59 protein-coding genes, 1 tRNA gene, 1 pseudogene and 1 riboswitch (2 of these 62 only partly in view) are annotated in these 57,671 nt (G+C 39.1%); of the genes and pseudogenes, 6 read left to right on the top strand and 55 right to left on the bottom strand.

Going from position 1 to position 57,671, the window contains the following annotated elements:
- From HMPREF1514_RS06320 to HMPREF1514_RS09250, 3 genes and pseudogenes are all read left to right on the top strand, one after another.
- On the top strand, positions 1-714 hold the 3' portion of the coding sequence (locus HMPREF1514_RS06320; RefSeq protein WP_037598104.1) for a replication-associated recombination protein A. Its footprint begins 558 nt before the window's first position; 714 of the gene's 1,272 nt are visible here — the last part of the coding sequence; the start codon falls outside the window, past its left edge; the stop codon is at positions 712-714.
- Between the two features lie 271 nt (positions 715-985).
- Positions 986-1,058, top strand: a tRNA-Lys gene (locus tag HMPREF1514_RS06325).
- Positions 1,059-1,280: 222 nt separating this feature from the next.
- A pseudogene (locus tag HMPREF1514_RS09250) lies at positions 1,281-1,794 on the top strand (DUF308 domain-containing protein).
- Between the two features lie 63 nt (positions 1,795-1,857).
- On the opposite strand, the gene HMPREF1514_RS06340 reads toward HMPREF1514_RS09250, so the two are convergent.
- The 18 genes from HMPREF1514_RS06340 to HMPREF1514_RS06425 all read right to left on the bottom strand — a co-directional run bounded on the left by HMPREF1514_RS06340 (position 1,858) and on the right by HMPREF1514_RS06425 (position 16,077).
- The gene (locus tag HMPREF1514_RS06340; protein ID WP_037598111.1) at positions 1,858-2,523 is read right to left on the bottom strand and encodes an HD domain-containing protein; all 666 of its coding nucleotides are present in this window, start codon (positions 2,521-2,523) and stop codon (positions 1,858-1,860) included.
- A gap of 66 nt (positions 2,524-2,589) precedes the next feature.
- Complete coding sequence (locus HMPREF1514_RS06345) at positions 2,590-3,228, bottom strand: deoxynucleoside kinase (RefSeq protein ID WP_003070721.1); 639 nt, start codon at positions 3,226-3,228, stop codon at positions 2,590-2,592.
- Between the two features lie 186 nt (positions 3,229-3,414).
- Positions 3,415-4,182 carry an epoxyqueuosine reductase QueH gene (locus tag HMPREF1514_RS06350; protein ID WP_037598116.1) on the bottom strand — a complete coding sequence of 256 codons (768 nt, stop codon included), beginning with the start codon at positions 4,180-4,182 and terminating at the stop codon, positions 3,415-3,417.
- A 383-nt stretch (positions 4,183-4,565) separates the two neighbouring features.
- Complete coding sequence (groL, locus tag HMPREF1514_RS06355; RefSeq protein ID WP_037598118.1) at positions 4,566-6,188, bottom strand: chaperonin GroEL; 1,623 nt, start codon at positions 6,186-6,188, stop codon at positions 4,566-4,568.
- A 32-nt stretch (positions 6,189-6,220) separates the two neighbouring features.
- Complete coding sequence (groES, locus tag HMPREF1514_RS06360) at positions 6,221-6,502, bottom strand: co-chaperone GroES (RefSeq protein WP_037598121.1); 282 nt, start codon at positions 6,500-6,502, stop codon at positions 6,221-6,223.
- A gap of 147 nt (positions 6,503-6,649) precedes the next feature.
- Positions 6,650-6,937 carry a hypothetical protein gene (locus HMPREF1514_RS06365; protein ID WP_003039055.1) on the bottom strand — a complete coding sequence of 96 codons (288 nt, stop codon included), beginning with the start codon at positions 6,935-6,937 and terminating at the stop codon, positions 6,650-6,652.
- A gap of 13 nt (positions 6,938-6,950) precedes the next feature.
- On the bottom strand, positions 6,951-7,781 hold the full coding sequence (locus HMPREF1514_RS06370; RefSeq protein WP_003070729.1) for a PTS system mannose/fructose/sorbose family transporter subunit IID: 831 nt from the start codon (positions 7,779-7,781) through the stop codon (positions 6,951-6,953).
- Between the two features lies 1 nt (position 7,782).
- A complete protein-coding gene (locus HMPREF1514_RS06375) occupies positions 7,783-8,631 on the bottom strand; it encodes a PTS mannose/fructose/sorbose/N-acetylgalactosamine transporter subunit IIC (protein WP_003028530.1) in 849 nt (282 codons plus the stop codon).
- Between the two features lie 32 nt (positions 8,632-8,663).
- Positions 8,664-9,158 (bottom strand): PTS system mannose/fructose/N-acetylgalactosamine-transporter subunit IIB, encoded by a 495-nt coding sequence (locus HMPREF1514_RS06380; RefSeq protein ID WP_003028529.1) that lies wholly within the window; start codon positions 9,156-9,158, stop codon positions 8,664-8,666.
- Positions 9,159-9,181: 23 nt separating this feature from the next.
- A complete protein-coding gene (locus HMPREF1514_RS06385) occupies positions 9,182-9,616 on the bottom strand; it encodes a PTS sugar transporter subunit IIA (protein WP_003070731.1) in 435 nt (144 codons plus the stop codon).
- Positions 9,617-9,801: 185 nt separating this feature from the next.
- Positions 9,802-11,088: an ABC transporter substrate-binding protein gene (locus tag HMPREF1514_RS06390; RefSeq protein WP_037598124.1), complete on the bottom strand. Its 1,287-nt coding sequence runs from the start codon at positions 11,086-11,088 to the stop codon at positions 9,802-9,804.
- Positions 11,085-11,768 (bottom strand): response regulator transcription factor, encoded by a 684-nt coding sequence (locus tag HMPREF1514_RS06395; protein ID WP_037598125.1) that lies wholly within the window; start codon positions 11,766-11,768, stop codon positions 11,085-11,087. The genes HMPREF1514_RS06390 and HMPREF1514_RS06395 overlap by 4 nt, the downstream gene beginning before the upstream one ends.
- Entirely contained in the window at positions 11,761-13,074 is a 1,314-nt protein-coding gene (locus HMPREF1514_RS06400; RefSeq protein WP_037598128.1) for a sensor histidine kinase, read from the bottom strand. Before HMPREF1514_RS06400 ends, HMPREF1514_RS06395 begins: the two co-directional genes overlap by 8 nt.
- Positions 13,074-14,060: a sugar ABC transporter substrate-binding protein gene (locus HMPREF1514_RS06405; RefSeq protein ID WP_037598130.1), complete on the bottom strand. Its 987-nt coding sequence runs from the start codon at positions 14,058-14,060 to the stop codon at positions 13,074-13,076. Before HMPREF1514_RS06405 ends, HMPREF1514_RS06400 begins: the two co-directional genes overlap by 1 nt.
- Before the next feature lie 300 nt (positions 14,061-14,360).
- Entirely contained in the window at positions 14,361-14,756 is a 396-nt protein-coding gene (locus HMPREF1514_RS06410) for a single-stranded DNA-binding protein (protein ID WP_003070740.1), read from the bottom strand.
- A gap of 71 nt (positions 14,757-14,827) precedes the next feature.
- Positions 14,828-15,454, bottom strand: a complete 627-nt coding sequence (gene ytpR, locus HMPREF1514_RS06415) for a YtpR family tRNA-binding protein (RefSeq protein ID WP_037598131.1) — start codon at positions 15,452-15,454, stop codon at positions 14,828-14,830.
- A 21-nt stretch (positions 15,455-15,475) separates the two neighbouring features.
- On the bottom strand, positions 15,476-15,793 hold the full coding sequence (locus HMPREF1514_RS06420) for a thioredoxin family protein (protein WP_003070744.1): 318 nt from the start codon (positions 15,791-15,793) through the stop codon (positions 15,476-15,478).
- Positions 15,790-16,077: a DUF4651 domain-containing protein gene (locus tag HMPREF1514_RS06425; protein WP_037598135.1), complete on the bottom strand. Its 288-nt coding sequence runs from the start codon at positions 16,075-16,077 to the stop codon at positions 15,790-15,792. The genes HMPREF1514_RS06420 and HMPREF1514_RS06425 overlap by 4 nt, the downstream gene beginning before the upstream one ends.
- 119 nt (positions 16,078-16,196) lie before the next feature.
- Between HMPREF1514_RS06425 and pepA the strand changes: the two genes are divergently transcribed.
- Positions 16,197-17,261, top strand: coding sequence for a glutamyl aminopeptidase (pepA, locus tag HMPREF1514_RS06430; protein WP_037598138.1), 1,065 nt, complete (start codon positions 16,197-16,199; stop codon positions 17,259-17,261).
- A gap of 424 nt (positions 17,262-17,685) precedes the next feature.
- Positions 17,686-18,018 (top strand): HIRAN domain-containing protein, encoded by a 333-nt coding sequence (locus HMPREF1514_RS06435; protein WP_037598140.1) that lies wholly within the window; start codon positions 17,686-17,688, stop codon positions 18,016-18,018.
- 374 nt (positions 18,019-18,392) lie between these two features.
- Here HMPREF1514_RS06435 and HMPREF1514_RS06440 read toward each other — a convergent pair whose 3' ends face one another.
- The 36 genes from HMPREF1514_RS06440 to HMPREF1514_RS06615 all read right to left on the bottom strand — a co-directional run bounded on the left by HMPREF1514_RS06440 (position 18,393) and on the right by HMPREF1514_RS06615 (position 53,294).
- Entirely contained in the window at positions 18,393-18,953 is a 561-nt protein-coding gene (locus HMPREF1514_RS06440) for a folate family ECF transporter S component (protein ID WP_006268441.1), read from the bottom strand.
- A 35-nt stretch (positions 18,954-18,988) separates the two neighbouring features.
- Positions 18,989-19,078: riboswitch (THF riboswitch) on the bottom strand.
- A gap of 54 nt (positions 19,079-19,132) precedes the next feature.
- Positions 19,133-20,440 (bottom strand): bifunctional folylpolyglutamate synthase/dihydrofolate synthase, encoded by a 1,308-nt coding sequence (locus HMPREF1514_RS06445; RefSeq protein WP_198014308.1) that lies wholly within the window; start codon positions 20,438-20,440, stop codon positions 19,133-19,135.
- Between the two features lie 65 nt (positions 20,441-20,505).
- Positions 20,506-21,144 (bottom strand): CPBP family intramembrane glutamic endopeptidase, encoded by a 639-nt coding sequence (locus HMPREF1514_RS06450; RefSeq protein WP_037598145.1) that lies wholly within the window; start codon positions 21,142-21,144, stop codon positions 20,506-20,508.
- Between the two features lie 282 nt (positions 21,145-21,426).
- Positions 21,427-23,286, bottom strand: coding sequence for a proline--tRNA ligase (locus tag HMPREF1514_RS06455; RefSeq protein WP_037598148.1), 1,860 nt, complete (start codon positions 23,284-23,286; stop codon positions 21,427-21,429).
- Positions 23,287-23,323: 37 nt separating this feature from the next.
- Complete coding sequence (locus HMPREF1514_RS06460; RefSeq protein ID WP_037598150.1) at positions 23,324-24,595, bottom strand: M50 family metallopeptidase; 1,272 nt, start codon at positions 24,593-24,595, stop codon at positions 23,324-23,326.
- Positions 24,596-24,747: 152 nt separating this feature from the next.
- The gene (locus HMPREF1514_RS06465) at positions 24,748-25,551 is read right to left on the bottom strand and encodes a phosphatidate cytidylyltransferase (RefSeq protein ID WP_037598151.1); all 804 of its coding nucleotides are present in this window, start codon (positions 25,549-25,551) and stop codon (positions 24,748-24,750) included.
- 8 nt (positions 25,552-25,559) lie between these two features.
- Positions 25,560-26,309, bottom strand: a complete 750-nt coding sequence (locus HMPREF1514_RS06470) for an isoprenyl transferase (protein ID WP_037598153.1) — start codon at positions 26,307-26,309, stop codon at positions 25,560-25,562.
- A gap of 134 nt (positions 26,310-26,443) precedes the next feature.
- Complete coding sequence (yajC, locus tag HMPREF1514_RS06475) at positions 26,444-26,779, bottom strand: preprotein translocase subunit YajC (protein WP_003070761.1); 336 nt, start codon at positions 26,777-26,779, stop codon at positions 26,444-26,446.
- Positions 26,780-26,882: 103 nt separating this feature from the next.
- Positions 26,883-27,371, bottom strand: coding sequence for a prolyl-tRNA synthetase associated domain-containing protein (locus tag HMPREF1514_RS06480; protein WP_003070763.1), 489 nt, complete (start codon positions 27,369-27,371; stop codon positions 26,883-26,885).
- 92 nt (positions 27,372-27,463) lie between these two features.
- Positions 27,464-29,440: a transketolase gene (gene tkt / locus HMPREF1514_RS06485; protein WP_037598155.1), complete on the bottom strand. Its 1,977-nt coding sequence runs from the start codon at positions 29,438-29,440 to the stop codon at positions 27,464-27,466.
- Between the two features lie 141 nt (positions 29,441-29,581).
- Entirely contained in the window at positions 29,582-30,673 is a 1,092-nt protein-coding gene (gene ulaG, locus HMPREF1514_RS06490; protein ID WP_037598157.1) for an L-ascorbate 6-phosphate lactonase, read from the bottom strand.
- A 161-nt stretch (positions 30,674-30,834) separates the two neighbouring features.
- Positions 30,835-32,505, bottom strand: coding sequence for a BglG family transcription antiterminator (locus HMPREF1514_RS06495; RefSeq protein ID WP_037598159.1), 1,671 nt, complete (start codon positions 32,503-32,505; stop codon positions 30,835-30,837).
- 207 nt (positions 32,506-32,712) lie between these two features.
- The gene (locus HMPREF1514_RS06500) at positions 32,713-33,414 is read right to left on the bottom strand and encodes an L-ribulose-5-phosphate 4-epimerase (protein ID WP_037598160.1); all 702 of its coding nucleotides are present in this window, start codon (positions 33,412-33,414) and stop codon (positions 32,713-32,715) included.
- A 2-nt stretch (positions 33,415-33,416) separates the two neighbouring features.
- Positions 33,417-34,277, bottom strand: coding sequence for an L-ribulose-5-phosphate 3-epimerase (locus tag HMPREF1514_RS06505; RefSeq protein WP_037598161.1), 861 nt, complete (start codon positions 34,275-34,277; stop codon positions 33,417-33,419).
- A 3-nt stretch (positions 34,278-34,280) separates the two neighbouring features.
- Positions 34,281-34,946: a 3-keto-L-gulonate-6-phosphate decarboxylase UlaD gene (locus HMPREF1514_RS06510; protein WP_003032302.1), complete on the bottom strand. Its 666-nt coding sequence runs from the start codon at positions 34,944-34,946 to the stop codon at positions 34,281-34,283.
- 47 nt (positions 34,947-34,993) lie between these two features.
- Entirely contained in the window at positions 34,994-35,479 is a 486-nt protein-coding gene (locus tag HMPREF1514_RS06515; protein ID WP_003032306.1) for a PTS sugar transporter subunit IIA, read from the bottom strand.
- Positions 35,480-35,665: 186 nt separating this feature from the next.
- The gene (locus HMPREF1514_RS06520) at positions 35,666-35,947 is read right to left on the bottom strand and encodes a PTS sugar transporter subunit IIB (RefSeq protein WP_037598162.1); all 282 of its coding nucleotides are present in this window, start codon (positions 35,945-35,947) and stop codon (positions 35,666-35,668) included.
- Positions 35,948-35,977: 30 nt separating this feature from the next.
- The gene (locus HMPREF1514_RS06525; protein WP_037598163.1) at positions 35,978-37,435 is read right to left on the bottom strand and encodes a PTS ascorbate transporter subunit IIC; all 1,458 of its coding nucleotides are present in this window, start codon (positions 37,433-37,435) and stop codon (positions 35,978-35,980) included.
- A 167-nt stretch (positions 37,436-37,602) separates the two neighbouring features.
- A complete protein-coding gene (locus HMPREF1514_RS06530; protein WP_037598214.1) occupies positions 37,603-39,732 on the bottom strand; it encodes an ATP-dependent Clp protease ATP-binding subunit in 2,130 nt (709 codons plus the stop codon).
- A 418-nt stretch (positions 39,733-40,150) separates the two neighbouring features.
- Entirely contained in the window at positions 40,151-41,965 is a 1,815-nt protein-coding gene (gene glmS, locus HMPREF1514_RS06535; RefSeq protein ID WP_006269970.1) for a glutamine--fructose-6-phosphate transaminase (isomerizing), read from the bottom strand.
- A 388-nt stretch (positions 41,966-42,353) separates the two neighbouring features.
- Positions 42,354-43,553, bottom strand: a complete 1,200-nt coding sequence (locus HMPREF1514_RS06540; RefSeq protein WP_003070781.1) for an acetate kinase — start codon at positions 43,551-43,553, stop codon at positions 42,354-42,356.
- A 46-nt stretch (positions 43,554-43,599) separates the two neighbouring features.
- Complete coding sequence (locus HMPREF1514_RS06545) at positions 43,600-44,553, bottom strand: class I SAM-dependent methyltransferase (RefSeq protein ID WP_003070782.1); 954 nt, start codon at positions 44,551-44,553, stop codon at positions 43,600-43,602.
- Positions 44,554-44,637: 84 nt separating this feature from the next.
- The gene (gene comGG / locus HMPREF1514_RS06550; protein ID WP_003070783.1) at positions 44,638-44,964 is read right to left on the bottom strand and encodes a competence type IV pilus minor pilin ComGG; all 327 of its coding nucleotides are present in this window, start codon (positions 44,962-44,964) and stop codon (positions 44,638-44,640) included.
- Entirely contained in the window at positions 44,945-45,382 is a 438-nt protein-coding gene (gene comGF, locus HMPREF1514_RS06555) for a competence type IV pilus minor pilin ComGF (RefSeq protein WP_003070784.1), read from the bottom strand. Before comGF ends, comGG begins: the two co-directional genes overlap by 20 nt.
- Positions 45,366-45,659 (bottom strand): competence type IV pilus minor pilin ComGE, encoded by a 294-nt coding sequence (gene comGE, locus HMPREF1514_RS06560; protein WP_037598164.1) that lies wholly within the window; start codon positions 45,657-45,659, stop codon positions 45,366-45,368. Before comGE ends, comGF begins: the two co-directional genes overlap by 17 nt.
- Positions 45,631-46,059 (bottom strand): competence type IV pilus minor pilin ComGD, encoded by a 429-nt coding sequence (gene comGD / locus HMPREF1514_RS06565; RefSeq protein ID WP_003070786.1) that lies wholly within the window; start codon positions 46,057-46,059, stop codon positions 45,631-45,633. The genes comGE and comGD overlap by 29 nt, the downstream gene beginning before the upstream one ends.
- Positions 46,019-46,336 carry a competence type IV pilus major pilin ComGC gene (gene comGC / locus HMPREF1514_RS06570; RefSeq protein WP_006269985.1) on the bottom strand — a complete coding sequence of 106 codons (318 nt, stop codon included), beginning with the start codon at positions 46,334-46,336 and terminating at the stop codon, positions 46,019-46,021. The genes comGD and comGC overlap by 41 nt, the downstream gene beginning before the upstream one ends.
- Positions 46,333-47,355, bottom strand: a complete 1,023-nt coding sequence (comGB, locus tag HMPREF1514_RS06575) for a competence type IV pilus assembly protein ComGB (RefSeq protein WP_037598166.1) — start codon at positions 47,353-47,355, stop codon at positions 46,333-46,335. Before comGB ends, comGC begins: the two co-directional genes overlap by 4 nt.
- On the bottom strand, positions 47,297-48,238 hold the full coding sequence (gene comGA, locus HMPREF1514_RS06580; RefSeq protein WP_037598168.1) for a competence type IV pilus ATPase ComGA: 942 nt from the start codon (positions 48,236-48,238) through the stop codon (positions 47,297-47,299). The genes comGB and comGA overlap by 59 nt, the downstream gene beginning before the upstream one ends.
- A 69-nt stretch (positions 48,239-48,307) precedes the next feature.
- Complete coding sequence (locus HMPREF1514_RS06585) at positions 48,308-48,673, bottom strand: DUF1033 family protein (RefSeq protein WP_037598169.1); 366 nt, start codon at positions 48,671-48,673, stop codon at positions 48,308-48,310.
- Positions 48,674-48,860: 187 nt separating this feature from the next.
- A complete protein-coding gene (gene glnA / locus HMPREF1514_RS06590) occupies positions 48,861-50,207 on the bottom strand; it encodes a type I glutamate--ammonia ligase (protein WP_003070792.1) in 1,347 nt (448 codons plus the stop codon).
- Between the two features lie 37 nt (positions 50,208-50,244).
- The gene (locus HMPREF1514_RS06595; RefSeq protein ID WP_003070793.1) at positions 50,245-50,604 is read right to left on the bottom strand and encodes a MerR family transcriptional regulator; all 360 of its coding nucleotides are present in this window, start codon (positions 50,602-50,604) and stop codon (positions 50,245-50,247) included.
- A gap of 76 nt (positions 50,605-50,680) precedes the next feature.
- A complete protein-coding gene (locus HMPREF1514_RS06600) occupies positions 50,681-51,211 on the bottom strand; it encodes an FUSC family protein (protein WP_037598171.1) in 531 nt (176 codons plus the stop codon).
- Between the two features lie 138 nt (positions 51,212-51,349).
- Positions 51,350-51,634 (bottom strand): 2'-5' RNA ligase family protein, encoded by a 285-nt coding sequence (locus HMPREF1514_RS09260; protein ID WP_006269982.1) that lies wholly within the window; start codon positions 51,632-51,634, stop codon positions 51,350-51,352.
- A gap of 2 nt (positions 51,635-51,636) precedes the next feature.
- Positions 51,637-51,843 (bottom strand): hypothetical protein, encoded by a 207-nt coding sequence (locus tag HMPREF1514_RS06610; RefSeq protein WP_037598175.1) that lies wholly within the window; start codon positions 51,841-51,843, stop codon positions 51,637-51,639.
- Between the two features lie 254 nt (positions 51,844-52,097).
- Complete coding sequence (locus HMPREF1514_RS06615) at positions 52,098-53,294, bottom strand: phosphoglycerate kinase (RefSeq protein ID WP_037598177.1); 1,197 nt, start codon at positions 53,292-53,294, stop codon at positions 52,098-52,100.
- A gap of 142 nt (positions 53,295-53,436) precedes the next feature.
- On the opposite strand from HMPREF1514_RS06615, the gene HMPREF1514_RS06620 reads away from it, so the two are divergent.
- Complete coding sequence (locus HMPREF1514_RS06620) at positions 53,437-54,141, top strand: hypothetical protein (RefSeq protein WP_003070797.1); 705 nt, start codon at positions 53,437-53,439, stop codon at positions 54,139-54,141.
- A 164-nt stretch (positions 54,142-54,305) separates the two neighbouring features.
- Here HMPREF1514_RS06620 and rpoC read toward each other — a convergent pair whose 3' ends face one another.
- Positions 54,306-57,671, bottom strand: partial view of a DNA-directed RNA polymerase subunit beta' gene (gene rpoC, locus HMPREF1514_RS06625; protein ID WP_037598179.1) — the 3' portion only. 273 nt of this gene lie beyond the right edge of the window; only the last 3,366 of its 3,639 coding nucleotides appear in the window; the start codon falls outside the window, past its right edge; its stop codon occupies positions 54,306-54,308.

The following is a 57,671-nucleotide window of genomic DNA, read 5'->3' on the forward strand; positions in this document are numbered from 1 at the left end:
TCCACGAATGGAGATCTGCGCTCAGCCTTTAATTCTCTAGATTTAGCAGTCCTCTCTACCTCAGCGGATAATTCAGGCGTTCGCCATATCACTCTAGATATTATGGAAAACAGCCTACAAAAGAGCTACATCACTATGGACAAGGACGGGGATGGTCACTATGACGTCCTGTCCGCCTTACAGAAGTCTATTCGGGGGTCTGATGTCAATGCCAGTCTCCATTATGCAGCTCGCTTGATTGAAGCTGGAGACCTCCCCAGCCTCGCACGACGCCTGACGGTCATTGCTTATGAAGACATTGGTTTGGCAAATCCCGATGCTCAGATTCATACAGTGACCGCACTTGAAGCCGCTCAAAAAATTGGGTTCCCAGAAGCTCGCATCCTCATTGCCAACATTGTCATTGACCTAGCACTTTCTCCTAAGTCCAACTCGGCCTACGTAGCCATAGACAAAGCACTCTCTGACTTGCGCCAGAACGGAAATCTCGCTATCCCTCGCCATCTACGAGACGGTCACTATGCTGGCAGTAAGGAGCTGGGAAATGCCCAAGATTACAAATATCCACATAACTATCCTGGTAATTGGGTACAGCAAAACTATCTTCCTGAAAAAATAAAAAATGCCGATTATTTCACTCCGAACGAAAATGGAAAGTACGAACGAGCCCTTGGAATGACTAAAAATAAGATTGATCAACTCAAAAACCACTAAAAAATTGTGGTATCGTTTGCAAAAAATCAATTTTTTCTCTTGAATTTTTCAAAAATTGTGGTATCATAATTATAGAAACGCTGTGGTGTACGACTTCACACTTAAGTGTTGACCGACTATTTTTTGTATTATTAGGGAAACAAAAGACTTCTAACAGCTTGCAGGCCGTTTCACGCGGAAGCAGCTTCAGTTAGAGCGAGTTGCCCACCTGCTTAATTGCGCGGGTTCAATACAAATCGTGAAAGTTCGGCACCAATACAGCTTTTTTATTGCCTCCTTAGCTCAGTTGGTAGAGCAGTGGACTCTTAATCCATGGGTCACAGGTTCGAGCCCTGTAGGGGGCATAATAAAATTTAAGTAGAAAGCCTATATGATAGGCTTTTTTGTTGTTCTCACTTATAATCTTCTAACCTTGTTATAGTTACAAAAGATAATAAAACAGCCTTTTTTGTTCCACAAAAAGCCATACTAAAATTCTCAAACTATCTATTTCCTTTCTTGACATCTCCCATCAAAAGAGTTAAAATGCTTTCATTCTCAAACTATACTATATAGGGGATGTAGATATGAAATTTTCTAATCGTTTATTGCTATTTCTTGCAGGAACTGTTCTTGCTTTATTAACACTTTTTCTATTTACAGATCCAGCAGCTAATCTTGTTGCTTACAGCTGGTGGATTGCATTTGGTTTATTGGTTGCTTCTATAGCGGCTATTTTAAGCTATTTCTCTGTGCCAAAAGAGCTTCGCTCACCTATTTATCTTTTCCAAAGATTATCAACCTGCTCTTAGCTCTTTACCTCGTTGCCTATGGATTGTGACCTTACCTGTCATCATTCCAACCATTTTAGGAATTTGGTTAATTGTAGAAGCCATTATTGCTTTCTTTAAAGGTAATTGTCTAAGACTGATTTTCTCTGCTATTGGCAATCACATCATGTGGGTGGCGCTACTTGTATTTCTGCTTAGATTAGTCATTTTGTTCAATCCAATAGCTACAAGCGTCTTTGTCATTTATGCCGTTGCTTTTGCATTTTTAATTGCTGGTTTTAGCTATATCGTTGATGCCTTTCGTAAATAATCTAGCTGCCATTTTGGGCATATTAAAATAGCTGGGAAGTTACATTCTCAGCTTTTTCATATCTTATTTGTCGCTTTTCGCATTCCATTCAGCATAGAATTGATCTAAGTATTCTTCCAAAAAGCGATGTCTACTTTCTGCCATTTTTTGAGCAGCAGCGGTATTCATCATGTCTTTTAATTTGAGTAATTTCTCATAGAAATGCATGATAGCTGAACTCTTCCCAGTACGATATTCTTCCAATGTCATGTTTTCTCTCGGCTGCAAATCTGGATCGTGAATCGGTCTCCCTATATGACCTGAATAAGCCATAGCTCGCGCTATTCCAATCGCTCCAATCGCATCCAATCGGTCGGCATCTTGAACAATTTTGCCCTCCAAAGTGCTGATATTCTTCTGTTGATGATCACCTTTAAATGACATTGTTGAAACAATCTCTAACACATGAGCTATTTCCGCCTCTGAAGCCTGATGATTCTGTAGCCATTGCTCAACCTTTTGCAAGCCCACTTCTTCACTCTCATTTAACTTCCCGTCAGCTATATCATGTAGCAAGGCAGCTAGCTCACAAATAAAAACATCTGCTCGTTCTTGTTTGGCAATTTCTACAGCAATATTTGTGACACGTACAATATGCCACCAATCATGTCCGCTTGTTTCGTCTTTCAGTTCAGCATAAGCAAAATCTCTAGCTTCTTGAAGAATTTTCGTTTGTCGATCAGCTATCATCTGTCTCTCTTTTTTATTGATGTATACAAAAATCTCGAAGCTATTTCGAAACTTTCTTGATTAGCCTCATTTTTCAAGCCCAATTGTTTTCATTTTTTGTTGAATTTGTTGGTAGACGTGATTCCAGTCATTTGGATTTGCAATATCTAAATCATCCGTTGCAATTCTCATTTTAGGACTGTAGTTGTAATCCTCATACCAATTTTGATAATGCTTATAAAGCAGTTGATAGTAGTCAGCTAGTCCATTTTCTTCATTTGGTTGCTCATAATTGCGACCGCGTTTTTTGATATTGTTCATAATATGGTCGAAACTACCATCTAAATAAATCAACAAATCTGGCGCTTTCTTAGGCAGACCTTGGATTTCTTCCATCATATTGTCCAAAAGTTCCAAGTAGATATCATACTCTTGCTCACTGATACTTCCCTTGAGTGTATTGATATAAGTAAACAAAGCGTCTTCATAAATAGAACGATCTAGAATATTATTGTCGTCATGATAAGCCGCTTTGATCATTTTAAAGCGTTTATTTAGAAAATAAATCTGCAAAGCAAAGCCATATTTATCTGGGTCTTCATAATACTTATCCAAAATAGGATTTTCTTCTACCGGTTCAAAAAATGGCTGCGTTCCTAATTCCTCGGCTAATCGATAAGTGTAGGTCGTCTTACCTACCCCAATCATGCCCGCTAAAATAATCACTATCTTCCTGCACCTCCAAAATCTATCTAATATCAGGTCATCAGCTTCAATAAAAACACCATATATTGTGCTAAAAAAAATAATAACACAATATATTGATGACGTCAAGATATAAAACTTCTAAATGTACAAACAAAAACAACCTTGTAAGAAGAAACACGATCAACTCTAGTACAAGTGTTATTTTTAGTATTCTCCATTTGTGACAGTAAATTTAATATGCGAATAATCTTTTTCTAAATCTTTCCCCTTCAAAAAAGCTACTGCATCTTTTTTTATCTGAATGAGGTCAATTCCTTGTGCCTGTGCTGCAAAAACACAACCACAATAGCATTGTCGATAAATGTCGTACTCTTCACACATTTCAACCGAGCGTTTATAACCCTGATTTTTCTTGAAATCACTAGGAAGATACTGCGTTGCATAAACTTTCTGTACTTCTATTCCAACACTATTGATCGTCTGCGAATTTTTATGAGGACTGATGGTCAGGGCGCTTCCAAAATAGTCAAATCCCAAATCAACAGCCACTTGTGCTGTCTTATCTAAGCGATAATCATAGCAAACTTTACAACGATCGCCACCTTCCGGCTCTTCTTCCAAGCCATGTACTGTCCGGAAAAATTCCTGTGGCTCATAGGGAGCTTCTAAGTATCGAACATGATTACCAGTATTTTCATTGAAATCATGAACAAATTTTTGTGCAACATAGGCACGGCGCTGATATTCTGCCTTAGGGTGAATATTTGAATTAGCAAAATAAACCGTCACATCCGCATACTGGGTCAAATACTCCAGAGTATAGGTCGAACAGGGTGCACAACAGGTATGCATCAAAATCGTAGGACGCTTCTGATCTGATTCCCAAACTTTGACCATTCGCTGCATGACACGATCATAGTTTATTTTTTGGTTGGGATTCATTTTACTCAGAATTTCTTCAACATCAATCATTGTTTTCTCCTTAGAAATGTATCACTATTTTACCACAGAAAAGGAGCGGAGACAAATAGACAAAAGAGAATAACTTTTTCAAACAGCACTAATTTATCAAGCAAGAAAAATAAAGTTCTGGTTCTTTTGGCTCTCTTTGTATTGATCGTACATATACCCCAGCTAAAAACTTTTAAAAAAAAGTGAGTTTGGATTTATCAAATCCAAACTCACTTCGCTTTTTATATCCTTCAAAAGCACGTTTGCGCTTCAACATAAAAGCAATCTCGTGCAACATTAAACATCGTTAAGAGCTGTATGAGAAAAACAAATCTTCTCTTATTCATCAAATAATTCGTTGATTTTCTAGCTTGTTTTACTCTTTAAACTCTCTATATCTTAAATTACATCATGCCACCCATCATGCTTGGATCCATTGCTGGAGCTGGGCTAGCTGGTTCTGGTTGGCTAGCAACAACTGCTTCTGTTGTTAAAATAAGGCTAGCTACTGACGCAGCATTTTGAAGGGCAGAACGAGTAACCTTGACTGGGTCAATGATCCCTGCTTCAATCATGTTGACCCATTCACCAGTTGCAGCATTAAAGCCTGTACCAACTTCAGAGTTTTTCAAACGGTCAATGACGATCGAGCCTTCAAATCCTGCATTGATAGCGATTTGTCGAATAGGTTCTTCCAAAGCACGAAGAACGATATTACGACCTGTTGCTTCATCACCTGATAAGTCTAAGGCTTCAACAGCATTTAAAACATTCACAAAAGCTGTTCCACCACCTGAGACAATTCCTTCTTCAACAGCGGCGCGAGTTGCATTGAGGGCATCTTCAATGCGGAGTTTCATTTCTTTGAGTTCTGTTTCTGTTGCAGCACCCACTTTGATGACTGCCACACCACCTGACAATTTTGCTAAACGTTCTTGTAGTTTTTCTTTGTCAAATTCAGATGTAGCACTTTCAATTTGCGATTTAATGACAGCCACGCGGTTAGCAATCGCTTCAGCAGCTCCTGAACCTTCCACAATCACTGTGCTATCTTTGTCGACAGTCACTTTTGAGGCTTGTCCAAGTGCTTCAATGGTTGCATCTTTCAATTCTAGACCAAGATCTTCTGTAATCACTATACCGCCAGTCAAAATCGCAATATCTTCTAACATAGCCTTACGACGGTCTCCGAATCCTGGCGCTTTCACAGCGACTACATTGAAAGTACCACGGATTTTGTTCAACACAAGAGTTGGAAGAGCTTCACCGTCTACATCATCTGCGATAATCAATAATGGACGACTAGTCTTCAAGATATTTTCCAACAAAGGAAGAATTTCTTGGATATTAGAAATCTTCTTATCTGTAATCAAGATATATGGATTATCTAAATCAGCAACCATTTTTTCATTATCTGTTACCATGTATTGAGAAAGATAGCCACGGTCAAACTGCATACCTTCCACAACATCAAGCTCTGTTTCCATTCCTTTAGACTCTTCAATGGTGATGACACCGTCGTTGCCAACTTTTTCCATAGCTTCAGAAATGTATTCTCCGACTTTTTCAGAACGTGATGAGACAGCTGCAACTTGCGCAATCGCTTCTTTATTAGAAACTGGAACAGAATTTGCTTTTAAAGCTTCAACAGCTGTTGCAACAGCTGTTTCAATACCACGACGAATGCCAATTGGGTTTGCACCAGCCGTTACATTTTTGATTCCTTCGCGGACAATGGCTTGGGTCAAGACAGTCGCAGTAGTTGTTCCGTCACCAGCGATATCATTAGTTTTTGAAGCAACTTCTGACACCAACTTAGCGCCCATATTTTCAAAATGATCTTCGAGTTCAATTTCTTTTGCAATAGTCACACCGTCATTTGTGATGAGTGGTGAGCCAAATGATTTTTCAAGAACAACATTGCGTCCTTTAGGTCCTAAGGTTACTTTAACGGTATCTGCCAAAATATCAACACCACGTACCATAGCACTTCTTGCATCTGCTGAAAATTTAATATCTTTTGCCATTTTTACAATTCCTCTTTCTATAAATGTTTAATTTATTCAACAATCGCTAGAATATTTGTCTCATTGACAACGAGATACTTTTCTTCGCCGTCTTTGACTTCAATTCCTGCATGGCTTTCAACGAGAACAGTATCATCGGCCTTCACGTTTGGAGCAACGAGTTCACCGTTGAGCGTACGAATTCCTTCCCCGACAGCTATAACTTTTGCCGTCTTCGTTGCATCTTGTCCTGCTCCTGCAATGACAAAGCCACCAACTTTTTGTTCTCTTTCTTCTACTTTTAGGACCACACGGTCGCCTAATGGTTTAAGCATTTGTTTACCTCCAATATCTTGTTTTAGCACTCTATATACACGAGTGCTAATATTTACATTTTCTATTGTATCACTTGGTCAGAAATAGTCAAGAAAAAAACTCTGTCAAATGACAAAGTTTTTAAGGGGAAAGCAAATAAGTTTTTATTAGACCAATCTTAATTTTTCTTCAAAATCGTCAATAACTTTTTTAAGATTCAAGCGTCCTTTATAAATACCATAACCAAAGACAAGCATTGCTAGAATCCCTAGTACCGCTAGGATCGTTCCAGCAATAAAGGCAATAAAATTGGTCTGACGGAAGAAATAAACCAGAACAAGACCGATACTAGCAATAGTAAAGAAGAGACTAAACCAACGCCCTAGATTTTCAATCATGTGTTTTTGGTATTGAATTTCCGTTTCATATCCTTGAATCAATTCTTGTTCTGTCATATTTTTCTCCTATTTAGTATTTCAATCCTGGGTTGAAGAAGCCAACCAATACACCAAGGAAAGCAATTACTACAAGAAGCAACATTACTTTGATAGGTGAGAGATTTTTCTTAGCCATTAACCACCAGCAAAAGACGATAAACAAAGCTGTCAATAAACCTGGATAAACACCGTCTAATTGGCTTTGTAAAACCAAGAAGGCTTTCCCTGAAGAATCTTTCAATTTGAAAGCTGTCTTAACAGGTACCCATGTCGCTGCAACCGCACCGATGACCATACCACCAATGATAGACACCGACTTACGGATAGCTTGTCCTTGAGGGCCTACAAGAAATTCAACTGCTTTATCTCCTAGTTCGTACCCTTTAAAGTAGGCGAATTTCATACCAAAGTAGGCGAGCAAGTTCCAAACCACGATATAGAAAATCGCACCAAGTGGTGAACCACCATTTGACAAACCGAGAGCAATACCTAGTATAATCGGAATCAAGGTACCAACAATCAGTGAATCACCAATTCCTGCAACAGGTCCCATGAGACCAGCACGAAGACCGTTGATTGTTTCATCATCTACTCCATCAGCCCCATTCGCACGCGCTTCTTCTAAACCTGCTGTAATCCCTACAATCAATGCACCTAATTGCGGCTCCGTGTTAAAGAATGCGGTGTAGGTGTGCATTGCTTTTGCTTGATCTTCTTTTTTAGAATATAATTCTTCCACAATTGGTAGCATTGAAGCCAGATATCCAAAGGTTTGCATGTGTTCTTGTGAGAAGCAAGTTAAGTTCCCATAATACCAATGATGAAAAGATTTTCCTAATGTTTTTTTCGTTAATTTAACCATTTTAAATATCCTCCTCATCGTCATCATCAAAACTTGCACTGGCAGCCGCTTGTGCTCTTACATTTTTTGCCATTTGAATTTCATAGAATAATACTGCAAAGATTAATGAAATGACTGCACAAGATACAAGGTTAAGTCCTAATGAAGCTGCTAAAGTAAATCCAACAAAGAATGGAATGAAATCAACAGCTTTTTCAACGATTTGTTTCAAGAGGATAGCAATTCCGACACATGGAAGGAGAGAGCCGACCGTAAAGAGAGTTTTCATTGGAATACCATCCAATGGAAGAGCTGTTTTTAAAGCAGTAACAGCATCAGCACCTAATTTACACATAATAAGCGTTGGCAAGAATGAGAATACTAAATGGGAAATCCATGGGAAGCCCCAGTCTACCACATATAAGCGTTTAAATTCACCTTTTTCAACAGCTTTCCAGCCAATATGTTGCCAAAGTAGATTCATAGTAGCTGTACCATAGAAAAGAACTGTACCGACTGTACCAACGAGTGTTCCCATTGATTTAGCCAAGTTAGCAGCATCTGCAGAGTCAAGTGATAGTCCTTGTGATTGAATAGCAACCATTGCCAGAGGAATCCCAATATAAGAAACCGCACGAACGTCAGCTGAAACAGTACCGCCAGGTGTTACCAAAGCGATGTAAACAAGTTGCATCGCAACCCCACAGATGATACCTAATTTCACATCTCCTAGGATCAGTCCTGAAACGAGACCACCTACAAGTGGGCGTCCAAGAGTATAGTTACCAATGGATGTACCACCTAGTCCAGGCATGGATGATAGACAGGCAAATAACCCTAATAAAGCGGCTTGAAACCACGAAATTGTCATAATAAAGCCTCCTTAATGCTTATTATATTTTATTAAAAACCGAATTTAGACTTGAAATCGTCCCAATAACCAATAGACACGTCTGGTAAGAGTTGGAATTTTACTTTATAACCAGCTTTTTGAATTGCTTCAAGTGCTTCTGCTTCTTCCTGTGTAATGGATTGATTGTTTCCCAATTTAGTAGCACCCGGACGATCATTAGCTGGACCAACGATGATTTCTTTGATATCACCAGGCACAAAACCTTGATCAACTAGTATTTCTTTCATATCAATTGGATTTTTAGTAATCAAGAAATAGCGACTATCGGAATCCAATACCTTTTGTGATTTTTCTTTCCATGCTTCTTTTGTCCAAACAAATGTTTTTTTATCAGAAGCTGCTTTATAGGCTTGCTTTAAAACTGCATTTCCTGCTGCAGCATTATTGACAGCAACTAAACCGTCACAAGGATATTCCTTTGCCCAACGGGTTACCGTTTGACCGTGAATCATACGGTCATCAATACGCACAAATGAAATTGTCATGATACATCTCCTTTTTATACTCTTTAAATATCGTCTTCATCCTCTTCGTCACTAGAAGTCACATCAAATTCTTGCAATGCTGCGGAAGCTTCTGAGAGAATGGCTTGTGTCAATTCTTTTCCTTCTAGCATATCTTTCATCACTAAACCTGTGAGTCCCATTGTCAAATTAAGACCACCAAGTACGACTGCAGTATTTAACTTGTCAAGTTCCGCTAAAACGTTGCAAGCTGTTGTCAAAGGGCTTCCTCCGACAATGTCTGCCAACACTAAAACTGTATCTTCTACACTAAGACCGGATAATGCTTGACGAAAATCAAGAGCAAAATCATCAACAGACTTGCCTTCTTTTAATCCTACTGCAATGACTTGATCTGTCTTATCACCAGCAAACATCTTCAAAGAGCTTTGTACACCTTCTGCTAGCCCACCATGACTGACTAGTACCAGATATTTCATGTTCTTTCCTCCTTCATTTCCTGTCTTTATTTTACTAAAACTGGAATCGGTTTCATATTGTCAAATGTCACTTTGTAAAGATGACAATTGTTAATTAAAATGTGACATTTGTCATCTAGATTTTCAAAAATAAAAAAATAGCCAACTTTGAGCTGAGCTATTTTCTTTTTAATATTGTTAAACTTCTATTTGCCTGTTTCTTCCATTTCTCTTTGAATACTTGGCAAGCGACTGTCGATTTCATTGTTCTTGAGAGCATTTTCGAGTAAGTGATCAATGCGTTCCAGAGAGTGATAATCCACATCTCGACTAATATCTAAGACAGAATGTTTCATCATATGATCCAATCTTTGAGAAGTCAATGAATTCAGACCAAAATCATCTGCTTGTAAAATCTTTTTCGTCTGACTGCTTTTAACAACTGATAGCAAGACAGATGTTCCTTGCGACTTTTCAAATAAATTCTGTTGAGTTTTTTGATTTTGACACAATAATTTCATAAATTCCCAAGCTAATTTATCTTGTTTTGTCTTTGAAGACATGGCAAAAAGGGACGTTTTCACTTGTGTTGCAGGAATGCCTGCTTTAGCAGCTGGCATGGGAATACAAGTCCAAGAAAATCTAGAATACTTTGCTACATGATAAGGATAAGGTTTATAAGTCCGATATTGCGCCAAACTCATAGGATAAAAAGCAACCTTGCCTTCATCAAAATCATTTGATGTTACCTTGTACCGTTGATTCAATGAAGTTAATTTGCTGATAAAGGACAACGCTTGATGCATTTCTGCGCTATCAACATTGACACCACTTTGATTTCTCAGATGACCATTATAAGCTACTAAGGCCTGCTTCCAGGTATAATCCGTAATACCATACTGGTCAATCAGACCGTCCCCGTTTGTGTCCTTTGTGACTTTTTGACAAATCGCATACAAGTCTTCTAAAGTCCAATTAGAATCGGGAATCGAAACTCCTTCCTTTTCCAGCAAATCCTTATTGACACACATCATGACAGGATTGCTTTCAATCGGCAAAGCATAGCTGTGCCCCTGATATTGTCCGGCTTGATAAGCAACTGGATAGTAAGCGGCAACTTCATTTTTGCTAAGTAAAGAGTCTAAGGATTTGAAAGCCCCGGAAGCCGCTAACATAGAAAAATCATTTTCAGGCACCATAAACACATCTGGCTGTTCCCCTTTTAAAATTTTTTCAGCTAGCCAGCCGTCGTAATCTTTCTTAGGAATACCACTCTCATAGACCACCCTAACTTGTGGATGTGACTTTTCAAATTGTCTAATAATATTGTCTAATATTCTATTTTCACGGCTATTTGGGACATCCCAGCTACTACCAGCATAAACTCCGATTCGCAAAATTTTCTTCTGAGTAGATGTCCATAAAACAAAGCCCAGAGCCACTAGAAGAAGGCTTGAAATTAAAATTACCATATATCGAAATTGCCACTTCATTTGTCATTGTCCTTATTAAAATCACGCTGGGTAACACCTGTCTGTACAGCCCATATAGCTAATTGCGTGCGGTCACGTAAGTTTAGCTTTGATAAGATGCCAGATAAATAATTCCGTATAGTCCCTTCAGACAAGAACAACTTCGCTGCAATTTCCTTGTTTGAAACTCCAAAACCAATTTGTTGGATAATCTTCCACTCAGTCTGACTCATATCTTCTACATTTTCTTCCGCAACAGAAATGGCAAAATTCGACTGCGCCATTTGTGAAAAGATTTTAAACACTTTGCTAGCAATGTTCGGATTAATCATAGCTCCGCCTTTGTGAACCGTTTGAATAGCTTGATACAATTCTTCAGTAGAGACTCCTTTTAAGATATAACCAGAAGCACCATATTTTAAAGCAGAAAAAATGAAATCATCGTCATCAAAAGTTGTTAGAATAATAATTTTGATATCTGGATAGTGTTCTTTGACTGCCTTTGTACAGAGAACACCGTCCATAACAGGCATTCGAATGTCCATTAAAATCACATCAGGGTGTACATGATGCAGTTTGTCAAGCACTTCTTTGCCATCTCCGACTATTCCCACTACTTCAATATCTGGATGTGCCGATAAAACAATCTGTAAAGACTCACGAATCAAGGCCTGATCATCTGCAATTAAAACTTTAATCATTCTTTCCTCCTATTTTCGGAATTTTAATATAGGTATAAAAGCCATTACGATTTTCAAAATGGACACTACCACCAATAATCGCTAGGCGTTCCTGCATTTGCTTTAGACCATAACCATAGTGAAGCTCGTCAAAACCAACTCCATCATCTTGTATAGTCATGATATAATTCTCTTCTTCTAATAACTCAATCCAAACCGTTTTGGCATGCCCATGCCGTACCGAATTGGTAATGGACTCTTGAATCACCCGAAAGACAATATCTTCTTTTGCAACATCCAAATCAATTGTGGCCCATTCATAGCGAAAATGAATTTCCAAATTAGAAATGGCTTCATATTCTCGAATAATTTTGAACAACGCTTCCTTTAAGCTATTATTTTCTAAAGCACCAGGTCGCATTTTATTGAGTGAACCTCGTACATCACGGATACCATCTCGTACAACCACAGAAACATTTTCTAACTGTTCCTTAGCACGATTTTTGTCAATATCCACCAATACTTTAACTGCATCAATCCCCGCAGAAATCCCTGTCAAAGCATGCCCTAGCGTATCATGAATTTCTCTAGCGATTCGCTTTCTTTCACGGTCTTCTGCGATTTTTTCAGATAAGGCTAAATAACTATTCAACTCGCGATTGGCTTGTGCGGCCATGCGTAGCTCTTCTTCAATATGGTGTTTTTCGGTCATCGCAGATAAAATATAGAATAGTAGAGAAATCATAAAGACAACTAGATTCAGTGAAAAGAGAAAATTCTTTCCAAAAAGGAGAGCCATGCGAATCGATTCTGGACAAAAGCGAATATAAGTATCTAACGAAGGCAATTTAACAAAAAGCGACATTAAATCATAGTTGGATAAGAGCAACATGGTAAAACTCAAAATGATAAAGGAAAACCAGTATTTCCGATCTTTTGAGGTGTTAAATTCTTTGGAACCATAAAAAATATCTGCAAAAACTAAGAGAATCAGACCATTATAAGAAGAATGCAAGACAGAAAAGATAACTAACATCAGCAAAATCTCAATAATAGTTACTTTATCATAAACGGATAGCTGATTTGGATGCTTCTCACGGTAATAAAAAACCAACAATAAGCAAGCATAAAAAGCAATAGACATCCAAAAGCTAAAACTCGGCGATCCTGGTATAGCATCTAAACGTCCTAACAGTGAATGAGCATATCCTTTTGCCACTACATAATTCGTTGCAAAAAGATAAATAGAGGCATTGTAAACAATAGCAATAAAATTGATGACCATCAAAGCAATTTTGCTATAAAAGATACTTCTATTTTGTCTCATTATTGCCACCCTGTAATTGTATATTGAGCGATATTCTCTTTATTTACTAAATGAACAGGAATGAGATATTCCTCTTTGTAAGCTTGATGTTTCATCATGCGCTCAATCACTTCTGTCACCTTTCTGCCCATTTGAATCGGAGACTGAGCAACCGTCCCTTGAATATCATTGGTATTTGCCAAGAAATTTTTAATATCAGGTGAGCCATCTACGCCATAGATTGCAATCTTGTCTGTCACACCTTGATCTTTTATAGCCGCAAGAGCTCCGATAGCTGCACGATCATTTAAAGACATGACCACATTAAATTGCATCCCTTCATTCAGGGCTTTTTTTACTTGAGGCATACTTTCTTCTGTTTGCCCCAATGTCTCTCGCTCAGAGACCACCTGATAAGCAGGATGTCCTTTAATCGTGTCTAAAAATCCTTGAATTCGGTCCATCGCAGACACTGCATTACGATGTTCCAACAGTAAAATCTTCGCACTTGATAATCGTTTCATCATATCATTTGCGATTAACACGCCTGCTTGATAATTATCAGATACAATAGTTGTATCAACCTTGGCTTCCTTACTAATCGGTGCATCTACAACAATAATTTTAATACCTGCCTTTTTAGCTTTCCTCAAAGATGCAATAATTTTTGAACTATCGCTTTTAACGGGGTTAATGACAATGACATTCACTTTTTCTTGAACAAAATAATCAATCTGCTGGCTTTGCTTGTCTTCGTCTAGTTCTGGATCTCGCACATAAAGCCGATTGCCCTGTTGATTCGTTTTTTTCTCAATCTCCGCATTTAAAGTTTTATAAAAATCATTATTCATCGTCATATAGGTTGCTCCTATCTTGACCTGTTTACTATCTGATGACATTCCCTTTACATAGAGAAAAACTAAGCCCGTCAAAACAAAAACTAATAGAGAAAATAATAGATATTTACGACAATTGCGATATTGCTTTTTTCCTTTACCTGCTCTCATTTTTTCTCCTTATCAACAGCAATCTTAAACAGAAAACTCTGTTTTAGCTAAGTTTATTATATTATATTTATACAAAAAAACAAAACTTCGACAAGAAAAAGAAATGTGAAAAACTTGAAAAATCCCTCTCACTTTCTTGTTTTTAGACTCAAGTTGAAACTAAATGCAACATCTTTTCAGATTGTTGGTTTCTATATTGTGCATATTTTTCGTACGTTGTTGAAAGCACAAAATGTTAACAGTTTTTACTCTAACTAGAAATAAGTAGACTGGATGTTGTCCAGCCTACCTTATTTTTATTTAAAACGGCAATTCCTCTTCTTCTAGAACCAAATCTGCCAAGTCTGCACCTGTATTATTCTCACGAAGAGCTCGTTGGGCACGACTTTCTAATAACTGGAAGCCGTTGCAAAGTACTTCTGTTACATAATGTGTCACACCGTCTTTCTCATAACGGCGAGTACGAAGTTCTCCATCAAGAGAAATTAAGCTTCCTTTTGTTGCATAACTTGCTAATGTTTCGGCTAATTTGCCCCAAACAATGACGTTTACAAAATCCGCTTCTCGCTCGCCATTTTGTCCTTTATATCGGCGATTAACAGCAAGCGTTGCACGCGCCACAGATTTATCATTAGCTGTTTTATTTAACTCTGGTGTATTAACCAAGCGACCAATTAAAATTACTTTATTATACATTTTCTTTTCCTCCTAACTATTTATTCGTAAGAAAAAAGAAAAAATCGTGAAAATTCACGATTAATTTGTACTTATTCTTGCCAATGTTTGATTGGATCAAAAGCTGTTCCTACTACTTCTGAGCTTGCTAATTCAATAATTCCGCGCTTTTGTGGGGCATTTGGTAGTTGCAACTCACGAGGACTGCACATCATACCAAAACTCGCTACTCCACGCAGTTCACCAGGAAAAATCAAGTTTCCTTTTGGCATCATAGCACCAGGTAATGCCACAATCGTCTTGAGACCCACTTTAGCATTAGGCGCTCCTGCTACGATTTGAATTACTTTTTCTGCTGCGACTCTTACTTGACAAATATTGAGATGGTCACTATCCGGATGTGCTTCCATTTCAACAATTTCACCTACTACAAATTTTGGAGTAAGATCATTGACTAATTCTAGCTCAAAACCTGCTTGACTTAATTCTTGGTTAAGAATTGAAATTTCTTCATCAGTCAGGAAAACTTGTCCGCGATCAGTGATATTAAAAAGATTGGAAACCCAAAAAATATTCCAAGCAACCGTTTCTCCAGTATCTTGGTGATAGACACGCACCACATCACCTTTGCGTTCAGCAGATAACTTAGCATCTTGACTGTCTGCAACAATCACCATCAACACATCGCCAACATGCTCTTTATTATATGTAAAAATCATTGTTCCTCCACTATATACAATTCATACTAACTGTGCTAAAAATTCATTGATTTGCATCTTCGTTTTTCGCTCTCGATTAACAAAACGACCAATTTCTTGCCCATTTTCTAAGACTACCAGGCTAGGAATGCCATAGATATTCCATTTTTTGGCAACTTCCATATAGTCATCACGATTAACCTCAACAAAGGTAAAATCGGGATTTTCTGCTTCGATTTCAGGCAGCAATGGTTTTAGAAAACGACAATCTCCGCACCAGTCAGCTGTGAAAAGGAAAACAGTTTTTCCTTCACGATTTACTAATGTTGCTAATTCTTCGATAGTTGCTGGAATCATCATTGCTCTTCCTCATAGCTCAATTCGCCATTTTCATACACAAATGTAAAGTGCCGATCATCTTCGTACACCACACCACCAACCAATTGGTGTTCATCTGACTTATATAATTGCACATACAGTGTAGCAATTGGACCTAATTCAGATAACCTTTTCCGAATGTCAGCAACTAATTGCTCACGCTGCTCAGCTTCTTTTCGTTCATCCAACGTTTTTTTAGTAGCATAAGCTGCAATCCCTACTCCCGCAAGTGCAGCCGTTGTTAATAGAATCTTTTTAGCTTTCATGACAATATTTTAACACAAAAGATAAATTGGGACAAATCGAAACACTATTGTTTTTTATCTTTGAACGCTACCCAACTATGATAGAAAATGATAAAATAAGAGCAGAAAGAAGGTTAATGATGTCAGAATTATTTTCAAAAATTAAAGAAGTGACAGAAATCTCTGCTATTTCAGGGCACGAAGCGCCTGTTCGTGATTATTTGCGTGAAAAAATCACCCCTCATGTGGACGAAGTCGTAACAGACGGCCTAGGAGGCATTTTCGGAGTGAAACATTCAGAAGCTATTGATGCGCCACGTATACTCGTTGCTGCACACATGGACGAAGTTGGCTTCATGGTGAGTGAAATCAGAGCAGACGGAACTTTCCGAGTCGTTCAAATCGGAGGTTGGAATCCACTGGTTGTCAGCAGCCAACGCTTTAAATTATTTACTCATACAGGAGACGAAATTCCTGTTATTTCAGGCTCCATTCCACCGCATTTGACACGTGGAACAGGTGGACCAAGTCTACCAAGGATTGAAGACATCGTTTTTGACGGTGGGTTTGCTGACAAAGCGGAAGCTGAAAGCTACGGGATTCGTCCCGGTGACACGATTGTGCCAGACAGTTCCGCTATCCTCACAGTCAACGGCAAAAATATCATTTCTAAAGCTTGGGATAATCGTTACGGTGTTCTCATGGTGAGTGAACTAGTTCAAGCTCTGGCTGGAGAAAAACTTGACAACGAACTTTATGTTGGGGCAAACGTCCAAGAAGAAGTTGGCTTACGTGGTGCTCATGTTTCAACGACTAAATTTGACCCAGAAGTTTTCCTTGCGGTGGACTGTTCTCCAGCTGGTGACATTTATGGCGATCAAGGTGCCATCGGAGAAGGAACCTTAATTCGTTTCTTCGATCCAGGACATCTCATGCTACCAAATATGAAAGACTTCCTTTTGACAACCGCAGAAGAGGCAGGTATCAAATATCAATACTACTGTGGCAAAGGCGGTACTGATGCAGGTGCAGCACATCTGAAAAATGGCGGCGTACCTTCAACTACTATCGGTGTCTGTGCACGCTATATTCATTCTCATCAAACGCTCTATGCAATGGACGACTTCCTCCAAGCTCAAGCTTTCTTACAAGCTCTGGTTAAGAAGTTGGATCGCTCAACTGTTGATTTGATCCAAGGTTATTAATACTTTGTGAAAACCGCTTCACACTTTATTTGTTTTTTAACTTTTATTAGCGATAAGCTAGATAAAGTTGCAGACAGGCTAGATGAGATTATAAAATTTCTTGAAAAATAAAAGGAAAAGGATATTGTGAAAAAAGGTTTTAGAACACCTAATCTAAGTAAACGTGTAAGCAGTCACACAACAGGAAAACTCACACGTTCTACGAGAAGTCTCACCAATCCGTTGTATGGAAAAAAAGCACAGGATTCGCAAACGACCCAGAGCGAGCATTGTACAATAAAATCTATAATAAAACTACTTTCGGGACAGACGAAGATGGTTGTGTGTTTGGTTGTGGGTGTTTAGCAGTTGTTTTTACAATATTTATATTGTGGATTCTGGTGAATTCGTTTTTTTCAATAAAATAAAAATACGGGGAGAGAGTATGAAAGAAATTTATAGAACATTTACAGCTGTAGCTGGTACGGAATATAGAAAAGAAGATGCTAGAAAAGCCTATAACTTCATTTGTGACTCTAAAAATGAAAAGACAAATGAAGTCCGTTTTGAACCAGAACCAACTAATCCTTACGACCATTATGCTATTAAAATTTATATTTTTGATATTTTCGTTGGATATGTACCAAGAAAACAATTAAGAAAATTAAGAAAAATGCTCCACGAACCTGATAAATACAAATGCATAGCAACTGCTGAGCCCAATTGGTGGGACGAAAAAGATTATAACTTTATAATCTTTTATAAGTTTTACGAGTAAAAAATCCCCACGCTCAACTTTGGCCGCTGCGAGCGTAGAGCGTACCTATGGAAGTCCTTGACCAATCTTTAGGGCACACAAAGATATATATAACATAAGCATTCAAATTCATAACGATCTTCCCCCCCCCAGTTTCGGACGCTTTTATTGCGCATATAGCCCCGAATTTCCCTCTACCAAACTTCATATTCTGTAATTGTTTGCCGATTTTAAGATATAAAAAAGAATGCCTCTAAACCTGATATATTTAGATTTCTAACAATACAATCATATCATATTATATTTTATTGAATATAAAATAAGCTAGGTTATAAATTTACATTTGAAAAGGCTGCGGACAGTGATGTCCCAGCCTTTTTCTGCTTTCATCATTTTTACTTATTGCTTAAGCCCATCAACTTACGAAACTCAGGAATCCGTTGCAGCTGCGGAACAATGAGCATCGTCACAAATACTCGTAAAGGAATTTCAAAAACTGACCAAGCCCGAGCTGCATATAGAGCAAAAAATGGTACCTTATATTGCAAATGTAGAACTAGTGGTATCAATGTAAATGTTCCCACTCCCATAATAGCTAATGTGGCTAATGTAACCCACAACCAGTCTTTCTTGCGCTCTACTTTCAATTCTTTTCCATAAAAGAAATAACCATAGAGCATACCTTGCAGCGCTTCAATCAATGTAAACCAGATAATAAATGGATGTCCTTGATTTACAAAAAAGAAAGAGGCTACATCGTAAACAGCAGAAACCAGACCAGACAATAATGGACCAGCAATCGTGCCCATAAGGGTATAGCTAATAAAGGCAGGGCTTAGCTTCCATAAATTAGGAATAACAAAGACTGAGAACTTCTCCAACACAAAGCAGAGAGCCACAATCATAGCAAGGGCAACTAAAAGTTGCACCGACAACTTAGGCGAATTCTTTTTCATAGTTCGCTCCTTTTCTATTCGGGAGCCGTCTGATCGACAGCGGATGCAATGGCCTACCGCACAAAAGTTTCGTTGTATGGAAACATCCCATCCATACACACTTAACGCAGACCACTTACTCTGTGCAAATGAATTGCTCTTTTATTCTATCATATTTTAATTAGTTAGAAAATTATTTTTTATCTATCATTCAGTAGATATTTTCTGACTTCTGCAAGGAAGTAAAGAGAGCCTGTGATAAGCAACAGCTCTTTCTCTTCGTGTTCATCTCTTTGATACTGTGTTAAATAATGCTCCCAATTAACAAAGGCAAGCTTTTCATTCTTTGCCAAACCTTGCATCTCTTCTTTTGAAAAACTTCGTACATCAGCAAATGAAGTTAGTAATAATTGTACTTGTGGAACCTCTTTTAACAAAGCAATCATTTCTTGTACATCTTTTGTCTGAATACAAGAAAATAAAACCTTTTTTTGATAATCTGGAAAATGGCTTTCTATAGAAGCAATCAGTGCTTTCATTGCATGAGGATTGTGTGCACCATCTAGAAAAATCAAAGGTGCAGTTGAAATTTTTTCCAAACGAGCAGGCCAATACGTTTGTTTCAATGCCCGTCTTATCTCATCTTGCCTTAACAACGGCAAACCTTTCAAGTAGCAATAGTGATCGCACAATTCAAGTGCCAATCCCGCATTCTCAACTTGATGAACACCAAAAAGAGCACTTTGATAGCCTTCTTTCAGCCTACATGCGTTTGAAAACAAGAATTCTTCTCCCTCTGCCAAACTTTGCACAGGCTCCACCTGATAGCCTTGCCCATAACAAACATGAGGAGACTGAAGTTGTTGAGCCTTATTGTGAATAACTGCCAGTGGTTCGGAAGCAATCTTTCCTGTCACCAACGGCACACCCTCTTTGATAATACCGGCTTTCTGCTCTGCAATGTCTGCTAAGCTTGTTCCTAAAATTGCCGTGTGATCAAGTCCAATTGTCGTAATAGCTGTTAAATCCGGTTGACATACATTGGTGCTGTCCAATAAACCACCTAGCCCTACTTCCATGATAACCACATCTACCTGTTGCTGAAGGAAATACTCATAAGCCAAAACTGTGATAATTTCAAACTCTGTTATTTCCTGTAAAATCGTATCATCTGCCTGTTTTTTTAATAAGCCTTGATAGGTTTGCAATAAAGAATGAAAATCTTGGTCAGAAATAGACACTCCATTGATGGCAATTTGTTCATTATAAGACATCAGATAAGGTGATGTAAACGTTCCAACACGTAGCTTCTTTGCTTGCAAAAGCTGACGTAAATGCGCAATTGTTGATCCTTTTCCATTGGTACCGGCAACATGAATGACCGATACTTGCAAATGCGGATTCCCCCGCAATGCTAAAAGCCGCCTCACTCTTTCTAAGCCCAAATGTGGTTCTGTTGTTTGATGCTGCTGCAACCATTCTAAGTGTTGTTCTTCTTTTTCTTTCATCATCTTTCTTATCCAATCTATAATGCTCTCATTTTATCATAGAAGTGAGATTTCTACAAAAAGATTTACCAAAAAATGAGCAAGAAAAGAAGAGAAACACTATTACGCACTAAATGACTAAAAATAGAGAATTCTAAACGAAGACTTGACTTTGGAATAACAAAAGAAAGTAATAATCCCAAACCTGTATAAATGATAAAGCATACCAAATCAGCTGGATTTCGTAAAACGATAAATATCAAACTTCCTATAATAAAACTCGCTCGTGCTTGACCTTTTAAAAATAGAAAGCGAACAACATAGGATCGCACTTCAGGAACGAGCGCAACTACATCAACACCTAGTAAAAAAAGAGAGGAGTGAATGAAAAGACTCATAAACAATTTCTGACTTTCTGAGACTTCTGCCAAACCTTCTACAATCATCAGATAAGCTCCTATTGCATTGATAAGTACCATCATAAGATAGGAAAAATGTAGTAAGGGCCAGTAACGAGCAACCAATATCTCTGATTTAAAATCGGTTAATTCTCTGGAAAAATAACGAAAATAAAGTAGTCCACAAAAAAACAAAATGAACAAAAATACAAAACTGGACTGCTGAAAGGTTAACGATTTGGATAAAGGTGTCGTCAACAATACCAAGGTAATCTGTGTTAGAACGATCAGCAAGCTCATTTGAAGAATATTTTTTATGTTTTTCATTTTAACTCCTTTTTCTACCTTTTTAGTATAAAAAATTTCAACGATTTTACCAGGAAATGCCCTAAAAGGTTATCTTTTATACCTAAAATAGGAGAAAATGAAATAAAGTAAAATAAGAATTTTCTTAACAGTCCATCTTTATCCCACAACAGTTTTTTTAATAAATTGAAACAAAGTGTTCATTCAAAAAATAAAAATAGAAACAATCTCTTTAGGACTATAAGTCAAATTAAGATTGTGCCTATTTTTTGAATTATAATTTAGTTCTTGTTTCAGACCTATTTAATCATTTTTCTTCACTAAAATTTCAAGAGTTTCAAGAAGATTTTCTCCATTGACTTCAATCGTATCACCAGTTGCTTTGATTTTAACTTCAACGATTCCATCTGCAGCTTTTTTCCCGATCGTCACACGGATTGGTAGGCCAATCAAGTCACTATCGCTGAATTTCACACCAGCGCGTTCATTACGATCATCTGTCAAGACCTCGTAGCCAGCTTTGAGCAGCTCCGCTTCTAGTTGTTCTGTCAAAGCAAGAGCTTCTTCATCTTTGACATTTACAGGGATTAGATGCACATCAAATGGTGCTAATTCTTTCGGGAAATTGATTCCCCAAGCATAGCGATAGTCTCCTTTTGGTGTTTTATTGACGAAGAGACGTGCGTGTTGCTCCATAACAGCTGATAAGAGGCGGCTGACACCAATACCATAGCAGCCCATTACAACAGGAACTGCACGACCATTTTCATCTAAAACAGCCGCATTCATACTTTCTGAATAACGAGTTCCTAATTTAAAAATATGTCCAATTTCAATGCCACGTGCAAATTTCAAGATACCCTGTCCATCTGGTGAAATTTCTCCTTCACGCACCTCGCGAATATCCACATATTCTGCTGTGAAATCGCGGCCCGGATTGACACCGGTCAAATGATAACCATCTTCATTGGCACCAATTACTGCATTGCGCATATCTTGAACTTTGCGATCAGCGATAATTTGAACATATTCTGGAAGATGAACAGGTCCAAGAGAACCAAAGTTGGCTCCAAATAATTCACGAACTTCTTCTTCACTTGCTGGTTCAAAAAAATCAGCACCTAGATAATTTTTCAGCTTGACTTCATTCAGTTGATCATTCCCAACAAGAAGCGCTACAATCGGTTTTTCATCAGCAATATAAACCAACGTTTTAATTGTTTGGCTTTCATCAACATGAAGAAAAGCAGCGACTTCATCAATTGACTTGCAATCTGGAGTCTCTATACGAGTCAATTCCTCTTCTGCCACGACACGATTGCTTGGTTTGTATTCATTTGTTGCCATTTCCAAATTTGCAGCATAGCTTGACTCGCTTGAATACACAACAGTATCTTCACCAGACACCAACCAACTTGTCAATTCAGCTTTAATGGCTTCTTGCACATCAGCTGGAATTTCATCAAAGCTAGCGACTGACTTGTCCAAGACAACCCAACGGTTGAGGTCTGTCCGTTCAGGTGTAATGGCCATAAATTCTTGACTATCCTTTCCACCCATGGCACCACCGTCACCGATAATACCTTTAAATTCAATCTCACTACGAGTAAAAATATTTTCATAAGCCGTCTTGTATTCATCATAAGTCACGTCTAGGCTATCGTAATTGGCATGGAAGCTATAACCATCTTTCATGATAAATTCACGTGTCCGCAAAAGACCATTCCTAGGACGTTTTTCATCACGATATTTGGCTTGGATTTGATATAGATTGAGCGGGAGCTGTTTATAAGACTTGACAGAATCCCGTACAATTGCGGTGAATGTTTCTTCGTGAGTTGGCCCCAAGATAAAATCTGAACCTTCACGATTTTTTAATTTATAGAGATCTTCACCGTAAGTTTCATAACGACCAGATTCACGCCAAAGATCGGCACTAAGAAGTGCTGGAGCCAGCATTTCGACTGCACCAATTTTCTCAAATTCTTCCCGCATGATTTTTTTTGCTTTTTCAATCACACGATTTGCTAAGGGCAAATAAGAATAAACACCTGCTGATATTTGACGGACATAACCAGCCCGCAACATCAAGGCATGACTAATGACTTGCGCATCACTAGGCATTTCCCGCAGTGTTGGGATTAACATTTTACTTTGTTTCATAAATTCTTCCTTTTATTTATTATTTAGAATTCACCTTTTAAAAGAAGGTTCTCATAATATCATTCCAGGTCACCGCAATCATTAGGAGTACCATAACAGCGACACCTGCCAACGTGACATAGGTTTCTGTTTCCTGCTTTAATGGTTTACGACGAATGGCTTCAAGCAGATTGAGCACAATTTTTCCACCGTCAAGCGCCGGGATAGGAATGAGATTAAAAATGCCGATATTCAGAGAGAGCATAGCTAATAAAGCGATAACACTTTCAATTCCACCTTTAGCTGCTTCACTGCTGGCTTTGTAAATCGCCACAGGACCGCCCAGTTTATTGATGTCTGGATGGAAAATTAAATTTTTTAAAGCATCAAAGATGCGGAAGCTAGCGTTCCAAGCCATGCTAAATCCGCCCGCAATCATAGACGGAAAATCCGATTTCAAGCCCGGTATCACTCCTAATAAATATCTACCTTGCTCTTTTTTAGGCTTAACTGTCAGCTCTTGAACTTTATTTCCGCTTTTAACAGTCACATTTAGTTCTGACTGCCCTTTACTGTTTTTCGTCTCAGACTGAACAGCTTGGGTCAAATCTGACCAATTCTTAATTTCTGTTTGACCAACTTTTAAAATTTGGTCGTTGTTTTTTACACCAGCCTGAGCTAAGGCGCCCCCCTGTAAGACACGAACATGATTTGTATGCTGGTCTGCAACACCTCCCTGCATGAAAATCAACAGCAGAAAAGCTACAATTCCCAAAATGAAGTTGTTCATCGGACCAGCAAAGTTGGTAATGAGGCGACCGCCAAGGCTGGCATTTTGATATTGGACATCAAGTGGTGCAATCCTCACTTCTATACCGTCTTCTTCTACGATTGTTGCGTCATGGTCAACCGCATACGTTTTTTGCTCATCTAGTACCAAACCAGTGATTTCAAGCTTATCTTCCAAATCAAAGCCTGTCACATTCATGGGCAAAGCCGTCTGGTCGATTTTCTTGCCCGAAAGATTGATTCGGATAACCTTGCCTGCTTCATTTAAAGTCAAACTAGCAGGTGTTCCCGTCTTAATCTCTGTTGCGTCATCACCCCAGCCTGCCATACGAACATAGCCACCTAGCGGTAACATCCTAATAGTATATGCTGTTCCATCCTTGCCAATATGAGCAAAAATTTTTGGACCCATTCCAATAGAAAACTCGCGTACCAAAATGCCTGATTTTTTCGCAAAATAGAAATGTCCAAATTCATGAACGACAACAATAATTCCAAAAATAATGATAAAGGTGATAATTCCTATAATACCTGACTGCATTACACCAACCTTTCTACGTTCTCATAGTAATGATTTTCCTTCATTTTATTTTATAGCAAAACAAGGATACTCCATTTTGCTTAAGTTTTGCTTACATTATACATCTCGCAAAAGAAAATTTCCATTTCTGGAAATTCTTTTCGGCTTTCTCATTAGAATAATCCAAAGAAATGCATCAAGGGAAAGACGAACAACATGCTGTCAAAACGATCCAAAACACCACCATGACCTGGGATAAATTTACCTGAATCTTTGACTCCAAAATGGCGTTTAATCGCACTTTCTACCAAATCTCCAAATTGACCAGCAATACTAAAGAATACAGCAAAAAGAAGCATGATGGGGAGGTGATGAGGTGCAGCAACATTTTTATCAAACAACATAAAAATGAATGTCACTAGGACTGCTGAAACAATCCCACCCAGACTACCTTCTACGGTTTTATTTGGAGAAACATGAGGAGCTAAACGACGCACACCATATCTTCGCCCGACCAAATAAGCTCCGCTATCAGTTGCCCAGACAATAAACAGAGCCAGTAGTACTTTGTCAAAACCAGCTACACGTGCATCTAGCAAGGCGTTGAAACCAATCCCTACATAAAAACTAGCAGCAATCGGATAAGCGGCATCTTCAAAACTGTAATGTTTCCCTAAAACAGTTGAGCCCAACAATATAAAAACAACTAAACTATAAGCCACCACGTTTCCATCTACCGGCAAAAATTTCAAATAATTTTCGAGTGGAATAGTCAGCACAAAAGCAGCCAACATGGCTAAAATACCCTCTAAAGTGGTTGTCCTAAGTCCTTTCATTTGTAGCAATTCATGAACACCTAGCATAGCTAAAAGTCCCATACCAATTTGCAGAAGAGGCCCTCCCATCATCAAAATCGGAATGAAGATAGCAAGTGCTATGCCTCCAAAAATCACACGTCTTTGTAAATCTTTATCCATAAATTCTCCTACACACCGCCAAATCGACGATTTCGTTTACTATATTCCTCAATAGCTGCTTTCAATGCTTTTCCATCAAAATCTGGCCATAAAATATCTGTAAAATACAGCTCGCTATATGCACTTTGCCAAGGCAAAAAATTACTTAAACGCACTTCACCACTTGTCCGAATAATCAAATCCGGATCACGCAACAAGCGAGGTAGATTGCTGGTTTGTAAGTAGTTGGCAATCATTTCTTCATTAATCTCTCCCGGACTGAATTTGGCATCTAACACATCTTGAGCAATCATTTTAACAGCCTGAACAATTTCAGCACGACCGCCATAATTCAAAGCAAAATTAAGGATTAAACCTGTATTGAGCCGCGTCAATTCTTCCGCCTTGCAAAGTGCCTCATAAGTTGCCTTAGGCAAACGTTCTGTATCTCCAATCATTTGAATTTTGACATTATTTCGATGCAACTCAGGCACATAACGATCATAAAATTCAACAGGCAAATTCATGATAAAACTGACTTCTTTTTGAGGACGAGACCAATTTTCTGTAGAAAACGCATAAACTGTTAACACCTGAACACCCAATTCCTTGGCTGCAATCGTAACATTTTGCAATGTTTCCATACCGGACTTATGTCCAAAAACACGCGGCTGCATGCGCTTTTTAGCCCAACGACCATTCCCGTCCATAATGATACCGATATGTTTTGGTATCTGTAATGGAACTTCAATTTTTTCTTTTTTCTTAAAACTAAACATCTGCTTGTTTTCCTAATAAAGTTTTACATTTCATTATATCATAAATCCTATGGATATGCGCAATTGACCCCTATTTTTGTCCCTAAACGAACAAAACAGCCGAAAGGCTGTTCTGCATTATTGTAATTGCTATTTTATTCTTCAATAGCTGAATCTTCTGACATTTCAACGCTTCCATCAGCTCCTGCAACTGCTGTGATTCCCTCTGTCAGCGGCAATACAGTTTTGATAGCAGTTAATTCAAACGTCAAGTAAACACCATCTACATCAAGGACAACTGTTTTCTTTTCAGTATCGACTTCATCAACCGTACCATACAAACCACCAATTGTAATAACTTCATATCCTTTTTGTAATTTATTCAAGCTTTCCATCCGTTTATCTGCTTGTTTCTTTTGAGAACGTTGCATGAAGAACATCAAGCCCATCATCACAACCAACATAATTAAAATTGAAAAACCGTTACCCATTTTAGTCTCCTTTAGATTTCATATATTATCTACTATAGCAGATTTTAAAGAGATTTACAAGACAGTTCCATTGATTGTACAAAACTCTATCTCAAGGCTGAGATTAGCAATTCACTCTCTTTACTTCATGACCTGTTTTTTCCAACAAACGAAGAAAATCGCTATAAGCAATGTTGAGCGTGGTACTATTTACAAATGGATGAAAACCAACGGTTAAACTAGGATCGACTTCCTCGTCCACAATAAGCTGAACTTTCTTTTCCTTATCAAAAAGCAGCCCAAAAGGTGTGACTGCACCTGGCTCTACCTGCAAAAGCTCCTCTAGTTCCTTGTCATTAGCAAAAGATAACCGTTTTTCATCTAAGACTTCTGCCAAATGTTTAATGTTTGCTCTTTTCTCGTCGCGCAAAATGACTAAATAAAATTGTCGTCCTTTTTTACTTTTCAACACGAGATTTTTCACCTGCTGTCCTGGTAAAACAATTCCTTTTTCAGCCGCTTCAATCACTGAAGAAATTGGTTCATGATCTAGACGCTCATAAGCAATATGCAAATCATCCAATACTTGATAAATCTTTTCTTCGTTTGTCATTTATCCACTCCTTATGTAAGAGGTTTCCTGCTTTTATTATACCACTTTCACAAACAAAAAATCGAGGCAATCTCACCTCGATTTTCGAGATTTTATTTCAAGTTTTTCACAACCTCAACGATATGTTCAACTGTGAAACCGTACTCTTTCATTACTTTAGCTGCTGGAGCAGAAGCACCGAATTTATCAATACCGATAACAGAACCGTCAAGTCCAACATATTTGTACCAAGATTGGGTTGCAGCCATTTCAATGGCAACACGGCGGCGGACTGCATTTGGTAGAATTTCTTCTTTGTAAGCAACGTCTTGTGCATCAAAGATGTCTGTTGATGGTACACTGACAACGCGAACTTTTTCCCCTTGTGCTTCCAACTCTTTTGCAGCTGCAACAGCTAAGTTGACTTCAGAACCAGATGCAAGAAGAATTGTATCAAAACCACCTACTGTTTCATACACCACATAAGCGCCTTTTGCTACCTTGTTAAAGTCAGTTTCAGCTTCAACAGTCAAGTTTTGACGAGTAAGAACCAACGCTGTTGGAGTTGTTTGACTCTTCAGCGCCAAGTACCAAGCCGCCTGTGTTTCACGCGCATCCGCTGGACGGAAAACAGTGAGATTCGGAATTGCACGAAGACCTGCTAAGTGCTCAATTGGTTCATGAGTTGGACCATCCTCACCAACTGCAATCGAATCATGGGTAAAGACATAGGTCACCGGTAAACCTTGAAGAGCTGACAAACGAACGGCTGCTTTAACATAATCTGAGAAAACAAAGAATGTACCACCGTAAACACGAAGCCCTCCGTGAAGTGCCATACCATTTAAAATAGTTCCCATAGCAAATTCACGGACGCCGAATTGAATGTTGCGGTTAAGGCGGTGGGCATCATCTTGCAAGCCATCTTCTTTGATATAAGTCATATTAGAATGAGCTAGGTCAGCAGATCCGCCAAGGAAAGTTGGAAGAACTTTAGCTGCTGCATTTAAAGCATCTTGGCTAGAATTACGAGTAGCTTGTGAGAAACCTGTTTCTACTACTGGGAAATCTGATTCCTTGATTTCAACTGGGTCATGACCTTCAATAATTGCTGTGACTTCTGATGCCAGTTCTGGATAAGCGGTCTTATAGGCTTCGACTAGGCTAGTCCATTCAGCATAAGCTTGGGCTCCGCGCTCTGCAACATTGACCCGATAATCTTCGTATACTTCTTCTGGAATTTCAAACGGTTCGTAATCCCAAGTAAGAGCTGTACGAGTAGCGGCTACTTCTTCTGCACCAAGAGGAGCTCCATGAACGGCATTAGTTCCCTGTTTATTTGGCGAACCATAACCAATCACTGTTTTCACTTCAATTAAGGAAGGTTTGCCAGAAACTTTTGCAGCTTCAATCGCTGCATTGATCGCTTCTAAGTCTGTCCCATCTTTGACCAAATCTGTATGCCAACCGTAAGCATCATAACGAGCCCGAACACTTTCTGTAAAGGAATCCTTGGTTTCTCCATCCAAATTAATATCGTTGGAGTCATAGAGAACGATGAGTTTATCTAATTTTTGCAAACCAGCGTAAGAAGCCGCTTCGCTAGATACACCTTCCATCAAATCCCCATCACCACAGATAACATACGTATAGTGGTCAAAGATATTATAGCCTTCACGATTGTATTTTGCTGCTAAAAAACGCTCAGCCTGTGCAAAACCAGTTGCCATAGAAATTCCTTGACCAAGTGGACCAGTTGTCGCATCTACACCAGCAGTATGTCCAAATTCGGGATGCCCAGGCGTTTTAGAACCCCATTGACGGAAGTTCTTGATTTCTTCCATTGTGACATCTTTAAAACCTGATAAATGAAGCAAAGCATAGAGCAACATAGACCCATGCCCTGCTGACAAAACAAAACGATCGCGATTGATCCAATTTGGCACTTCTGGATTGATGCGCATTTGCTTGGTAAACAAGTCATAAGCCATCGGAGCTGCGCCCATGACAACACCTGGGTGACCAGATTTTGATTTTTCAATGGCATCAATTCCTAAAAAACGAATGGCATTGACAGATAAATTTGACATTGAACTCTCCTTTTTATATAAGCACTTATCTTTAACAAAGATACGCTATTAATCATTTGGAAAACGATAACATTCCATCCTCTATTATATGAAAATTATCCGCATATCGCAATGTATACGGATAATTCCCACTTAATTTTTTTATAGTAAAGCTTTAAATTGAATGTTTGAATCATGCTCAAAGCAATCATCAAAGCCACGTGGGTGATGATATTCAATCCTGTCTTTGTCTTGCGGATAGGTATATTTACCACCGACTTCCCAGATGAATGGATGGAATTGATATTGGAGGCGCTCTTTACGCATCTTCCACAAGGCTAAAATCTCGTCCGTTGAAGCCATGAAGTTAGACCAAATATCATAATGAACTGGAATAATAACTTTGGCACGAAGGTTTTCAGCCATACGAAGCAAATCAATCGAAGTCATCTTATCTTGAATACCGATTGGGTTATCACCATAGTTATTAATAGCCACATCAATCTTGAAATCTTTTCCGTGTTTGGCAAAATAATTTGAGAAGTGCGAATCTGCACCATGATAAATTGTACCACCTGGCGTTTCAAAAATATAATTGACTGCTTTACGCGCCATTTCTTCATCTGTTACAGGCAGACCTTTCAGTTCACCATCTTGGGCATCAGCACCATCAACTGGAAGTGTTACCAAGCAAGTTCGGTCGAAAGATTCCACAGCTGATACTTTAATATCTTTAAACTCAAAACTTTCGCCGGGTTTAATCACGATGATACGTTCTTCTGGGACACCCCATTTTTTCCAGATTTCGCCACATTCATAAGGTCCGACAAATTTAACATGATTCAATTTCGGATTGTTGACAATCGCTGCTGCAGTATTGATATCAATATGGTCACTGTGAAAATGCGATACCAGATAATAGTCCAACTCATTAATCATAAATGGGTCAATCACCATTGGCTGCACGCGTAAGTTTGGTTGCAATTTACGTACGCCTGCCATATTTGCCATTTGATGTCCCCGCACCATATCTTTGACCTTTTTAGTTGATTTTCCGCGGTTAGACCAAAGATCCATGACCACATTAGCTCCGCCTGGCGTCTTAATCCAAACACCACAATTCCCTAACCACCACATAGCAAAGTTACCTTCAGGCACTACTTCTGCTTCAATTTCTTCGTTAAGCCAAGTACCCCATTCTGGGAAAGTACTTAAAATCCAAGATTCCCGAGTAATTTCGTTTACGTTTGGCATGATCATTCCTCCTCAAGATAATATTATATTTCTATCTTTAGTATAAGCTGCTCTAAGAGAGAAAAAAAGACCAAATAAAACACAAGGCTGTGTTCAAGATTGGACTATTTTTAGTACTTAAAAAAGCCGGGAATTCTATCCCTAGCTAGTCATCCATTCTTTCATTCTTCCGTTGAAGTTGATAATAATTCTTCGTTTACAAGTTTTTGAATTTTATTTTTCAGCTCTTGTGTCCGAGCTGAATCTTTGATGTAAGACGCTAAAAGGTGCTCTAACTCTTGACTAAATCGCACTCCTTTAGTAGAAAGGGTTTGATCTTTCACAAAAGAAGTAATATTCAATACGTCCTCGTAGTCCAAAATGGGCTGAACCTGGATCGTTGGCAGAGTGGTTTCCAATCCGTCATTTGTCGTAATTAATAAATCCACATCTAAAATGTCTTCAACGCTTTTGAATTGTTCTGTCGTAAAAACAGCACTTAAATTTTCATTTGGTAAATGATACAAGCACTGTTTGAGTAGCAATTTCTGCACAGCTACTCCTTCATCACAGACTAAATAAATCCGTTTGGCATCTTGTTTTTCAGCACGATTATGTTTTAAGAATCCACCCATGTGCAAGGCAAGGTAAGCAACTTCATCATCGGTTAATGAAATAAGCCAAGCTTCCTCTAAAATCACAGAACAAGACTTAGTGACTGCAAACAAATCTGCATATTTTTCCTTGATCTGTCGTGTCAATGGATTTTTAGATAGAATGCCGTAGGTTTTACGAAATAGTAGAGCTTTGCAATGCGTCAATAAATTTCGCAACAAATCTTCTTTATTTTCAATTTCAAAGTGTGAACTAACTTCAAAACGCCAGATAAACTCATCAATCGCCTCTTTTAATTGGACAAAATCTTGACTGGTTGCATGAATATCCCGATCTTTCCGGTAAGAAAGCAAAAGAACAGTTAAGAGTGAAATCTCAATATCATTTAATTTCAAGCCGAATGTCGCCCCTAAATTGTTATTCAAATGTTTAGCTGCTTGATATTCAATCCGCTTGCGAATCAAGGTAAACTCACGCTTCAAATCTTCCTGTTCTTCCTCACTTAAAGCCATATTTCGACAGCTCAACAGAAGATATGGCAAGACTTGCAACATAAATTTGATTTCATGGCGATTGATTTTCTTACCTAAGTCTTGCTCTACATCTTGTACCCTTTGGTTAAGAAAGTCTTGTAAATCATCCGACAGAAGAATCTCATCACCAACAAAATTCCTTATCTTCTTTGTTAAAATCGTAACAAAACTATGATTTCCCTCTGCAAAAATGTGATACAAGAGAGAATGTACATATTGGATTTTATTGAGTGGATGACATTTCAAAAGATATCCTTGCGCTTTTGTGGATGTAAGGTTGACTTGATACTGCTCTGAAGCTAACTGATTGCGGATTTCGTTCAAATCATTAAGAACGGTATTCCGAGACACCTCGGTCAATTCCATCAGTTTTTCAATGGTGACACGCTTGTTTGCAACACAAATATACAGAACAGTCAACTGCATGCGCTCGGTCATGCTCATGACATAACTATAAGAATCGACTCCTTCCAGCAAGGATTGGCATAATTCTTTTTGCTGTGCAGTTAAGACAATCCCTACCCTTGGACGACTGCTAATCATTTCACCAACCTCTGCCAAAGCGTCATTGATTTTTTCCAAATGATAATAAATCTTCCTCCGCGATTGATTGGTTGCCCGTGAAATCGTCATAATCGTTTCTGGCTCTTTCAGCTGAATGAGGTATCTTAGTAAGTCACAGCTTGTCTGGTCCAATAGTATCATCATTTACTCCTTGAAAGGGACTGTAAATTATTATAACATCTTTTCACACATCTTCCTACGAGATTGAAACGAGTCCATCTGTTATTTTGGTTATCTTTGAGTTTGTTGCGGAAGCAGAATGAGAAAAGCAGGGTGTGGAACTGCCAACCATGACACTCTGAATCATAGTAATCGTTCCACCCCTTGATAGGTTTCTTATCGTCGTTCTTACTTTTTCTGTCCGTAGTAAGCATTCTTGCCATGTTTCCGCAGGTAATGCTTATCTTTGAGCTCTTGCGGTACTTCTGCAACAGTTGGATTGATAGCTTCCGTATAGCGTGCCATGCGAGCAGCTTCTTCAAGTACGACTGCATTATAAACAGCAGACTTTTCATCCTTCCCCCAAGCAAATGGTCCGTGGTTGCGGACGGTTACACCTGCTACTGCGAGTGGATCTAAGCTACGCTTGGCAAATTCTTCAACAATGACTTTACCAGTTTCTTTTTCATACTCGCCATTGATTTCTTCAGTTGTCAAAGCACGAGCGCAAGGAATAGCACCGTAGAAAGTGTCAGCATGCGTCGTGCCATAACAAGGAATATCACGTCCTGCTTGAGCCCAAGCCACACCTTCTGTCGAGTGCGTATGGACAATGCCGCCAACCTCTAGGAATGCTTTATACAACTCAACATGCGTCGGCAAATCTGATGACGGATTGAGATCACCTTCGACAATATTGCCATCCAAATCTGTCACAACCATATTTTCTGGAGATAGATTTTCATACGCCACACCAGAAGGTTTGATGGCAATCAAACCTTTCTCGCGGTCAATCGCCGAAACATTTCCCCAAGTAAACTTCACTAATCCGTGCTCTGGAAGCTCCATATTGGCTTTATAGACACGTTCTCGTAATTCTGGTACTAACATTCTCATAACCCTGCTTTCTCAATGAGTGGATAAAGGAAATCCTGCGCTTCTTTGATAGCTGCTTTGGTTTCTTCCACCGTTTCACAATTTTCAGACCACATTTCAATCAAAAACGGTCCTTGGTAGTTGGTTTTTTTCAAAACGGCAAACATTTCTTCCCAGTTGACACAACCTTTGCCAAAAGGTACATCTCGAAATTGCCCTTTAGAATGCTCCGTCACGGCATAGGTATCTTTTAAGTGCAGCGCAGCAATTGCCTGATGACCAAGGTAAAATTCACTCCAAAGGTCATTATGCCAAGCAGAAACATTACCTGTATCTGGATAGACAAAGAGATAAGGCGAATTGATTTCTTTCGCCACAGCCAGATATTTTTCAATGCTGTTGATAAATGGGTCATCCATAATTTCAATCGCCAGCATGACCTGTGCCTGCTCAGCCCAATCACATGCTCGTCGCAGATTTTTTAAGAAACGAACGCGTGTTTCAGGTGATTTTTCTTCATAATAAACATCATAGCCGGCTAATTGAATGACCCGCACGCCTAAATCCTGTGCTAATTCGATACATTGTTTTATCGTTTCAAGCGATTTGGCTTCTAGTTCAGGATTGTTTGAGCCTAATGGATAACGCCGATGACCGCTAAAGCATATGCTGGGAATCCGCACACCGGTATCATAGATGGCTTTGACAAGCTCTAGACGTTCTTTTTTGGACCAAGTGAGACGTGCCAGCCGAGCATCTGACTCATCAACCGACATTTCCACAAAGTCAAATCCCATTTCTTTGGCAAATTCTAACCGTTCTTGCCAAGAAAAATGCTTCGGTGTCGCCTTTTCATAAATTCCAATTGGACGTGCCATAGTTTACCCCCAGATTCGCTTGATTTCGTCTTTGAAAGCACGCGCTGCTGCTGCTGGATTTTCAGCTTCTGTTATTCCGCGTCCAGCAATAAAGGTAAAGACATCCACTCCTTCAAAGAGTTTGAGTGTATCCACATTCAAACCACCTGTCACAGACACACGGAAACCCATTTCAATCAATTTCTTAACTTTATTGAGATCTTTTTCACCCCAAGTTTCGCCGGCAAGAAGGGCATCGCGTGATTGGTGATAAATGGCTTGCGAGATACCAGCATCCAACCAAGTCTGAGCTTGCTCATAAGTCCAATCACCGTAGAGCTCAATCTGAATTTCACCGCGTTCACCGCGTTCTTCTTGTATAGCTTTCAGGGCTGCTTTCATGGTTGGAATCGTCGCACAACAAATGCAAGTCATCCAATCCGCACCGCGTACGGCATTATTTTTAGCAACTGTCCCACCAGCGTCAGCACATTTAGTATCAGCTACGATGATTTTATCAGGAAATAAACTACGCAGCACTTCTACCAACTCACTGCCGACTTGCAAGAGGCAAACCGTTCCTGCTTCAATAACATCTACTTCATGACCCACCGAGACAGCTGCTTTAATAGCTCCTTGCAAATCGGAATGATCCAGTGCAACTTGTAAATTTGGAATATGTTTTGACATCATTTTCTCACTTTCTATTTTCTAATATATTGAAACACAACCATTTACTAACTATCTAAATCCAATCCTTCTAAATAAGGACTATTTTTTGACTCATCAATCAAAGCTAGAACTTCTGCTTCTGTTTGACAAGCTAACAAACGATCAATAGAATTTTCCAATTCAAAAAGAGCAATGATTTGTGGAATTGCAACACTCGTATGAATTTTTGAACTCGTTGCTGCAAGAGCTAACAAAACACTCACGCCTTTTCCGTCCGAGAAAGTTACAGGCTCCTTCAACGTCACCAAAGAGAAAGCATCTCTTTGAACACCAGCTTCTGGTCGTGCATGCGGCATAGCCATACCGGGCATCAAAATATAGTAAGGACCATATCCTTCTGTGGATTCGATGATAGCATCATAATATTCAGGCTTAACAGCTCCACTTTCAATCAAAGGGTCAACAGCAAGTTTGACCGCTTCTTGCCAAGTTGAAGCAGAAAGACCTAAACGAATGGAGTTGTTTTCAATCAATGCTTGCTTTAGGTTCATCATGTTTCCTTTCATCAGTTATAAGAATAAGAAAAAGTCCTTTTCTAAAGAAACTACCGCTTCCTATCCGTTCTAACATTTTCGTCCAAGTTCTATTCTTGTTAAGTGAATGAGGCTAGAGCGTTTGCTCTAAGCCCCTCATCCTTTCCTATTGTATCAATCTTATGACAAGGTCAGTCGTCCTCATCACTCTAGTACCTGAGACAATTTTTCAGTAATTTCTTTGTCATCCATCAGATTATCCAGACCAATCAATTTACCATTTGTCCGTCCATCCAATTCATGAATCAAATGAAGAGAAGCAATGACAATATCATAACCAGAAGCAAGGCTTTTTGCTTCTCCAACACTGCAAGAATTGACGGTAAAATCTGTTTGTCCTAATTTTTGCAGAGCATTTTCTACTTTCATCTTAATCACCATAGATGAGCCCATGCCATTTCCGCACGCTGTTAATACCTTAACCATATTATTTTCCTCCAATATTTAAATCTATTTTTATTCTTCTGCTTGAACATCACCACGATAGTAGGCTTCCTTGTCTTTTGCTTTGGCAAATTGTAGTTGCGGAATAATCAGCAAGAATACACAAACAAGAATGTAACCTACAATGCCAAGATATTTGAAAAGATAACCAAAACCAAGCCAAGGGAATTCAAAGTCAATATTTCCATGGTAACCACCGTAAGAAGCCAGACCGAGAAGTGCCACACAGAGAGCACCAAGCGCTACTTGCAATACACCTGAAATAAAGGACAGGATAACCGCCGCTTTCCAGCCACCACGCTTATCCGCATAAACTGCAATCGCTGCATTATCAAAGAATACTGGAACGAAACCAGTGATAATGAGAATTGGATTCTTAAAGATAATTAAGAGCATAATGGTAATCAATTGACCAATTAAGCCAAAAGCAAATCCTGAAAGCACCGCATTTGGTGAACCAAAACCATAAGAAGCTGCAACGTCCACAGCTGGGAATGAACCAGGAAGCAATTTGTTAGAGATACCTTGGAAGGCATTCGTCAATTCTGCTACAAACATCCGCACCCCTTGCATCAAGACAAAGAGATAAACTGAGAAAGTAAAGGCTGTTTGAATGATATACATGTAAAAATCTTGCTTAGCAGGGTTGTAAACTGTACCTGATGTAATGACTTTTGCATTGGACATGATATCCGGACCCAAAATTAAGAGAATAGCTCCAAAGAAAACCAACATCAACGTCGCCGAAGCAACCACTGTATCATGGAAAATAGACAAGAATTTTGGCAACTTCAAATTGTCAAGATTTTCTTCTTTCTTGCCAAATTTGCCTGCAACTTTATCCACAAACCAAATCGCAAATTGTTGTTGGTGACCAATCGCAAAACCACCGCCACCAGTTAAACGTTGTGTTGCTTCTACTGTCATATTAGAGCTGACTGCCCAGTAAAGTCCACAGATGACACCGATTGCCAGCACGCCCCAGCTATTACGCAATTGAGGAACAAGGAGAAGAACCATCAATGAAACGGTCGCTGCTTGTTGAACCATGATATGACCTGTAATGAACAGCGTCCGTACTTTCGTAATTTTCCGAAGAGCAACGAGCAGGATGTTGACACCAAAACCAATCAAGAGTGCTGTTGTTGCTGCTCCGACAAAGTTTGGAAATTCTTCTGCAATCTTTGTATTTGCCGCTGTCAATCCAAAGTAAGGGTCAATTACCGCTGCACCAATCTTAAACTTAAAGTTCAGAGCCGCTAAAATCGGACGGAAAGTTGTTACCAAACCTCCAGCCCCAACGTTCAACAGCATATAACCAACTGTCGCTTTGATGAAACCAGCATAGACATCATGCGCTGGTTTTTTCAATAACGCATAGCCAATGAGAACCAAAAGACCTACAAAGAAGGCTGGATTCTGCAAAATATTTTGCGAGAACCAGTTCAGAATGTTTAAAATGATGTTCATTTTAACTCTCCTTTTTTCTATTTTATTTGTTCTTTCTAAGTCTATTATAAAAGATGTAAGCGGTAACAAAAAGACCAAGAATTACACAAGCAACTGTTCACTCTTGGACCTGAAAATTAAGCACACTTAAAAAACGCCGGAAATCCGCTCCGGCGTTACTCTTCTGTTTATTTTTTAGTTTGATGCTCTTTCGCTTCTTCGATAACTAATTCATCATCTTTCAAATCTGCAAGAAGATGTTTCGCATCTAAATGATCAAGATGATAGTCTGTTACCTTATCACGGATTTGTTGCTCAATCACACGACGAAGCGGACGAACACCCATAACTTCATCATATCCCTCTTCTGCTAGATAATGTTTGGCTGCATCTGTTACTGTTAACGTGATGTCTTTCTTGGCAAGTGTTTGGTTGACTTCATCCAACATCAAGTCGACGATTTCAGCTAAATCCTCTTTACCAAGATGAGAGAATTCAATGACTGCATTGAAGCGATTCAAGAATTCTGGGCGGAAGTATGGTTTTAAGCGATCCATAATCTTCCTATCCTTTTCCTCATCACCAGTAAAGCTTTCATACCCAAATCCAGCATTTGATGTAGCAATAATAACTGTATTCTTAAAGTTGACAGTATTTCCTTGTCCATCTGTCAGACGTCCATCATCTAAAACTTGCAGTAACAGTGTGATGACTTGCGGATCGGCTTTTTCAATTTCGTCCAGCAAGATGATAGAGTAAGGATTCCGACGAACACGTTCTGTCAAGGTATTGCTATTGTCATCATAGCCGACATAACCAGCTGTTGTACCAATCAACTTCGACACAGCCGTGCGGTCAGAGTATTCAGACATGTCCAAACGGATAATGGCTTCTTTAGTACCAAACATATCAAGCGCTAATTGCTTCGCTAGCTCTGTTTTTCCAACACCAGTTGGGCCGACAAAGAGGAAGCTACCAATCGGACGATTTCCTTCATCAAAACCTGCACGATTCCGACGAATAGCGCGCGCCACTGCTTCAACTGCTTCGTTTTGTCCAATGACTTTTGTCTTCAATCGCGCATTCATCTCTTTCAACCGTTCAATATCACTAGTCCCCATTTGGGAAACAGGAATGCCCGTCATACGTTCTACAGATTCTGCTACATCATTGACAGTTGCAGTCACCTTCATGTCTTCCGTATGATTTTCAATCTTTTTTTCTAGCTCTTCAATACGCATCTTGGCATTCAAAGCAGTTTCAAAGTCTTCTTTTTCAACCGCAGCTTCTTGCTTTTTCTTTTGCTCTGCAATTTCACGTTCCACTGTATGCACATCTGTAACAGGATGTTGAGCTGCTAAATGAGCCGCTGTCACATCCACTAGGTCAATCGCTTTATCTGGCAAGCTGCGTTGTGGAATATATTGAATAGAGAAGTCCACGGCAGCTTTTAACACTTCATCTGGCAAGATGACATTGTGGTGTTTTTCGTATAAATCACGAATTCCTTGCAAAATCTTGTAAGTATCTTCTGCAGATGGAGCATTGACTTTTACTTCATTGAAACGACGAGCTAAAGCTGCATTCTTCAAAATGGTATTTCGGTATTCATCCTGAGTCGTCGCACCGATAACTGTCAGTTCACCACGAGATAAAGCTGGTTTCAAAATATCTGCTAGACCTTTTGATCCACTATCACCGCCTGTGCTTCCAGCGCCGAGAATTTGATGAATTTCATCAAAGAAGAGAATGATATTGCCGGCCTCTTTCACTTCAGATACTAAATTTTGAATATTTTCTTCAAAACTACCACGATACTGTGTACCTGCTTCTAAACCAGAAATATCAATAGAAACAATCTCTTTATTCTTAATGGCTGCAGGAACATCCCCATTAACGATCGCTTGTGCTAAACCTTCGACAACTGCGGTCTTACCAACCCCAGCATCTCCAACTAGTACTGGATTATTTTTCGTCCGCCGAGAAAGGATTTCAGCCGTTTCTTGAATTTCCTTATTGCGTCCAATAACAGGATCTAACATATCTTGACGCGCTTCTTCTGTCAAATTACGCCCTAACTTCGCTAAAATACCATCGTGTTTGAGTCCACCTGCTTGCCCCTGCATTTGTGATGTCTGACCTTCCGCTACTTGCTTCGGTAATTTACCTGTTGCACGATATTGTGCAAATTCTTCCGGTGTCACTTCACGTCCATTGATAAGATAACGCCGATTTTCACTGTTAAAACCGCCCATTCTTCCCATCAATTGATTGAAAAGATCATCCATATTATCAAAGTTGTTATAGTTATTGTTCATATCTGCACCTCGCTTATGTTTTACATAATTTTTGAAACTGCTTAAAATATAAGACAAAGTGAGCAACTCTATCTTTTGGATTTATATTTATAAAAGGCAGTTTAATAGTTTACATAATTTTTATTCTCTCCCAAAATAGAGATGAAATTCTTTTAGCAAAATACCTCTAGAAATTCATCTTGTTTTGGCGAGTGTAACGGACTTCGTCTCTTTCCGTTTACAATTGTAATTATATCTTGTTACACACAAAAAGTCAATAGATTTTTGTGAAAAATTACATAATTTTTGATATTTTGAACTATAATCTTAACAATAGTTTTTCTAATTTCATTTTCCACAATTTCACCAAAATTAACTTTTTTACTTTATGTCAATGCTACAAAAAATCACCAAGTACTTTACTCGATGATTCTTCTTTTTATTCTACTGTAACAGATTTAGCAAGGTTTCGTGGTTTATCTACATCTAAACCGCGATGCAAAGTTGCAAAATAAGCAATCAACTGTGTCGGCACGACCATAGAAATTGGTGACAGATATGGATGAACAGACATTAAAACAATATCGTCCCCTTCTTTTGCTACATTTTCTTCTACAACGGTCAAAACATTTGCACCACGCGCCACAACTTCTGATACATTGCCGCGAGTATGACTGGCCAATTGCTCATCGGAAGAAATCAAGGTTATTACTGGCGTACCGTCTTCAATCAAAGAAATCGTTCCATGTTTTAACTCTCCAGCAGCAAATCCTTCACACTGGATATAGGAAATTTCTTTTAATTTTAGGCTGGCTTCCATAGCAACATAATAGTCTTGTCCTCGACCGATATAGAAAGCATTGCGTGTTGTTGCGAGTAACTCATGTACTTTTTCGTCAATACTGTCTTTTTCAGATAGCGTAGCCTCAATGGCTTGCGCCACAATGGATAATTCATGCACTAAATCAAACTGTTTTGCTTTTTCATTGGCATTGGCATCTCCAACTGCTTTTGCTAGAAAAGCCAAAGTCGCAATCTGTGCTGTATAAGCCTTGGTAGAAGCTACGGCAATCTCTGGTCCTGCATGAAGTAACATCGTGTGAGTCGCTTCACGAGACAAAGTGGAACCTGGAACATTGGTTACAGTCAAGCTCGGAATCCCCATTGCATTGGCTTTAACCAAAACCTGACGGCTATCGGCCGTCTCACCAGATTGGCTAATCAGGATAAACATTGGTTTCTTGCTCAGTAATGGCCATCTGTAGCCCCATTCTGAAGAAATCCCTAATTCCACAGGTGTATCTGTCAATTCTTCCAGCATCCGCTTGGTTGCAAATCCAGCATGATAAGAAGTTCCAGCCGCTAAAATATACAACCGATCAGCCTCTTGAACAGCGTTTATAATAGCTGGATCGACAACTACTTGATCATTATCGTCTGTATATGCTTGAATCAACTTACGCATCACTGTTGGCTGCTCATCAATTTCTTTGAGCATATAGTAAGGATAAGTGCCTTTGCCAATATCTGATAAATCAAGTTCCGCAGTATAACTATCGCGCTCAATTGGATTCCCGTCATAGTCCTGCACTTCTACGCTGTCAGCGGTCACAATTACCAGTTCTTTATCATGAATTTCCATGTATTCGCTGGTTTCACGAATCATCGCCATAGCATCCGAACAGACCATATTGTAGCCTTCTCCCAGACCAATTAAGAGCGGTGATTTATTTTTCGCCACATAGATCACGTCTGCATCCTCTGCATCCATTAAAGCAAAAGCATAGGAACCTTCAATGATGTGGAGCGCTTTTTTAAAAGCATCTAGTACTGAGAGTCCGTCCTCTTCAACAAATTTTCCAATCAAGTGAACCGCAATTTCTGTATCTGTCTGACCCTTCAAATCATGTTCAGCAAGATATGTATTCTTAATATCTAGGTAATTTTCGATAACACCATTATGCACTAAAACAAAGCGTCCAGTTTGAGACGTATGCGGATGCGCATTGCTTTCACTTGGTTTTCCGTGTGTTGCCCAACGTGTATGCCCAATACCAGCCGTTCCAGCTACATCAATCCCGATTTTTGAACGAAGGTCGGCAATACGACCAACCGATTTGACTAAGCTAGATGTTTTCCCATTTGTCACAAAAATTCCCGCTGAATCATATCCCCGGTATTCTAATTTTTCTAGACCCTGCATTAAAATATCTGTTGCATTCCGATTTCCAACAACTCCGACAATTCCACACATACTATTCTTTCTAGCAAACGACTTTCAGAAGTCTGCCATCTCCTTCTTTGATTTTTTAAATTGGTATAGTCTAATAATAGCTATACAAAACAAGCTAAGTCAGTATATAATTTTATTGTGAATTTGTCAACAATAAAATTGGTATAGTTCAAAAAAGAAGGGCGGTGCAACCAAGAGACTTCAAGCAAATTTAGTTGTCTTTTATAAACAAAAAAGTAATCTGCTCTAAACGTTTTCTTTACAACATCAAAGTATACTTTGGGCATAGTCTATTGAACATTCAATCTATGATCTAAATAATCCGCTACTTCATAACTAGAAACAAAAAGACTGGATAAAACCAGCCTTTTCTTCCATATGATTGCTCTAGGTTCAATCTTTTAACATTTCATTTTTGATTTTTAAATCGTTCAACATCACGAGCAATAACCAACTCTTCATCCGTTGGAATAACCAGCACTCGAACCTTGGAATCTGGCATTGAAATATCTCCATAATTACCAAAAACATTCTTTTCTGGGTCAAGTTCACAACCAAACCAAGAAATTCCCTCAATAACTAATCGACGAATCGTCACAGAATTCTCACCAATTCCAGCGGTAAAGATAATGGCGTCTGCTCCGTTTAAAACAGCCAGATACTGACCAATATATTTTTGAATACGATCAACAAAGATGTCATTCGCCAACTGTGCTTTGGCATCACCAGCGCGCATAGCGGCATGAATATCACGCATGTCGCTGGATTTCTCAGATACCCCTAAGAGACCTGACTCACGATTTAAAATACGATTAATATCTTCCGGCGTATTCAAATCTTCTGTATGCTCCATCAGATAAGGAATAATCGCTGGATCAATATCCCCTGTGCGAGTTCCCATCATCACGCCACCTAGTGGAGTAAAGCCCATTGAAGTGTCAACAGATTGACCACCTTTGACTGCTGTAATAGAAGCACCATTCCCAATATGGCAAGTAATTAGTTTCAGATCTTCAAGCGGCTTGCCAAGCACTTTAGCGGCTTCCTTGGCAACATACTGATGACTTGTTCCATGCGCACCATATTTACGCACTTTGTTTTCAGTATAATATTTAGTTGGCAATGGATAACGGTAAGCTTTTTCAGGCATTGTTGTATGAAATGACGTATCAAACACAACGACACTTGTAATATCTGGCAACAATTCTTTAAATGCACGAATTCCTGCTGCATTTGCTTTGTTATGAAGTGGTGCAAGAAGCGCTAATTCTTCTACTTTTTGAATCACTTCTTCGCTATCCACAAGTGCAGATTCTTTAAAATATTCACCACCTGCAACGACACGATGACCGACACCTGTGATTTCATCATAGGCTTTAATAATATCAAAGCGCATTAGATCATCTAACAAAATTTTAACAGCTTGTGTGTGGTCATCAATATCTAAAATTTGTTTCTCCGCACGACCATCAAATTTGACCGTTGAAATGGAATCTTTGAGACCAATTCGCTCAATTAACCCCTTAGCGATGACCTTTTCAGCTGGCATTTCGTATAATTGCCATTTTAGACTAGAACTTCCGGCATTGATTGAAATTGTTTTTGACATAAATTACCTCTTTTAAGCGTTTTCATTTATTATATCAAAAACTTGTTTAAATTTCACTTTCTTGGCTCCAATTTTGAAACTTTTCGCTAAATGTCAATAAATCCGCTTGATTCTGCAAATCAGATAAAGCATAAACAAATGGTTGGACAGCTTGTTCATCTTGCTTTTTCAGTACAAAAATTGTTTTAGCGTATGCTGCATTTCCAAAAAGAGACTCTGGTAACGCAATCATTGCAACTATTTGTGCATGCTTCTGCAACCAATTTTTTAATAAATCACTTTGTGTGCTAGTCAGTAAATCATTTGGTGCAAGGAAAATAGCATAACCATCCGATTTGAGATACTTGAGCGATTGTTCCATTAACAAATGATGAGCATAAGTATGCTCCTGTCTACTAGCCACTTCATAGCGCGTCGCAATGTTATCATCAGGATAAAAGCCAACTGGTAAATCACTGATAATCACATCGCTTTCTTTCAATACTTGCGGGCGCACCGCATCACCTTGCACAAAACTAACTTTTGCATCCATCACATCTGCGATACTGGCTGATATATCAATTAGCAGATCGTCCAATTCCAGCCCTAGATAATCCACGTTTTTATTTGTATTATTAAGAATGGTTTCTGCCAAATTTCCCATTCCACTACCAATTTCCAACACATCAATATGTTCTTTATTACTCAATTGGTCAATGAGAAATGTTACGATAAAACCAATAGAATCCGGAGTAAATTGATGATTAGCTTGCAAAGGCTCTGTTTGAGCCGCTTTCATCAACAAAAATTGGTATGCTCGTCGCCATTCTTCTTTATCTAATTTCAAAGATTTAAGTGTTTCATTATTTTTTTTGACAATAGCTAGCTCTGTATTTCCATCCAGATAAACCCCATTTTGCTCGACCAAAGCATCATAAAAATTCGTCAAAAGAGTATTTTGGAGCTCCTGAACATTCTCTAACAAAAGCGAATAAGCCTGTTCTATTTTTTCAAAATTCATAGTATCCTCCGCTCCCTATCATACCAAAATTTATCTCTTTTTGCGAGCGAGTCCTCAGTTGCTCACATCTAGTTCTATTCTCACTTATTCGTCTAAATTGTCATTGGTTTGATTGGAATGCATAAGTGGGAAGCGAAATTGATAACGGCGACCAGTGTTCATTGTTACTGTCAGGATGAACTCTTTCTCATCTTTCTGATCTTGCACATACCCCTGTTCAAAATTCCTTTGTTTAGGATTTTCATTTGCTACAGCTGCCATTGCATAAGCCTGTATTCGCTCTCGGTTTAGGGTGAAATTCCTGTGATTTGCAGTTTGCCGATGAAGGTAAAATTGCAAAAGTAAGCTAAAGACAGCTGTTATAAAAAGGGCATAGAGCATAATACCTGCTTTAACTCTTTGTTTCCACACGATAGACGAACTCCCTTTCCAATCCTCGCTTAAATGTCATTCTGATATGAATCAGCTCATTTTTCTGTGAGATTTCTGCTTTTTTCACATTATAAATCATAGGCTGATAGCCTTTCCCATTTGCATTGGTTTTTCTGAAATCTTGTCCACTTGACTTTCCAAATGCAATCGTCTTACCGTCCTGCTTCATGTATAAACGATTGTTCTCCACTTTTTCAAATGAAGAATGAATCAATTCCGCTTCTAATTGATGGGCAAACAAAAGCCATTCTCGTTGTTCACTGTGTTGTCGAGCTCGGACCTCCGAAGCCAGAAGACGCGTCATCGATTGAAATAATAGCACACTCCCGCTGATTACAAAGAGGGCAACCAGAGCCTCTAAAAGTGTAAAAGCTTTCACTTTATTTGCCTTGAACACCGACAATCAGCTCCTTCCCATGATAAATCTGGATGCCTTGTTGACTTTTTTTAACACGAACTTCAATACCGTTTATTGTTAAATGGCTTTGCTTTGTTTGTAATGCCATATTAGCCACTCTTAGAACTTCTTCTTTTTTCAGTAAATCATTTTCTGTCTGTCGAGACTGATGGATCTGCCCCAATAACAAGGTCACAATAAACGCAAAAACAGCCGATGCCAATAAAGCTTCTAATAAAATCGTTCCTCTAACGCATTGTTTTCTTAAATTTTCCATTTCCTAGATATAATTGATACGTAATTGTTTGCTTTTTTGTCTGAAAGATAACCTTTCCGAGCGATGAATTGCCGCCTGCCTTGTCAAAATGAAGTGTCAGGTCTTCCGGAGCCTGAATCGAGCGAGGAACTGCCAAATGGCTGTAACCATTGGAAATTCTCTCGCGAGAAAAATTCATGTCCAACTGACTTTGAGCTGCACTACTCAACTTCTGACTTTCCCGATAAAAATGCTCAAACTCTAGAAAGAAAATTTGCTGTTCTACTTGCTCAAACGATGAACGTACTGAACCTGATACAGCAAGCAATAAGAGACTCGTCATAAATAAGGTCAGCAAACTTTCCAAAAGCGTAAAACCTTTAATCTGCAACTGTGCGAGCTTCTTTTGTATGTTTTGCATAATAAGCCTTGTATGATGCTGCTTGCTTGTCTGTAATAGTTCCTTCACTGACTAATTTTGAAAGCGTCGCTTTTTCATTAGTGTGATTCACTTCAAAAAGCTCTGCCTGACTTTCGACAACCTTCACAACAGCTGCATTTCCTTTTTCCGTTACAGCTTCTTTTTGTTTGGTCAAATTCGGAACAAACAAAAGCATCAAAACACTGATGATTAGAAGCACCACTAACATTTCTACCAAAGTGAAAGCTTTTACCTTTATATTTTTAATTTTTTTCATAATTGAACCTCCATATTTTGATAAATTGGCAGCAACATGGCTGCATACAATAAAACAATAACCAGTGCCACAAAAACAAAGACAAGCGGCTGCACTAAGTTCATAGCTTGATTGATCCGACTAAAAAACTTCTCCCACGTTTTTTGAGCATAAACTTCTAATTCACACCCCAATTTGGATTTCACTTCACCGTATTCAATTATCAAACCCAATTCCTTTTTAAAAAACGGGTAGTGTTTAACCACTTGGGAAAATTCCTGACCATTTTGCAGTGCAACTTCTAAGTCTTTTCCAATTTCTTGAAACATAGCAGAGCGTTGCCCTTGCATCATATGAAAAATCTGACTGAGTTCTAAACCTTGACCAATCATATTTCCCCATTCGCGCGCATAATAAGCTGTCAAATACGCTTGAATAAAAGTTCCACAAAAAGGAAGTCGAGCCAAGAAGCTAAACACTACTATTTTTGAGCTTTTTCTAAACCAATAAAAACCTATCGCTAACAAAACAAGCACTACTCCTAATGAACCCAGAAAAATTTGCGGCAACTGACTAATCAGCTGCGTTGCACTATTTTGGCGTTCTAACTGCGGAAGTAAATAATTGCGCAGCCCTAACATAATGAATACTAAAAAAATAAGTAAAATGAATGGATAAGTAGCTACTTCAATTAACTTTTTCTTGACTTTTGAGACATTTTCCAAGTATTCCTCAATCTTATTCAGGCTGAGTGAGAGATTCCCATGTAGCTCTGCCAGTGAAAGCTGGGTGACAACACTATCTGAAAATCCTAAACTAGCCATAATTTCTGAAAAAGGTTTTCCTGTTGCTAAACCCTCTTTCATCTTTTCTACATAGGTTTTTTCTAGCAGGGCACTCCGCTTCAAAAAATCAATCATTTCTGCTAAATGAAAGCCACTAGAAAAAAGATTATTCAGCAACTCTACGACTTTTTTCTGCCTACCTATGGATAATTTTTTCCGTTTCTGCCTGCTCAAAAGTGATATGTCCTGCTGCATAAAGCTGATCAATCTGCTTATTCCAGTCACTTGGCTCATGCTCTTGATACCTTTCACTGACAAAATCCACTATTCCTCCTTTCGCAATTAACCGTTGGTAGCAAATTCCTTGCAAAACAATTTTCAGCTCTGCTTCTGTCACTCCCAACTCCAGCAACCGTTCATAGACACCTCGTACGCTTTTAGCATGAATAGTTGAAAAAACAGTCACTCCCGTTAAGCTAGCTCGAACAACTGCCCGTGCTGTCTCCGCATCACGAATCTCTCCGATAATCAATAAATCCGGTCGATGCCGAAGAGAAAGTTTTATCAAACTTTCATAAGTTAAACCAATCGCTTCGTTCAGCTGCAGCTGTAACATCCCTGCTTGTTTGATTTCAACCGGATCTTCAATTGACATGATTTGCTGATCGGCAAAACGCTCTTGAGCCAACTGGTGCATGAGAGTAGTTTTACCACTTCCTACCGGTCCTGAAAAAAGGTAAAGCCCTCGCTGTTTGAAACGTTCTTTCAACTCCGGAATTTGAGCAAACCAAAACTTCAGCTCTGCTTCTTCATCATGCAATAGACGAATCACTAGACTTTCATATCCGCGATAATCCCCCACTGTTGATAACCGTAGCGACGTTTTCTTGTCACTATATTGATAATCGCAAGAGCCCAGCTGACTGCGACGTTTTTCTCCCACATTCATCCCAGCAGTAAACTTGAAATGACTGATTACAGCAGCTAGCTCTTCAAATTCATAATTGCGTATAAAACGGCGTTCATCTCCAATTCGCATATACAACTCGTAAACATTTTCCTTCGGAACAAAATAAATGTCCTGTGCTCGTTCTTCCTTAGCCTGACAAATAATAGCCTGTGCAATGTTTTGAACCATATCTCCTCCTCACTTTATATTATTCGCAGAAGAAAATAAAAAAATGATGAAAAATCACCATTTTGTAAATTATTTAAACGTTAGAGAGCAAGCACGATGTTCCTCTTCACTATTTTGTTTATTATAGCCCGGTCTCCATTTCTCTTTAGGAATGACACCATCATTTTCCAATAAAGCGAGAGAATGGTATTGCTGGACAGAATCACTACATTCTTCACACCAGCGCAAATCTTCTGCAGCCCAAAAAATGGACATTAAATCACTTCGACTTTTATAGAAAGGAAAAGCAGCTACCAACTTCAGCCATTGGCGCTTATAATACTTTAAAGCAGTATAATAGTCATCAAAATGTTGTATAGATACGATATTAGCTTCCCAGTCATCAAAAAACCACCAAGGCTCATCTTTGCCATACATTTCAATCACACAATACACCTGCTTCACCTCCCTTTGTTCTGTTTATTATATCGGAAATGCTAAATTTTTTAAACAGATATGCTCCATTATACAAGTTTTTCGCCATTTGCTCAAAAATGTAGAAAAAGTGGCATTATTTTGATTAGTACTTTTTCATTCATCAAATAAGAAAACGAGACTCTTCTTAAGCCTCATTTCCAATTTATTAATACAAATCAAGGTAGTTATCTACTTCCCATTGGGAAACGAAAGTGGCATAGCTTGCCCATTCGATGCGTTTTGCTTCCACAAAACTTGTATAGATATGACTACCCAAGGCAGCTTTTACAACTTCATCTTCTGTTAGTGCTTTCACCGCATTGTGGAGAGTAGATGGAAGATCCGTAATCCCTGCTTCTTTACGCTCTTCTGCTGTCATAACATAGATATTTTCTTCAATTGGAGCAGGTGCTTCAATTTTATTTTCAATCCCATGAAGTCCAACTTCAAGAAGAACCGCCATAGCGATATAAGGGTTAGCCATTGGGTCAACCGAACGCAATTCCAAACGAGTTCCCATACCGCGTGAAGCTGGCACACGAACAAGCGGAGAACGGTTACGTCCTGCCCAAGCAATATAAACAGGAGCTTCATAGCCTGGAACTAAGCGTTTGTAAGAATTTACAGTCGGGTTCATGATAGCTGTATAATTGTAAGCATGCTTAATTAAGCCACCAAGAAAATAGTACGCTGTTTCTGATAATTGCATACCATTTGGATCTTCTGGATCAAAAAATGCATTTTGACCATCCTGATTAAAGAGCGACATGTTACAGTGCATACCTGAACCGGCAATACCAAATTTTGGTTTTGCCATGAACGTTGCATACAGACCATGCTTGCGAGCAATTGTTTTGACAACCAGTTTAAACAACTGAATCTTATCACAGGCACGAAGTACTTCATCATATTTAAAGTCAATTTCGTGCTGACCGATAGCTACCTCATGGTGACTAGCTTCTACTTCAAATCCCATTGTTGTAAGGACATTAACGATTTCACGGCGAGTATTGTCAGCCAGGTCAGTTGGCGCCAAATCAAAATAACCACCCTTATCATTTACCTCAAGAGTTGGATCGCCATTTTCATCCAATTTGAAAAGGAAAAATTCTGGCTCAGGACCAAGATTGAAAGATTTGAAACCAAGCTCTTCCATATGTCTCAAAGCACGCTTCAAATTTCCACGCGGATCCCCTTTAAAGGGAGTTCCTTCTGTTGTATAAACATCGCAAATTAGTCCTGCGACACTGCCATTTTCATCTCCCCAAGGGAAAACAGTCCATGTATCCAAGTCAGGATAAAGGTACATATCTGACTCATTGATACGCACAAAACCCTCGATAGAAGAACCATCGAACATCACTTTGTTGGACAAAACTTTATTCAGCTGTTCATCTGTCGCCGGAATTTCGACATTTTTCATCGTTCCCAAAACATCCGAAAACATCAAACGGATAAAGGTAACATTTTTTTCTTTCACTTCGCGACGAATGTCAGCTACTGTAATTGACATGAGTATCTCCTTATAAAATTTTAAAAATTGATGTTGGTCAATGCATACGACCAAATGGTGGAAGGGAAGAAGCAAAGCGACCTTGTTGCAAAATATCGTTATGAAGGGCTCGACGAACGTCTTTCTCGCTCACTGGCTTTTTATATCTCGCTTCGCGCTCAGCATATTTCCGTTTAATAGCAGCAATATTGTAACCTTCTGAAATGTAATCTTTAATCTCTAACAAGCGATCCATATCATTTAATGAATACATGCGGCGATTTCCTTCATTTCGATCAGGTTTAATCAATTCTTGATCTTCATAATAACGAATCTGACGTGCCGTCAAATCTGTTAATTTCATAACGCTACCAATGGGAAAAACAGCCATATTGCGACGAAATTCCTTTTCCTTCATTGCAAATTCCTTTCTCATGCTCTATTATAGTCCGAAAAATTTTTCCTGTCAAGAATGTATGTTAGGTTTCCTGACATCACTTCTTGTTTTTTAATATCAAAAATTTTCTCAATCGATTTATATCAGAATTGACTAACATGGCAATAAATACCCCCATAAAGGTTTCAAATACCCGTGAAAATACATACAAAATTGTCTCTCCTGTTGGAATTGATAGGGTAATAATCAGCATAGCAGAAACACCACCAATCACTCCTGCTTTATTGTTCATAGCAACATTTGTCATAATGGTTAACATGGTACAAATAGGGACAATCAATAATGTTACCCAAAACTGTTCATGAAAAAGCTGATTGATAAGAAAGAAGAACAAAGCATACAAACCGCCAATACTGTTTCCTAAGATACGAGATGTTCCAAAATGAACACTCTTATCAAAATCCTCTCGCAAACTAAAAACAGCTGTTAAAGCGCCAATCTGTAGCCCTTTCCAACCAAAAAATCCAAAAATTAAAAGGACAATAAAAACAGCGATTCCTGTTTTAAAAGTCCGCATTCCTAATTTAAATTTCGATTTATCAAATTTGTACTTTTTAAAATAACCCATTCATACATTTCCTTTTACCTTTATTCTAACATATTTTAGAGAAATTTTGAGGAAAAGAATGATGGTTTCCAAACAGGTCTGTCAAAGCTTTCCTATACATTTTTTAGAGAAGCTTCACAAACATCTTCTACTTGACCATCACTTCCTATCTTTATCAGTTTTAATCCCGTCAGGATTCCTGAGACAGATGGATAATGAGCAAAACAGTGAAGGTAAAGCAGAGCCCATTTTTTCTTTTGGAACTCGGTTGGCTAATGTCACATGCGGAACCCAGTTTTCAAGAAGATAGGAGGAAGATTGGTCTACATAACTTGCAATCTTTTTATGTAACTCTGCATGAAATGCAGTTAATTCTGACGTTTTAACAGGATTGAGTGTAACAATGGAAGAACCTAGAAAGGACGAAATAGAGCTAAAGTTCAAACTTACAGCTGACTAATCTTCGCCATCTCTTCCGAGATGAGCTGGATATCAGCCAAATCTACTTTTTCAAGAGACGAAAAAGTCAAATGTGGTTCCCGATCGACTACTTCATAAGTGTAGTTTGATAGACTATTGACACTCAAACTGCGCCCAATAGAGCGAACTCGTTCTTGGCTATACCTATCTAGAGCTCCTATAATAGTATACATATCGTTTCTCTGTAAAAGAAAAAGTGGTTGAACCACCTTTTCTCTATTATTTTTTTGTTCTAGCCTTACTTTTCAGTCAATGCTGCAAGACCTGGGAGTACCTTTCCTTCAAGAAGTTCCATAGATGCACCACCACCGCGTCACAAATACTTTCACTAACACAAAAAGGTGAACAAGCCACCTTTTTGTTATCATTTCAGTTTTGCTCCTTTTTCTCCAAAATCAGGATTTTGGAGAGACTAACGGGCTAAAACTTATTTTTCAGTAAGAGCTGCAAGTCCTGGAAGAACTTTACCTTCCAACAATTCCATAGACGCGCCTCCGCCCGTACTAATCCATGAGAATTTATCTGCACGACCAAGGTTGATAGCTGCAGCAGCTGAGTCACCACCACCGATAATTGATTTAACGCCTGGTTGTTTAACGATAGCGTCCATTACACCGATTGTACCAGCTTGGAAATCAGGATTTTCAAAGACACCCATAGGTCCGTTCCATACAACTGTTTTAGCACCAGTCAATTCTTGATCAAATTTAGCGATAGATTTTGGACCGATATCCAAACCAAGGAATCCTGGATCTACTGCTTCACCTTCAGTATCTTTTACTTCAGTGTAGTCAGCAAATGCGTTTGCTTCTTTTGAGTCAACTGGCAAGATCAATTTGCCATTTGCTTTTTCAAGAAGAGATTTCGCAACATCCAATTTGTCTTCTTCTACAAGTGAGTTACCGATTTCGATACCTTGTGCTTTGTAGAATGTGTAAGTCATCCCACCACCGATAAGAACTTTATCAGCTTTTTCAAGAAGATTTTCGATAACACCGATCTTATCAGAGACCTTTGAACCACCAAGAATGGCTACGAATGGACGAACTGGATTTTCAACAGCTTCTTTGATATAAGCAATTTCGTTTTCAAGAAGGAAACCAGCAACAGCTTTTTCAACGTTTGCTGAAATACCAACGTTAGATGCATGTGCACGGTGAGCTGTACCGAATGCATCGTTTACGAAGATACCATCTCCAAGTGATGCCCAGTATTTACCAAGTTCTGGATCATTTTTAGATTCTTTTTTACCGTCAACATCTTCAAAACGAGTGTTTTCAACAAGAAGAACTTCGCCGTCTTTAAGAGCATTAATAGCTGTTTCAAGTTTTTCACCACGGGTAACACCGGGGAAGATAACGTCTTGACCAAGTTTTGCAGACAAATCTGCTGCTACTGGAGCAAGTGATTTTCCTTCCTTATCAGCTTCTTCTTTCACACGCCCAAGGTGAGAGAAGAGAACAGCACGTCCACCATGTTCGATGATATATTTAATTGTTGGCAAAGCCGCAGTAATACGGTTGTCATTAGTGATAACGCCATCTTTCAAAGGTACGTTAAAGTCAACACGAACGAGAACTTTCTTCCCTTTCAAATCAACGTCTTTAACAGTCAATTTAGCCATTTAATCAGACTCCTTATTATTTTTTGTACATGATAATTATATCACAAAAGCGATTAAAAAGGTAGCAAAATCAGACACTTTTCCTGTCTTATTGACAAAGCTCTATCAGAACACTACAATAAAGATAAAAAGGGCAAATCATATGAAACAAACATTATCTATCGTCCAAAAGAAAGTTGACCAAGATTTAAACATCATTGCCATCTTGACTATGCTTCCGCTTATCGGATATCTATTTTTCCAACAAGAAATAACTGATTTCACCCATCAGTCATCGTTTCCCATTTGGCTTCGCCTTCTCTTTCTCGCAATGTGTCAGTTTGGTGCAGCCGGTCTAGGGACTAGTGTCGTTCTGATTCGTCGCAAAGAAAGCTGGAAAGAATATGGATTGGTTACTAAACATTTTCTCCCGTCCTGCGTCCAAACTGCAATCACCTGTCTTCCTTTGCTGCTTTTCCTCATCATTACAGGACAAGTTCACACCTACCTCCCATTTCAATCAATCTCCTTAACGAAAGAAATTCTTGCTAGTTCTTTTCCGACAAACATCTTAGGTTACTTGCTCATTTCTCTTATCTGGGGATTCTGGGAAGGTTTTAATTATGTTGTAATTTCTAGGAAAATCAATCTTCGCTATCCACGTCAAAATAAGAAAATTGACCTTGGTGCCCTCATTTGTGCTTTGATTTGCCTCCTTGTTCATGGAATGATTGGCTTGGATGCGACTTCTCTATTTGAAGCAATCGCCGTATTCATTCTCATTTATGGCATGCTGGTCATTCAAAAAAGGACTGGGAATGCATGGAGTTGTATTCTCATCTTTTGCTTCTTTTGGAATGCATTTTAATACTAGCCAAAAATCTAATTTTGACGGCCCCTTTTTACACTTGAATCAAAATTAAAATGCGATATACTCGCTATGCAAAGCTAGCTAAATTTAAAAATTACCAGAAAGTTTTTCATAAAATTCTAAACCTAACAAAAAGAGTCGAAGATTTCGACTCTTTTTTATTATTTTGCTGGTGTGGTTTCTTCCACAGTTTCTGTTGCCGTTGTATCTTCGATAATTTCAACTTCATTGACAGCTTGCGGCTCAAGATTACGGTAGCGTGCCATACCTGTACCAGCTGGAATGATTTTACCAATGATAACATTTTCCTTTAGACCAAGCAAGTGATCTTTCTTACCACGGATAGCCGCATCAGTCAGAACACGAGTGGTTTCTTGGAAAGAGGCAGCTGATAAGAAACTGTTGGTTTCCAGAGAGGCCTTGGTAATTCCCATAAGAACAGGACGAGCTGTTGCAGGAACACCGCCTGAGATAACTACATCTCGGTTAGCATCGGTAAAGTCTGTAATATCCATGAGTGTGCCCATAAGAAGATCAGTATCTCCCGGATCCATGATGCGCACCTTACGAATCATTTGGCGAACCATTACTTCAATATGCTTGTCACCGATTTCTACCCCTTGACTGCGGTAAACTTTTTGCACTTCAGCTAGCAGGTAAGTCTCAACAGACAAGACATCACGAACAGCCAATAAATGTTTCGGTTGGATAGAACCTTCTGTTAATGCTGCCCCGCGAGAAACTTGGTCACCTACAGCCACTTTCATACGAGCTGTAAATGGTACAACGTATTCTCCTTCACCGGTTGCACCCTTGACAAAGACTTTCTTAGTCCGAGTGGAAGCATCTTCTTCAATCGCAGTGACTTCACCTTTAACTTCTGTGATGACTGCTTCCCCTTTTGGATTACGGGCTTCAAAGATTTCTTGAACCCGAGGAAGCCCCTGAGTAATATCAGTATTAGAAGCAACACCACCCGTATGGAAAGTCCGCATAGTCAATTGTGTACCAGGTTCACCGATAGATTGGGCAGCAATGGTTCCAACTGCTTCTCCAACTTCAACAGCGTCGCCCGTTGCCAAGTTGATACCATAACAGCGACGGCAAACGCCATGACGTGTATTACATGTAAAGACAGAACGGATAGTAACTTCTTCGATACCAGCGTTGATAATTTCATGCGCTACATCTTCTGTAATCAATACATCTGGACCAACGATGACTTCACCTGTTTCAGGATGTTTAACCGATTTTTTCGTATAACGACCAATCAAGCGCTCTTCCAATGGTTCAATCATTTCTTTGCCGTCAGTAATAGAGCGAATCACAAGACCACGGTCAGTTCCACAATCGTCTTCACGAATGATAACATCTTGCGCCACATCAACCAAGCGACGAGTCAAATAACCTGAGTCGGCAGTCTTAAGGGCTGTATCAGTCATCCCTTTACGCGCTCCGTGAGTTGAGAAGAACATTTCCAGAACAGACAAACCTTCACGGAAGTTAGACAAGATTGGCAACTCCATGATACGGCCATTAGGAGCAGCCATCAAACCACGCATACCGGCAAGTTGCGAGAAGTTAGAGATGTTACCACGGGCTCCAGAGTCCATCATCATAACGATTGGGTTCTTCGGATCTTGGTTAGCAACCAAGCGTTTTTCCAATTTTTCACGAGCAGCACGCCATTCTGCAGTAACCGCGTTATAGCGCTCATCGTCTGTAATCATCCCACGACGGAATTGTTTCGTGATTTGTTCAACACGTTTATGTGACTCTTCGATAATTTCTGCCTTATCTTCAACGACTGGAATATCGGCAATCCCTACTGTCAAACCAGCAAGCGTTGAATGATGATAGCCGAGATCTTTCAGACGGTCTAGAAAAGCAGACGTTTCAGTTGTACGGAAACGCTTGAAGATCTCAGCAATGATATTTCCAAGATTTTTCTTCTTAAATGGTACGTTTAATTCAAGTTTACTGATGGCTTCTTTGACATCTTGACCAGGTTCTAAGAAATATTTAGCTGGCACACCTTCTGCTATATTTGAGGCAACTGGTTCTTGCAAATACGGCAATTCATCTGGCATGATGTCATTGAAAAGAATCTTACCAACTGTTGTTAAAAGAATCTTGTGTTTTTGATCTTCCGTCCATGGTTTGTTCAAACTATCAGTCGCAATCCCAACACGTGTATGTAAATGCACATAACCATTCCGAAGAGCCATTACAGCTTCGTCACGGTCTTTAAAGACCATACCTTCACCTTCACGACCAGCTTCTTCCATTGTTAGGTAATAATTCCCCAAGACCATATCTTGTGACGGTGTTACGACTGGCTTACCGTCTTTTGGATTGAGGATGTGCTCAGCAGCTAGCATAAGAATCCGTGCTTCTGCCTGAGCTTCTTCCGACAATGGTACGTGAATAGCCATTTGGTCTCCGTCAAAGTCGGCATTGTAGGCCTCACACACAAGCGGGTGCAAACGAAGAGCTTTCCCGTCAATTAAGACTGGCTCAAATGCTTGAATTCCTAATCTGTGAAGTGTCGGTGCGCGGTTAAGGAGTACCGGGTGTTCTTTAATGACATCCTCTAAGATATCCCAAATACGTTCATCACTGCGTTCCACCAAGCGTTTAGCAGCTTTCACGTTTTGCACAATATCACGCGCTACAATTTCACGCATAACAAATGGTTTGAAAAGCTCAATTGCCATTTCGCGCGGCACACCACATTGGTACATTTTGAGGGTTGGACCTACCGCAATAACCGAACGTCCTGAGAAGTCAACCCGTTTTCCGAGCAAGTTTTGACGGAAACGACCTTGTTTTCCTTTAAGCATGTGGCTCAATGATTTGAGCGGGCGGCTACCTGGTCCAGTAATTGGACGACCACGACGACCGTTGTCAATCAACGCATCAACCGCTTCTTGCAACATCCGCTTTTCATTTTGCACGATGATTCCAGGAGCATTCAGCTCCAAAAGACGTGCCAAACGATTGTTCCGATTGATAACACGACGGTAAAGATCGTTCAAGTCAGAGGAAGCAAAGCGTCCACCGTCCAGCTGAAGCATTGGACGTAAGTCTGGTGGAATAACTGGTAAGATATTTAACACCATCCATTCTGGTTTGTTACCAGATTTTTGGAAAGCATCTAAAACATCTAAGCGGCGTATCGCTTTGACGCGCTTTTGCCCAGTTGCAGTTTTTAATTCTTCTTTGAGGGCTGCAATTTCTTTTTCCAAATCTACTTGTTTCAAGAGATCTTGGATAGCTTCAGCACCCATTTTTGCAACAAATGATCCTGAACCGTATTCCCGCAAGCGTTCACGATATTCCCGCTCCGTCATAATAGATTTGTGCTCAAGTGGCGTATCTTTTGGATCAATCACCACATAAGCTGCAAAATAAATGACTTCTTCAAGAGCACGAGGACTCATATCCAATGTCAAGCCCATGCGACTCGGAATCCCTTTAAAATACCAAATATGAGAAACAGGAGCCTTTAACTCAATATGTCCCAT

It is taken from the genome of Streptococcus sp. AS20 (assembly GCF_000524255.1).
GTDB lineage: Bacteria > Bacillota > Bacilli > Lactobacillales > Streptococcaceae > Streptococcus > Streptococcus constellatus.

Excerpts from the sequence above, each read along its gene's own strand:
- HMPREF1514_RS06400 (WP_037598128.1), bottom strand. The coding sequence starts at position 13,074 with ATGAGACAAAATAGAAGTATCTTTTATAGCAAAATTGCTTTGATGGTC.
- HMPREF1514_RS06365 (WP_003039055.1), bottom strand. The coding sequence starts at position 6,937 with ATGACAGAACAAGAATTGATTCAAGGATATGAAACGGAAATTCAATAC.
- HMPREF1514_RS06595 (WP_003070793.1), bottom strand. The coding sequence starts at position 50,604 with ATGAAGGAAAAGGAATTTCGTCGCAATATGGCTGTTTTTCCCATTGGT.
- groES (WP_037598121.1), bottom strand. The coding sequence starts at position 6,502 with ATGCTTAAACCATTAGGCGACCGTGTGGTCCTAAAAGTAGAAGAAAGA.
- HMPREF1514_RS06390 (WP_037598124.1), bottom strand. The coding sequence starts at position 11,088 with ATGAAGTGGCAATTTCGATATATGGTAATTTTAATTTCAAGCCTTCTT.
- HMPREF1514_RS06515 (WP_003032306.1), bottom strand. The coding sequence starts at position 35,479 with ATGAACCTAAAGCAAGCATTGATTGAAAACAACTCCATTCGTTTAGGT.
- ytpR (WP_037598131.1), bottom strand. The coding sequence starts at position 15,454 with ATGATTTTTACATATAATAAAGAGCATGTTGGCGATGTGTTGATGGTG.
- yajC (WP_003070761.1), bottom strand. The coding sequence starts at position 26,779 with ATGGGTAACGGTTTTTCAATTTTAATTATGTTGGTTGTGATGATGGGC.
- HMPREF1514_RS06340 (WP_037598111.1), bottom strand. The coding sequence starts at position 2,523 with ATGATAGCTGATCGACAAACGAAAATTCTTCAAGAAGCTAGAGATTTT.
- HMPREF1514_RS06385 (WP_003070731.1), bottom strand. The coding sequence starts at position 9,616 with ATGAAATATCTGGTACTAGTCAGTCATGGTGGGCTAGCAGAAGGTGTA.
- HMPREF1514_RS06540 (WP_003070781.1), bottom strand. The coding sequence starts at position 43,553 with ATGTCAAAAACAATTTCAATCAATGCCGGAAGTTCTAGTCTAAAATGG.
- HMPREF1514_RS06600 (WP_037598171.1), bottom strand. The coding sequence starts at position 51,211 with ATGGGTTATTTTAAAAAGTACAAATTTGATAAATCGAAATTTAAATTA.
- HMPREF1514_RS06370 (WP_003070729.1), bottom strand. The coding sequence starts at position 7,781 with ATGGTTAAATTAACGAAAAAAACATTAGGAAAATCTTTTCATCATTGG.
- HMPREF1514_RS06510 (WP_003032302.1), bottom strand. The coding sequence starts at position 34,946 with ATGTCAAAACATATTCCAAATTTACAAGTTGCACTGGATCATTCCGAT.
- HMPREF1514_RS06350 (WP_037598116.1), bottom strand. The coding sequence starts at position 4,182 with ATGATTGATGTTGAAGAAATTCTGAGTAAAATGAATCCCAACCAAAAA.
- comGB (WP_037598166.1), bottom strand. The coding sequence starts at position 47,355 with ATGCAGCAGGACATATCACTTTTGAGCAGGCAGAAACGGAAAAAATTA.
- HMPREF1514_RS06500 (WP_037598160.1), bottom strand. The coding sequence starts at position 33,414 with ATGTTAGTACCAGAATTACGAGAACGTGTCTATAAAGCCAATATGGAG.
- HMPREF1514_RS06405 (WP_037598130.1), bottom strand. The coding sequence starts at position 14,060 with ATGAGAGCAGGTAAAGGAAAAAAGCAATATCGCAATTGTCGTAAATAT.
- glmS (WP_006269970.1), bottom strand. The coding sequence starts at position 41,965 with ATGTGTGGAATTGTCGGAGTTGTTGGAAATCGGAATGCAACAGATATT.
- HMPREF1514_RS06440 (WP_006268441.1), bottom strand. The coding sequence starts at position 18,953 with ATGAAAAAGAATTCGCCTAAGTTGTCGGTGCAACTTTTAGTTGCCCTT.
- comGD (WP_003070786.1), bottom strand. The coding sequence starts at position 46,059 with ATGCAAAACATACAAAAGAAGCTCGCACAGTTGCAGATTAAAGGTTTT.
- HMPREF1514_RS06520 (WP_037598162.1), bottom strand. The coding sequence starts at position 35,947 with ATGGTTAAGGTATTAACAGCGTGCGGAAATGGCATGGGCTCATCTATG.
- groL (WP_037598118.1), bottom strand. The coding sequence starts at position 6,188 with ATGGCAAAAGATATTAAATTTTCAGCAGATGCAAGAAGTGCTATGGTA.
- HMPREF1514_RS06480 (WP_003070763.1), bottom strand. The coding sequence starts at position 27,371 with ATGACAAACGAAGAAAAGATTTATCAAGTATTGGATGATTTGCATATT.
- HMPREF1514_RS06455 (WP_037598148.1), bottom strand. The coding sequence starts at position 23,286 with ATGAAACAAAGTAAAATGTTAATCCCAACACTGCGGGAAATGCCTAGT.
- HMPREF1514_RS06495 (WP_037598159.1), bottom strand. The coding sequence starts at position 32,505 with ATGATACTATTGGACCAGACAAGCTGTGACTTACTAAGATACCTCATT.
- HMPREF1514_RS06460 (WP_037598150.1), bottom strand. The coding sequence starts at position 24,595 with ATGCAGTCAGGTATTATAGGAATTATCACCTTTATCATTATTTTTGGA.
- pepA (WP_037598138.1), top strand. The coding sequence starts at position 16,197 with ATGTCAGAATTATTTTCAAAAATTAAAGAAGTGACAGAAATCTCTGCT.
- HMPREF1514_RS06425 (WP_037598135.1), bottom strand. The coding sequence starts at position 16,077 with ATGAAAGCTAAAAAGATTCTATTAACAACGGCTGCACTTGCGGGAGTA.
- HMPREF1514_RS06615 (WP_037598177.1), bottom strand. The coding sequence starts at position 53,294 with ATGGCTAAATTGACTGTTAAAGACGTTGATTTGAAAGGGAAGAAAGTT.
- HMPREF1514_RS06530 (WP_037598214.1), bottom strand. The coding sequence starts at position 39,732 with ATGAACAATAACTATAACAACTTTGATAATATGGATGATCTTTTCAAT.
- comGE (WP_037598164.1), bottom strand. The coding sequence starts at position 45,659 with ATGGAAAATTTAAGAAAACAATGCGTTAGAGGAACGATTTTATTAGAA.
- HMPREF1514_RS06610 (WP_037598175.1), bottom strand. The coding sequence starts at position 51,843 with ATGTATACTATTATAGGAGCTCTAGATAGGTATAGCCAAGAACGAGTT.
- HMPREF1514_RS06470 (WP_037598153.1), bottom strand. The coding sequence starts at position 26,309 with ATGTTTAGTTTTAAGAAAAAAGAAAAAATTGAAGTTCCATTACAGATA.
- glnA (WP_003070792.1), bottom strand. The coding sequence starts at position 50,207 with ATGTCAATTACAGTAGCTGACATTCGTCGCGAAGTGAAAGAAAAAAAT.
- HMPREF1514_RS06505 (WP_037598161.1), bottom strand. The coding sequence starts at position 34,277 with ATGGCACGTCCAATTGGAATTTATGAAAAGGCGACACCGAAGCATTTT.
- HMPREF1514_RS06380 (WP_003028529.1), bottom strand. The coding sequence starts at position 9,158 with ATGACAATTTCATTTGTGCGTATTGATGACCGTATGATTCACGGTCAA.
- HMPREF1514_RS06445 (WP_198014308.1), bottom strand. The coding sequence starts at position 20,440 with ATGAAAGAAAAAGAAGAACAACACTTAGAATGGTTGCAGCAGCATCAA.
- HMPREF1514_RS06620 (WP_003070797.1), top strand. The coding sequence starts at position 53,437 with ATGAAACAAACATTATCTATCGTCCAAAAGAAAGTTGACCAAGATTTA.
- HMPREF1514_RS06375 (WP_003028530.1), bottom strand. The coding sequence starts at position 8,631 with ATGACAATTTCGTGGTTTCAAGCCGCTTTATTAGGGTTATTTGCCTGT.
- tkt (WP_037598155.1), bottom strand. The coding sequence starts at position 29,440 with ATGTCAAATTTATCTGTCAATGCCATTCGTTTTTTAGGAATTGATGCC.
- HMPREF1514_RS06435 (WP_037598140.1), top strand. The coding sequence starts at position 17,686 with ATGAAAGAAATTTATAGAACATTTACAGCTGTAGCTGGTACGGAATAT.
- HMPREF1514_RS06450 (WP_037598145.1), bottom strand. The coding sequence starts at position 21,144 with ATGAAAAACATAAAAAATATTCTTCAAATGAGCTTGCTGATCGTTCTA.
- comGA (WP_037598168.1), bottom strand. The coding sequence starts at position 48,238 with ATGGTTCAAAACATTGCACAGGCTATTATTTGTCAGGCTAAGGAAGAA.
- HMPREF1514_RS06465 (WP_037598151.1), bottom strand. The coding sequence starts at position 25,551 with ATGGATAAAGATTTACAAAGACGTGTGATTTTTGGAGGCATAGCACTT.
- comGC (WP_006269985.1), bottom strand. The coding sequence starts at position 46,336 with ATGAAAAAAATTAAAAATATAAAGGTAAAAGCTTTCACTTTGGTAGAA.
- HMPREF1514_RS06395 (WP_037598125.1), bottom strand. The coding sequence starts at position 11,768 with ATGATTAAAGTTTTAATTGCAGATGATCAGGCCTTGATTCGTGAGTCT.
- ulaG (WP_037598157.1), bottom strand. The coding sequence starts at position 30,673 with ATGCCAAACGTAAACGAAATTACTCGGGAATCTTGGATTTTAAGTACT.
- HMPREF1514_RS06525 (WP_037598163.1), bottom strand. The coding sequence starts at position 37,435 with ATGAACATCATTTTAAACATTCTGAACTGGTTCTCGCAAAATATTTTG.
- HMPREF1514_RS06410 (WP_003070740.1), bottom strand. The coding sequence starts at position 14,756 with ATGTATAATAAAGTAATTTTAATTGGTCGCTTGGTTAATACACCAGAG.
- HMPREF1514_RS06420 (WP_003070744.1), bottom strand. The coding sequence starts at position 15,793 with ATGATGATTCCAGCAACTATCGAAGAATTAGCAACATTAGTAAATCGT.
- HMPREF1514_RS06545 (WP_003070782.1), bottom strand. The coding sequence starts at position 44,553 with ATGAATTTTGAAAAAATAGAACAGGCTTATTCGCTTTTGTTAGAGAAT.